The 57,671-nt window shown below is 55.4% G+C and carries 52 protein-coding genes, 2 tRNA genes and 1 pseudogene (1 of these 55 running past the window's edge); 28 read left to right on the forward strand and 27 right to left on the reverse strand.

What is annotated here, in order from left to right:
* Positions 1-7: 7 nt before the first annotated feature.
* Positions 8-1,207 carry a tyrosine--tRNA ligase gene (gene tyrS, locus PLU01S_RS19645; RefSeq protein WP_074826802.1) on the reverse strand — a complete coding sequence of 400 codons (1,200 nt, stop codon included), beginning with the start codon at positions 1,205-1,207 and terminating at the stop codon, positions 8-10.
* 171 nt (positions 1,208-1,378) lie between these two features.
* Between tyrS and PLU01S_RS19650 the strand changes: the two genes are divergently transcribed.
* Positions 1,379-2,809: a peptidoglycan DD-metalloendopeptidase family protein gene (locus PLU01S_RS19650; RefSeq protein WP_010795953.1), complete on the forward strand. Its 1,431-nt coding sequence runs from the start codon at positions 1,379-1,381 to the stop codon at positions 2,807-2,809.
* A gap of 5 nt (positions 2,810-2,814) precedes the next feature.
* Positions 2,815-3,909, forward strand: a complete 1,095-nt coding sequence (locus PLU01S_RS19655; RefSeq protein ID WP_074827248.1) for an anhydro-N-acetylmuramic acid kinase — start codon at positions 2,815-2,817, stop codon at positions 3,907-3,909.
* 43 nt (positions 3,910-3,952) lie between these two features.
* Here PLU01S_RS19655 and erpA read toward each other — a convergent pair whose 3' ends face one another.
* The gene (erpA, locus tag PLU01S_RS19660; RefSeq protein WP_074826804.1) at positions 3,953-4,303 is read right to left on the reverse strand and encodes an iron-sulfur cluster insertion protein ErpA; all 351 of its coding nucleotides are present in this window, start codon (positions 4,301-4,303) and stop codon (positions 3,953-3,955) included.
* Positions 4,304-4,481: 178 nt separating this feature from the next.
* Here erpA and hemJ point away from each other — a divergent pair, with 178 nt between their 5' ends.
* From hemJ to coq7, 5 genes are all read left to right on the forward strand, one after another.
* Positions 4,482-4,907 (forward strand): protoporphyrinogen oxidase HemJ, encoded by a 426-nt coding sequence (hemJ, locus tag PLU01S_RS19665; protein ID WP_010795956.1) that lies wholly within the window; start codon positions 4,482-4,484, stop codon positions 4,905-4,907.
* 69 nt (positions 4,908-4,976) lie between these two features.
* Positions 4,977-5,915 carry a DUF805 domain-containing protein gene (locus PLU01S_RS19670; protein WP_074826807.1) on the forward strand — a complete coding sequence of 313 codons (939 nt, stop codon included), beginning with the start codon at positions 4,977-4,979 and terminating at the stop codon, positions 5,913-5,915.
* 57 nt (positions 5,916-5,972) lie between these two features.
* Positions 5,973-6,761: an SDR family NAD(P)-dependent oxidoreductase gene (locus PLU01S_RS19675; RefSeq protein WP_074826810.1), complete on the forward strand. Its 789-nt coding sequence runs from the start codon at positions 5,973-5,975 to the stop codon at positions 6,759-6,761.
* A gap of 65 nt (positions 6,762-6,826) precedes the next feature.
* Positions 6,827-7,168, forward strand: coding sequence for a histidine triad nucleotide-binding protein (locus PLU01S_RS19680; RefSeq protein ID WP_010795959.1), 342 nt, complete (start codon positions 6,827-6,829; stop codon positions 7,166-7,168).
* Positions 7,169-7,209: 41 nt separating this feature from the next.
* Positions 7,210-7,857: a 2-polyprenyl-3-methyl-6-methoxy-1,4-benzoquinone monooxygenase gene (gene coq7, locus PLU01S_RS19685; RefSeq protein WP_074826812.1), complete on the forward strand. Its 648-nt coding sequence runs from the start codon at positions 7,210-7,212 to the stop codon at positions 7,855-7,857.
* Positions 7,858-7,905: 48 nt separating this feature from the next.
* Here the strand turns inward: coq7 and speD are convergent, their stop codons facing one another.
* Together speD and PLU01S_RS19695 are read right to left on the reverse strand one after the other, a co-directional pair.
* Complete coding sequence (gene speD, locus PLU01S_RS19690; protein WP_010795961.1) at positions 7,906-8,700, reverse strand: adenosylmethionine decarboxylase; 795 nt, start codon at positions 8,698-8,700, stop codon at positions 7,906-7,908.
* A 218-nt stretch (positions 8,701-8,918) separates the two neighbouring features.
* Complete coding sequence (locus PLU01S_RS19695; RefSeq protein WP_026004192.1) at positions 8,919-9,341, reverse strand: OsmC family protein; 423 nt, start codon at positions 9,339-9,341, stop codon at positions 8,919-8,921.
* 208 nt (positions 9,342-9,549) lie between these two features.
* On the opposite strand from PLU01S_RS19695, the gene crp reads away from it, so the two are divergent.
* Positions 9,550-10,194, forward strand: a complete 645-nt coding sequence (gene crp, locus PLU01S_RS19700) for a cAMP-activated global transcriptional regulator CRP (protein ID WP_010795963.1) — start codon at positions 9,550-9,552, stop codon at positions 10,192-10,194.
* 50 nt (positions 10,195-10,244) lie between these two features.
* Here the strand turns inward: crp and trpC are convergent, their stop codons facing one another.
* From trpC to rpe, 6 genes and pseudogenes are all read right to left on the reverse strand, one after another.
* A complete protein-coding gene (gene trpC, locus PLU01S_RS19705; RefSeq protein WP_074826816.1) occupies positions 10,245-11,081 on the reverse strand; it encodes an indole-3-glycerol phosphate synthase TrpC in 837 nt (278 codons plus the stop codon).
* Positions 11,078-12,127 (reverse strand): anthranilate phosphoribosyltransferase, encoded by a 1,050-nt coding sequence (gene trpD, locus PLU01S_RS19710; protein ID WP_074826819.1) that lies wholly within the window; start codon positions 12,125-12,127, stop codon positions 11,078-11,080. The genes trpC and trpD overlap by 4 nt, the downstream gene beginning before the upstream one ends.
* 2 nt (positions 12,128-12,129) lie before the next feature.
* On the reverse strand, positions 12,130-12,723 hold the full coding sequence (locus PLU01S_RS25460; protein WP_010795966.1) for an anthranilate synthase component II: 594 nt from the start codon (positions 12,721-12,723) through the stop codon (positions 12,130-12,132).
* A 12-nt stretch (positions 12,724-12,735) separates the two neighbouring features.
* Positions 12,736-14,226 carry an anthranilate synthase component I gene (gene trpE, locus PLU01S_RS19715; RefSeq protein WP_139208825.1) on the reverse strand — a complete coding sequence of 497 codons (1,491 nt, stop codon included), beginning with the start codon at positions 14,224-14,226 and terminating at the stop codon, positions 12,736-12,738.
* A gap of 64 nt (positions 14,227-14,290) precedes the next feature.
* Positions 14,291-15,148, reverse strand: a pseudogene (locus PLU01S_RS19720) (phosphoglycolate phosphatase).
* Positions 15,145-15,822, reverse strand: a complete 678-nt coding sequence (gene rpe / locus PLU01S_RS19725) for a ribulose-phosphate 3-epimerase (protein ID WP_074826825.1) — start codon at positions 15,820-15,822, stop codon at positions 15,145-15,147. The pseudogene PLU01S_RS19720 and the gene rpe overlap by 4 nt, the downstream one beginning before the upstream one ends.
* A 261-nt stretch (positions 15,823-16,083) precedes the next feature.
* On the opposite strand from rpe, the gene PLU01S_RS19730 reads away from it, so the two are divergent.
* Positions 16,084-17,115 (forward strand): alpha/beta hydrolase family protein, encoded by a 1,032-nt coding sequence (locus PLU01S_RS19730; RefSeq protein WP_074826829.1) that lies wholly within the window; start codon positions 16,084-16,086, stop codon positions 17,113-17,115.
* Here PLU01S_RS19730 and PLU01S_RS19735 read toward each other — a convergent pair.
* The 3 genes from PLU01S_RS19735 to PLU01S_RS19745 are packed head-to-tail and all read right to left on the reverse strand — an operon-like array spanning position 17,112 to position 19,545.
* Positions 17,112-17,861 carry a DnaJ domain-containing protein gene (locus tag PLU01S_RS19735; protein ID WP_074826831.1) on the reverse strand — a complete coding sequence of 250 codons (750 nt, stop codon included), beginning with the start codon at positions 17,859-17,861 and terminating at the stop codon, positions 17,112-17,114. The genes PLU01S_RS19730 and PLU01S_RS19735 overlap by 4 nt on opposite strands.
* Positions 17,861-18,532 (reverse strand): N-acetylmuramate alpha-1-phosphate uridylyltransferase MurU, encoded by a 672-nt coding sequence (murU, locus tag PLU01S_RS19740; protein WP_074826832.1) that lies wholly within the window; start codon positions 18,530-18,532, stop codon positions 17,861-17,863. The genes PLU01S_RS19735 and murU overlap by 1 nt, the downstream gene beginning before the upstream one ends.
* Positions 18,529-19,545: an aminoglycoside phosphotransferase family protein gene (locus PLU01S_RS19745; protein WP_074826835.1), complete on the reverse strand. Its 1,017-nt coding sequence runs from the start codon at positions 19,543-19,545 to the stop codon at positions 18,529-18,531. The genes murU and PLU01S_RS19745 overlap by 4 nt, the downstream gene beginning before the upstream one ends.
* Positions 19,546-19,670: 125 nt before the next feature.
* On the opposite strand from PLU01S_RS19745, the gene PLU01S_RS19750 reads away from it, so the two are divergent.
* The 11 genes from PLU01S_RS19750 to PLU01S_RS19800 all read left to right on the forward strand — a co-directional run bounded on the left by PLU01S_RS19750 (position 19,671) and on the right by PLU01S_RS19800 (position 33,558).
* Positions 19,671-22,514, forward strand: a complete 2,844-nt coding sequence (locus PLU01S_RS19750) for an LPS-assembly protein LptD (RefSeq protein WP_074826838.1) — start codon at positions 19,671-19,673, stop codon at positions 22,512-22,514.
* Positions 22,495-23,790 (forward strand): peptidylprolyl isomerase, encoded by a 1,296-nt coding sequence (locus tag PLU01S_RS19755; protein ID WP_026004190.1) that lies wholly within the window; start codon positions 22,495-22,497, stop codon positions 23,788-23,790. Before PLU01S_RS19750 ends, PLU01S_RS19755 begins: the two co-directional genes overlap by 20 nt.
* On the forward strand, positions 23,787-24,785 hold the full coding sequence (gene pdxA, locus PLU01S_RS19760; protein WP_037029818.1) for a 4-hydroxythreonine-4-phosphate dehydrogenase PdxA: 999 nt from the start codon (positions 23,787-23,789) through the stop codon (positions 24,783-24,785). The genes PLU01S_RS19755 and pdxA overlap by 4 nt, the downstream gene beginning before the upstream one ends.
* A complete protein-coding gene (gene rsmA / locus PLU01S_RS19765) occupies positions 24,778-25,581 on the forward strand; it encodes a 16S rRNA (adenine(1518)-N(6)/adenine(1519)-N(6))-dimethyltransferase RsmA (RefSeq protein ID WP_074826840.1) in 804 nt (267 codons plus the stop codon). The genes pdxA and rsmA overlap by 8 nt, the downstream gene beginning before the upstream one ends.
* 40 nt (positions 25,582-25,621) lie before the next feature.
* A complete protein-coding gene (apaG, locus tag PLU01S_RS19770) occupies positions 25,622-26,002 on the forward strand; it encodes a Co2+/Mg2+ efflux protein ApaG (protein ID WP_074826844.1) in 381 nt (126 codons plus the stop codon).
* Positions 26,002-26,823, forward strand: a complete 822-nt coding sequence (locus tag PLU01S_RS19775) for a symmetrical bis(5'-nucleosyl)-tetraphosphatase (RefSeq protein ID WP_074826847.1) — start codon at positions 26,002-26,004, stop codon at positions 26,821-26,823. The genes apaG and PLU01S_RS19775 overlap by 1 nt, the downstream gene beginning before the upstream one ends.
* 2 nt (positions 26,824-26,825) lie before the next feature.
* On the forward strand, positions 26,826-27,152 hold the full coding sequence (glpE, locus tag PLU01S_RS19780) for a thiosulfate sulfurtransferase GlpE (RefSeq protein ID WP_010795980.1): 327 nt from the start codon (positions 26,826-26,828) through the stop codon (positions 27,150-27,152).
* 259 nt (positions 27,153-27,411) lie between these two features.
* Entirely contained in the window at positions 27,412-29,334 is a 1,923-nt protein-coding gene (locus PLU01S_RS19785; protein WP_010795981.1) for a PrkA family serine protein kinase, read from the forward strand.
* A 138-nt stretch (positions 29,335-29,472) separates the two neighbouring features.
* Positions 29,473-30,747: a YeaH/YhbH family protein gene (locus PLU01S_RS19790; protein WP_010795982.1), complete on the forward strand. Its 1,275-nt coding sequence runs from the start codon at positions 29,473-29,475 to the stop codon at positions 30,745-30,747.
* The gene (locus tag PLU01S_RS19795; protein WP_074826849.1) at positions 30,744-32,291 is read left to right on the forward strand and encodes a SpoVR family protein; all 1,548 of its coding nucleotides are present in this window, start codon (positions 30,744-30,746) and stop codon (positions 32,289-32,291) included. Before PLU01S_RS19790 ends, PLU01S_RS19795 begins: the two co-directional genes overlap by 4 nt.
* Before the next feature lie 91 nt (positions 32,292-32,382).
* Positions 32,383-33,558, forward strand: a complete 1,176-nt coding sequence (locus PLU01S_RS19800) for a multifunctional CCA addition/repair protein (protein ID WP_074826852.1) — start codon at positions 32,383-32,385, stop codon at positions 33,556-33,558.
* Here PLU01S_RS19800 and folK read toward each other — a convergent pair.
* Positions 33,537-34,073 carry a 2-amino-4-hydroxy-6-hydroxymethyldihydropteridine diphosphokinase gene (folK, locus tag PLU01S_RS19805; RefSeq protein ID WP_074826855.1) on the reverse strand — a complete coding sequence of 179 codons (537 nt, stop codon included), beginning with the start codon at positions 34,071-34,073 and terminating at the stop codon, positions 33,537-33,539. The two genes, PLU01S_RS19800 and folK, sit on opposite strands and share 22 nt — an antisense overlap.
* The gene (gene folB / locus PLU01S_RS19810; protein ID WP_010795986.1) at positions 34,064-34,417 is read right to left on the reverse strand and encodes a dihydroneopterin aldolase; all 354 of its coding nucleotides are present in this window, start codon (positions 34,415-34,417) and stop codon (positions 34,064-34,066) included. The genes folK and folB overlap by 10 nt, the downstream gene beginning before the upstream one ends.
* 112 nt (positions 34,418-34,529) lie before the next feature.
* Between folB and plsY the strand changes: the two genes are divergently transcribed.
* Positions 34,530-35,099, forward strand: coding sequence for a glycerol-3-phosphate 1-O-acyltransferase PlsY (plsY, locus tag PLU01S_RS19815; protein ID WP_010795987.1), 570 nt, complete (start codon positions 34,530-34,532; stop codon positions 35,097-35,099).
* A gap of 55 nt (positions 35,100-35,154) precedes the next feature.
* On the opposite strand, the gene tsaD is transcribed toward plsY, so the two are convergent.
* Positions 35,155-36,180: a tRNA (adenosine(37)-N6)-threonylcarbamoyltransferase complex transferase subunit TsaD gene (gene tsaD, locus PLU01S_RS19820; protein WP_026004189.1), complete on the reverse strand. Its 1,026-nt coding sequence runs from the start codon at positions 36,178-36,180 to the stop codon at positions 35,155-35,157.
* Between the two features lie 204 nt (positions 36,181-36,384).
* On the opposite strand from tsaD, the gene rpsU reads away from it, so the two are divergent.
* From rpsU to PLU01S_RS19845, 5 genes are all read left to right on the forward strand, one after another.
* Positions 36,385-36,600, forward strand: coding sequence for a 30S ribosomal protein S21 (rpsU, locus tag PLU01S_RS19825; protein ID WP_010795989.1), 216 nt, complete (start codon positions 36,385-36,387; stop codon positions 36,598-36,600).
* A 247-nt stretch (positions 36,601-36,847) separates the two neighbouring features.
* Positions 36,848-38,782, forward strand: coding sequence for a DNA primase (gene dnaG / locus PLU01S_RS19830; protein WP_074826858.1), 1,935 nt, complete (start codon positions 36,848-36,850; stop codon positions 38,780-38,782).
* Positions 38,783-38,860: 78 nt separating this feature from the next.
* Positions 38,861-40,711, forward strand: a complete 1,851-nt coding sequence (gene rpoD, locus PLU01S_RS19835) for an RNA polymerase sigma factor RpoD (protein ID WP_010795991.1) — start codon at positions 38,861-38,863, stop codon at positions 40,709-40,711.
* Positions 40,712-40,798: 87 nt separating this feature from the next.
* Positions 40,799-40,875, forward strand: a tRNA-Ile gene (locus tag PLU01S_RS19840).
* Between the two features lie 18 nt (positions 40,876-40,893).
* Positions 40,894-40,968: transfer RNA gene (locus PLU01S_RS19845), tRNA-Gln, on the forward strand.
* A 66-nt stretch (positions 40,969-41,034) separates the two neighbouring features.
* Here the strand turns inward: PLU01S_RS19845 and PLU01S_RS19850 are convergent.
* The 11 genes from PLU01S_RS19850 to glcD all read right to left on the reverse strand — a co-directional run bounded on the left by PLU01S_RS19850 (position 41,035) and on the right by glcD (position 56,270).
* Entirely contained in the window at positions 41,035-42,324 is a 1,290-nt protein-coding gene (locus PLU01S_RS19850) for a hybrid sensor histidine kinase/response regulator (RefSeq protein ID WP_074826861.1), read from the reverse strand.
* Positions 42,317-42,928: a chemotaxis protein CheB gene (locus PLU01S_RS19855; RefSeq protein ID WP_019367533.1), complete on the reverse strand. Its 612-nt coding sequence runs from the start codon at positions 42,926-42,928 to the stop codon at positions 42,317-42,319. Before PLU01S_RS19855 ends, PLU01S_RS19850 begins: the two co-directional genes overlap by 8 nt.
* 5 nt (positions 42,929-42,933) lie before the next feature.
* Positions 42,934-43,755 (reverse strand): CheR family methyltransferase, encoded by an 822-nt coding sequence (locus PLU01S_RS19860; protein ID WP_074826865.1) that lies wholly within the window; start codon positions 43,753-43,755, stop codon positions 42,934-42,936.
* A 2-nt stretch (positions 43,756-43,757) separates the two neighbouring features.
* Positions 43,758-47,306, reverse strand: a complete 3,549-nt coding sequence (locus tag PLU01S_RS19865; RefSeq protein ID WP_074826867.1) for a response regulator — start codon at positions 47,304-47,306, stop codon at positions 43,758-43,760.
* A 145-nt stretch (positions 47,307-47,451) separates the two neighbouring features.
* Positions 47,452-47,610, reverse strand: a complete 159-nt coding sequence (locus PLU01S_RS19870; RefSeq protein WP_010795996.1) for a YqaE/Pmp3 family membrane protein — start codon at positions 47,608-47,610, stop codon at positions 47,452-47,454.
* 273 nt (positions 47,611-47,883) lie between these two features.
* Complete coding sequence (locus PLU01S_RS19875; protein WP_074826870.1) at positions 47,884-49,659, reverse strand: acyl-CoA dehydrogenase C-terminal domain-containing protein; 1,776 nt, start codon at positions 49,657-49,659, stop codon at positions 47,884-47,886.
* A 184-nt stretch (positions 49,660-49,843) separates the two neighbouring features.
* Positions 49,844-52,018 carry a malate synthase G gene (locus PLU01S_RS19880; protein WP_074826873.1) on the reverse strand — a complete coding sequence of 725 codons (2,175 nt, stop codon included), beginning with the start codon at positions 52,016-52,018 and terminating at the stop codon, positions 49,844-49,846.
* 29 nt (positions 52,019-52,047) lie between these two features.
* Positions 52,048-52,455, reverse strand: coding sequence for a heme-binding protein (locus tag PLU01S_RS19885; protein WP_010795999.1), 408 nt, complete (start codon positions 52,453-52,455; stop codon positions 52,048-52,050).
* Positions 52,424-53,704, reverse strand: coding sequence for a glycolate oxidase subunit GlcF (gene glcF / locus PLU01S_RS19890; RefSeq protein WP_074826876.1), 1,281 nt, complete (start codon positions 53,702-53,704; stop codon positions 52,424-52,426). Before glcF ends, PLU01S_RS19885 begins: the two co-directional genes overlap by 32 nt.
* Complete coding sequence (glcE, locus tag PLU01S_RS19895) at positions 53,704-54,762, reverse strand: glycolate oxidase subunit GlcE (RefSeq protein WP_074827249.1); 1,059 nt, start codon at positions 54,760-54,762, stop codon at positions 53,704-53,706. The genes glcF and glcE overlap by 1 nt, the downstream gene beginning before the upstream one ends.
* Before the next feature lie 8 nt (positions 54,763-54,770).
* The gene (glcD, locus tag PLU01S_RS19900) at positions 54,771-56,270 is read right to left on the reverse strand and encodes a glycolate oxidase subunit GlcD (RefSeq protein ID WP_074826879.1); all 1,500 of its coding nucleotides are present in this window, start codon (positions 56,268-56,270) and stop codon (positions 54,771-54,773) included.
* A gap of 234 nt (positions 56,271-56,504) precedes the next feature.
* On the opposite strand from glcD, the gene glcC reads away from it, so the two are divergent.
* Together glcC and PLU01S_RS19910 are read left to right on the forward strand one after the other, a co-directional pair.
* A complete protein-coding gene (glcC, locus tag PLU01S_RS19905; protein WP_010796003.1) occupies positions 56,505-57,278 on the forward strand; it encodes a transcriptional regulator GlcC in 774 nt (257 codons plus the stop codon).
* A 115-nt stretch (positions 57,279-57,393) separates the two neighbouring features.
* On the forward strand, positions 57,394-57,671 hold the 5' portion of the coding sequence (locus PLU01S_RS19910) for a type VI secretion system Vgr family protein (protein WP_074826881.1). It continues 2,008 nt past the right edge of the window; 278 of the gene's 2,286 nt are visible here — the first part of the coding sequence; it begins with the start codon at positions 57,394-57,396; the stop codon falls past the right edge of the window.

Raw genomic sequence — 57,671 nt, forward strand, 5'->3', positions numbered from 1 at the left:
TTTTGAACTACTCAGCTTTAATAACAATGCGGGCAAATGCCTTCTTGCCTGCCTGACAAACATGAGTAGTACCCAACTTGAAGACAAAGCTTCGATCTACTACTTCACCATCAACCTTTACGCTACCTGCGTTCAGCAAATCACGTGCAGCAGCCGAGTTCTTTACCAGACCTGCGCGATTGAGCACTGCGGCTACGGGCATATCCTCCGCAGTCGTTAACGTTACCTCTGGAATTTCCTCTGGTAGCTCGCCGTCCTTCATGCGATTGCCAGCAGAACGGTGAGCGGTAGCAGCTGCCTCCTCACCATGGAACCGGGCAACGATCTCCTCGGCCAACTTGATCTTGATATCGCGCGGATTGGCACCCGCCTCTACATCATGGCGAAACGCTTCAATCTCACTCATCGCCCTAAAGCTTAAAAGCTCAAAATATCGCCACATCAGCGAGTCAGGCATTGAAACGATCTTATTGTACATAACGCCAGGCGCTTCCTGGATGCCTATATAGTTGCCAAGCGACTTGGACATCTTCTTGACGCCATCCAGCCCCTCAAGCAAAGGCATGGTGAGAATGGACTGCGCCTCTTGGCCATAGGCACGCTGCAACTCGCGGCCCATTAACAAATTGAATTTCTGATCAGTTCCACCAAGCTCGACATCTGCTTTCAATGCAACCGAGTCATACCCCTGAACCAGGGGGTACAAGAACTCATGAATAGCAATGGGTTGATTAGTCGCGTACCGCTTACTGAAATCGTCACGTTCAAGCATACGTGCGACCGTGTACTGAGACGCCAGGCGGATAAAGTCAGCCGGTGTAAGCTTGTCCATCCAAGCAGAATTAAACGCCACTTCAGTCTTCGCCGGATCCAATATCTTGAATACCTGAGCTTTATAGGTTTCGGCGTTTTCAAGAACCTGGTCACGCGTCAACGGCGGACGAGTCGTGCTTTTACCACTGGGATCGCCAATCATGCCTGTGAAGTCACCAATCAGGAAAATGACCTGATGACCCAGCTCCTGGAATTGACGTAGCTTATTGATCAGAACGGTATGGCCTAGATGAAGGTCTGGAGCTGTAGGATCAAAGCCTGCTTTGATACGCAACGGAGTCCCTTTCTCAAGCTTTGTAATGAGCTCAGATTCAACCAAAAGCTCGTCAGCTCCACGCTTGATCAGCGCTAACTGTTCTTCTACCGATTTCATTAGCCAATCCCGCTTAAATTAATGGCGCAACCATACAAGATCACCTGATAAAAACAAGATTTCCAGAAACCTCTACCTATCAGGCACATATTGAAAATTATTAAGGGTTGTTCGGAACTTTATTTGATTATATTTTAGGCAGTTATTCATGCTCAAAAGCACCGCTACGTCATGACACAACCAACTCCAAAAAGCCCGTTGTATCCTAAAAGCCATATCCTGGCTGCTAGTGGGGTCGCTGCGCTTCTGAGTTTGGCTCTGCTGGTGTTTCCTTCTCGCGATGTCGAGGCAAAGAAAACGCTCGTTAATATGGATATTCAGAATAGTGCTGAGCGCATTATTCAAGAAAAGGATGACCTTCGACAGCTAAGCACTCTCTCAGAGCCTGAAGCGTCCACAACTGAAAGTCCGTTCGCCAGTATTCCTGAGTCAACCGAAACGGCTCAAGAACCCAACCCAGCTGAACCCTCTTCTACCGAAAGCCTTGCCTCAGTTGACCCTCAGTGGAAAGTCGAAACTGTTAAAAATGGCGACACGCTTTCCACATTATTCTCGGCAGCCGGTTTGTCAGCAAACGTGCTGCAAGACGTTTTAAATAGCGACAAAGAAGCCAAAGCCCTTAGCCGAATTCACATAGGCCAAAAGCTCGAATTCAAGGTATCTCAGACCGGTGACCTGCTCGGCTTCCGAAGCAAGCCAAACGCCTTGGAAACCATCACGATCTCCAAAGCTGAAAGTGGTTATGACTTTAAGCGTGAAATAGCACAGCCTGATGTTGAAAAGGCTTATGCACGCGGCGTTATTGATAGCTCTCTATTTACAGCTGGCCGACGCGCCGGCCTGTCCCACGACATGATCATGTCACTGGCCAACGTATTCGCCTATGATATTGACTTCGCACTGGATATACGAGAAGGCGACGAATTCGAGGTCATCTACGAAAAGAAGGTGGTCGATGGAAAGCGTGTCGGCAACGGCAACATTTTAGCGGCGCGCTTCACCAACCGCGGTAAAACCTTTACCGCAGTCCGCTATACCAGCAAGCAAGGCACTACGAATTACTACACGGCTGACGGTAGCAGCATGCGTAGGGCATTTATTCGTACTCCAGTAGAGTTTACCCGTATCAGCTCTCGTTTTTCCCTGGGTCGTTACCATCCTGTCCTGAGCAAGATTCGTGCGCATAAGGGTGTGGACTACGCAGCACCAACCGGTACGCCTATCCATGCGACAGGGGATGGCAAAGTGGTAGAAGCTGGGCGCAAGGGTGGTTACGGAAACGCTGTAGTAATCCAGCACGGACAGCGCTACAGCACTGTTTATGGACATATGAGCAAATTCGGTCAAGGCATTCGACCAGGCGTACAGGTTAAGCAAGGACAGGTTATTGGATATGTAGGCATGACAGGACTCGCAACGGGACCTCATTTGCACTATGAATTCCGCATCAATGGTACGCATGTCGATCCGCTCGGCGTAAAGCTACCTATGGCTGATCCTATCGCAAAAAATGAGGTGAAACGTTTCTTGAGCCAAAGCCAGCCTTTAATGGCCCGCATGGACCAGGAAAAGTCCACCCTTCTTGCCATGAACAAGCGTTGACAGGTATGACGCTTTATATAGGGCTAATGTCTGGTACCAGCTTGGACGGACTGGACATTGCCCTTATTGATCAAACGGCTACTAGATGCACGCTTATCGGCTCTCATTATGTGCCGATGCCATCGAGCCTCAAACATAAGCTTCTTGAACTGTGCAGTGCTGGCGACAACGAACTGGAACGTGCCGCACTGGCTGAGCAGGATTGGGTCCATTTGGCTGCTCAAGGTATTGAGCAACTCCTCAGCGAAGCGCAGCTATCGACCTCGCATATCAGAGCGATTGGTAGTCACGGGCAGACAGTCAGGCATAGTCCCTCTGATGGCTACACGATTCAGATCGGCAACCCGGCACTTCTTGCAGAGCTGACAGGGATTGATGTTGTTGCAGATTTTCGTCGACGGGATGTAGCTGCTGGTGGACAAGGTGCTCCCCTCGTCCCTGCTTTTCACGCGGCCATCTTTGGAGATCCGGCGAAAGAGCGAGCTATTCTTAACATCGGCGGATTTACCAATATTACATTGCTATCACCCGGCCACCCTATAGAAGGCTTTGATTGCGGCCCAGGTAATGTATTGATGGATGCATGGATAAACGAGCACAAAGGCGAGCCTTATGACCAGTTTGGTTCCTGGGCTGCCAGTGGCTCCATTTCATCCATGCTTCTTAATGCCTTTTTGTCTGATCCTTTCTTTGCCAAACAGGGGCCTAAAAGTACTGGGCGCGAGCTATTCAATTTAAGCTGGTTAAAACAAAAGCTCTCAGTGCTTCCTGCGATACCGGTAGCCGATGTTCAGGCAACCCTGGCCGAGCTTACCGCCATTTCTGTCTGTGATTCGCTGCGACTGGTTCAACCCACATGTGCCGAGCTATTTATCTGCGGCGGCGGTGCTCACAATGAGTTTCTGCTTAAGCGACTCTCTGCTCATTTACCAGAAACGCTCGTTACAACCACAGACGAACTTGGCGTTTCGCCAGACTGGGTAGAAGCAATGGCATTTGCCTGGCTGGCACATTGTTTTGTTGAGCGCATACCGGGTAACTGCCCGGACGTAACAGCGGCTAAGGGGCCTAGAATCTTAGGCGCGCTGTATCCTGCCTAAGCGAAAGCGCCGCGTTTAAACGCGGCGCCTCAGTAAAGCCTTCTTAGATTGAGAAAGACTGACCGCAGCCACATGTAGTTGTCGCATTAGGGTTCTTAATGACGAAACGCGAACCCTCCAGCCCCTCCTGATAATCGACTTCAGCGCCAGCCAGATACTGGAAGCTCATAGGATCGACAACCAGACTTACGCCGTCACGCTCTACAATGGTGTCGTCTTCAGCCGTATCTTCATCAAATGTAAAGCCGTACTGAAAGCCAGAACACCCTCCCCCTGTCACAAACACGCGCAGCTTAAGACGAGGATTGCCCTCCTCATCGATTAAGTTCTTTACCTTATTGGCTGCACCGGGGGAGAACAATAAGGGAGTCGGAATGAAGGTTTCGATGGTCATGCTTGAATCTCCCGGCTTTCGCCGATACCAACTGCAATATGCAACATTATCCGCTTAACCCAGAAAAATGGTCAACTATTCTGCGACCGACCGATAATTAAAACTTAAATCGCTTATAAGGTGACGCCTGCAACACGGGCATCTACTATCTCTGGTTTTATATTGCCGGAGATACCTGATGCTCTATCTATGGATCAAAGCGTTACACATCATAGCTTTAGTCTGCTGGTTTGCCGGTCTGTTCTATTTGCCCCGACTGTTTGTCTACCACGCGCAAAGTGAAGACACCGTTAGCCGTGAGCGCTTCATTCTGATGGAGCGAAAGCTGTATCGAGGAATCATGCTGCCTTCAATGTTGGCTACGCTTGTTTTCGGCATTGTATTACTGGTCCTGAATCCAGGCTGGCTGAGTCAGGGCTGGATGCATACCAAGCTTGCACTTGTCTTTTTGCTGGTCGGCTATCACCACATGTGCGGTGCCATGCTGAAACGCTTTGCGCGAGGTGAAAACAAACACAGTCATGTATTCTACCGCTGGTTTAATGAAGCTCCTGTCCTGATCCTGATTGCGATCGTGATCCTGGTTGTCATCAAACCCTACTAAATTTCCAGACGCAGCATATCCTGACAATATGCTGCGTGCCTCTTCTATTGTGCGACAAGGAAGCTCGCCATGTCCGATACGCGTTACAAGATTACTTTTGATGGGCAATTGATCCCCGGTGTCAGTCGAGATGATGTACTGGAGAATCTTGCGAAACTTTTCAAAAGTGATACGCAGAAAATAGCCCAGCTGTTTCGCGGTCCCGTTACATTAAAAAGAAACCTTTCGGAACCTGAAGCTGATCGTTATCTGGCAGCCTTGAGACAAGCTGGCGCTCAAGCCAGGAAAGAACAGGACTTGGCCTCCATGCTTACGCTGGTTGAGGACAAAGAAACACCAGCAAAAGAAAGCACACGGTTAATGACTTGTCCAAAATGTGGACATGAGCAGACCAAGCGCGACGAATGCGAGCAGTGCGGCATTATTGTTGAAAAGTACCTGGCACGTCAGGCTGAGCTAGCGTCAGAGCCGCCCGCACCGTCAACTGCGCCAGTCATGGCCGCGTCTCCTTATGCTCCGCCTCAAGCAGACCTTTATACCCATGGCGAACATGAATACGGTACCTTGAAGGTCTTCAGCCTCAAAGGTCGAATAGGACGCCTGCGCTTTGTAGCTTGGTCGCTTGTAGCATCTGCCGCTTTTTTTGCCGCCTTTTTTGCACTACTGACAACGGTAGGGATCGCAAGTCTCATGACGTCGCATCCCTCAATCCTTACAGGGCTTGGGCTTAGTGCGCTGCTTGGTCTTGCAATGCTATTTATTAACCTGAGCATAGGTGTTCAACGCTTGCATGATTTAGGCTGGTCAGGCTGGCTCTGGCTTTTGAGCATCGTTCCGCTCATAGGAGGCCTGTTTACTTTCGTGCTGATGGTCTTACCAGGATCACGTACAGCCAATCGCTATGGTGCACCGCCTCCACCTAACGGCATAGCGGTCAAGCTTTTAGCGGGTATCTGGCTATTTATTGTGATCGCTGTGATTCTGGCCTCCCTTGTGCGCCCTAGCTAAGGGCACCCTGCCACGCCGGAGCGGTCCAACTCCATGCCGTACTTCTGAGGGAGCATCATGCCTCGCTATGCATTAATTACTGGCGCCTCTAGTGGAATAGGCCTTGCGCTTGCTGAAGCACTGGCGCGCCGCGGTCATCCCTTGATCTTACTTGCCCGAAAGCGGGAGGCACTTGAAAGCATTGCCAGTGAACTGGCCCAGCGATTTGGCGTGGAAGTACTTTATCGCGTTTGCGATCTGTCGGAGCCGCTGCATGTGACAGGGCTTCTGCACGAGCTTGAGCAGAGCGAGAAGGTTATCGACCTGCTTGTGAACTGTGCAGGCATGGGGACTGGCGGCCCCTTTCTTTCCTCCGACTGGTCACGCGAGCAGCACCTTATTGAGTTAAATGTGCTGGCCCTGACTCGCCTCTGCCATGCCCTAGGTGCGCACATGGCTCAACAGGGCGGCGGACAGATTCTCAACGTGGCTTCGACAGCCGCCTTCCAGCCCATTCCGCTTATGAGCAGCTATGCCGCCAGCAAGGCGTATGTCCTGCATTTTTCCGAAGGGCTGCGTGAAGAACTAAAAAGCCGAGGCATTTCCGTCTCGGTGTTATGCCCTGGCCCAACGCGTACAAGCTTTTTCCGCAAAGCTGGCATGCAGACTGCCTCAATGGAGAAAGGCAAAACCATGATGGGCGCCGAGGAGGTTGCATTGATCGCCATGCATGGCCTCGCCAAGCGCAAGGCCATCATTCATTGCGGATGGCGAAACCGCCTGACGGCAATGGTACCTCGTTTTTTGCCACGCTCACTTGTAAGAAAAGTTACCGCCAGAATAGGCCGCATGCTGACATCACCTTGACTTGCGTCTGTGCGCAAAAGATAACCCTCGCTACACTTTGATCTTCAAATACACAGGAGACATCCATGGACTGCCTGTTCTGTAAAATCGTGGCGGGAGAGATTCCAGCCCGCAAGCTTTATGAGGACGATCATGTCATTGCCTTCCATGACATATCGCCTCAGGCCCCCGTTCATTTTCTTGTCATTCCCAAGAAGCATATCGCCACGCTTCATGACCTGAGCGAAACCGATGACAAGACGCTAGCAGGTCATATCCTGTTTACGGCACAGCGCCTGGCCCAGGAACAAGGTTGCGATGAAGGCTTCCGGGTGGTCATGAACTGTAATCCCATGGGTGGACAAACGGTTTACCACATCCATATGCATGTACTTGGCCAACGGCAAATGACGTGGCCGCCGGGTTAAGCGTTCCTTTACCCTCCTCTGATTTGAACCTGGAGACTGGAATGGCTAACGATCGTCACTATTCCCCTGCAGATCACCTGTTCATGCAGGTTGATGCTGCATTAAAAACACTGCTGCCCTTCAATGGACACCCTAATAGGACCTCTCCTGCGCTGAGTCACTCGGAAGCCGAGCTGGATGAGTCCAGCACGCGGCACGTGGCTGGACTGATGCGCATCAACCACACCGGAGAAGTGTGCGCACAAGCGCTCTATCAGGGACAGGCCTTGACAGCCAAGCTGCCTGAAGTTCGAAGCGCCATGGAAGAAGCCGCTGACGAGGAAATTGATCACCTCGCCTGGTGCGAACAGCGAATTAAAGAGTTGGGAAGCCATACCAGCGTACTTAATCCATTGTTCTATGGCCTATCATTTAGCATCGGCGCGACTGCTGGCCTGATAAGCGATCGTCTCAGCCTTGGCTTTGTCGCCGCGACAGAAGAGCAAGTCTGTAAACATCTTGATGAGCACCTGATGCAACTTCCTTCGGAAGACAAGCGCTCCCGAGCGATTCTTGAGCAGATGCGCATTGACGAGGAGCAACATGCGGATCATGCCCTGGATGCAGGCGGGCTACGCTTCGCTACGCCTATCAAACTTGGCATGACGCTTCTTTCAAAGGTCATGACCAAAAGCACATACCGCATTTAAGACAACAAAAAGGGCGCTCAAAGCGCCCTTTTAATTTCAACCTGCTGCTTAACGAGGCAGGTTACGACCAGAAAATATCTCACGCATCTCATGCTTGAGGCGTTGCGTTACCTGCTCACGCTGCTCACGTGAAAGATTCTGAGTAGCATCACCAAACAGGTAATTTTCTAGCTCGAACTCTTTCAATAGCATCTTGGTGTGGAACAGATTGTCCTGATAGACGTTTACATCCGTCATCTGATAGGCCGAACGCGTGTCTTCAGACAGGTAGTTCTGGATGGAATTGATCTCATGATCGATAAAGTGCTTGCGTCCTTCCACATCGCGGGTAAAACCACGAACGCGATAATCGACAGTCACAATATCCGAATCAAACTGATGAATCAGATAATTCAATGCCTTTAGCGGTGAGATGACGCCACAGGTAGACACATCGATATCGACACGGAATGTGGCGATGCCGTCAACTGGATGAATTTCCGGGTAGGTATGAACCGTAATATGGCTTTTATCCAGATGCCCTAGAATTGTTTCGCGTAGCGGACCGGGTGATTCCTCGATCTGGCTTTCGGTAGGCTCAACAGGCTGCTCCGAAATGAGAATGGTCACGCTGGCGCCCTGAGGGTCATAATCCTGGCGAGCGATATTCAGAATATTGGCACCGATGATATCCACGACGTCTGTCAGGATCTGAGTCAGACGCTCGGCGTCATACTCTTCATCAATGTACTGTACATAGGCTTGCTGATCTTCTGACGTCTCTGCATAGCAGATGTCATAGATATTGAAGCTCAAGGTCTTCGTCAGGTTGTTGAAACCATGGAGCCTGAGTTTACTTTTCACCGTAGGGAACTCCCATAGGTACGGTCTCTGACCGTGGTCGTGAATGCCCGTCATCTGCATAAGGCGCAGGTGCGTAGGGCCGTTTCATACCTCTTCGCATTGGCGATTGTGGCTGTGCTTGTCGGGCCTTGCCCTGAAAAGGGGCGCATTATGCAGAGCCTGAGGGCTATCCGCCAGAGGTTGCGCCCGAAAGACGATGAATTGATGACAGTCAGGGCTTAATTAAGCTCTATGATCTCGTATCCGTGCGAAATCTCGACGCCCGCACGCTCCAGCATGATGGAAGCTGAACAATACTTTTCTGCAGATAGCTCAATGGCGCGCTTGACCTGCGCTTCCTTCAGGTCACGGCCCTTGACCACAAAGCGGATGTGTATCTTGGTAAATACCTTGGGTTCGGATTCAGCCCGCTCAGCCTCAAGAAAGGCCTCACAGCTCTCTACAGCCTGGCGAGATTTCTTTAAGATACTCATCACATCAAAGCTGGTGCAGCCACCCAAGCCGATTAGCAGAGCCTCCATTGGGCGGACGCCCAGGTTACGACCGCCATGATCAGGAGGGCCATCCATGACAACCACATGGCCACTGCCCGACTCGCCCAGAAACATGGCCTCACCGGCCCATTGAATTCGTGCTTTCACCATGAGACTCCACAGCCAGTAAAAAAATAGAGTACCACAGCCCCATAAATGTGATGGAATGCCATCAAACTGCCATTAAACTGTTAGTCACGTCGCACACTTCACAAGTCGTGATCTGCAGAGTAAAAATTCACTTTAATTTAGTGGCAAACTTGCCGATATGTTCAAATCCCTGTAGACAAGGCTTGTCTCAACTTCAGGAACCAGCATGGCCGCTATTATTCCTCCTGCAAAACTTCAACATCTCGATAAACTGCTCGCGCATTGCTCGCGTCGCCGCTATACCGCCAAGACGACGATCATTTATGCGGGTGATAACAGTGAAAGCCTGTTCTTCATCCTCAAAGGGTCGGTAACGATTCTGATTGAGGACGACGAAGGTCGCGAAATGATCATCGCCTATTTGAATGCGGGCGACTTTTTCGGCGAGATGGGGCTATTTGCCAAGGAAGGAAGCGAACCCGAACGCAGCGCCTGGGTTCGTGCACGCACGGAGTGCGAGGTTGCCGAGATCAGCTACAGCCAGTTCAGAGAACTGAGCCAGCAAGATCCCGACATGCTCTTCTCGCTGGGCCGCCAGATGGCCGAGCGTCTGCGCCAGACTACGCGTAAGGTAGGTGATCTTGCCTTCCTGGACGTGACTGGTCGTGTCGCTCGTACGCTGCTTGACTTGTGCAAACAGCCCGACGCCATGACGCATCCGGACGGTATGCAGATCAAAATCACGCGCCAAGAAATTGGTCGCATCGTTGGATGCTCACGTGAAATGGTCGGTCGCGTACTCAAGTCTCTGGAAGAACAGGGCCTTGTCCATGTGAAAGGCAAGACGATGGTTGTGTTTGGTACTCGCTAAACACACCATGCTCTGACAAAAAAGCCGGCTCGCGCCGGCTTTTTTATTAATCACTCTACGTCGGGGGAGGAGATCCCCGCGCGTCTTTCAGGAAAGAACAGCCGGTGCAGCTCGTGTCCGGGATCCTCTGCACGCATGAATGCTTCACCTACTAAAAAGGCATGCACATCGCTGACTTGCATCAGCTCAACGTCAGCCCTGTTCAGAATGCCACTCTCGGTTACCACCAGACGTTCTCGTGGAATAGACGGCAAAAGGTCCAGTGTTGTTTCCAAGCTCACTTCAAATGTATGCAGGTTACGGTTATTGATACCGATCAGCGGCGTATCGAGCGTTTTCAGCGCTCGCTCCAACTCATTTGCATCGTGAACTTCAACAAGCACATCGAGGCCAACCGACTTTGCCGTAGCGGCTAGCTCTGCCATCAAGGTATCGTCCAGGGCGGACACGATGAGAAGAATGCAATCAGCACCAATCACACGGGCTTCAACGACCTGATATGGATCGATCATGAAGTCTTTACGAATGATAGGTAACGAGCAGGCTGCCCGGGCTTCCTTCAAATAGGCATCGCTGCCCTGAAAGAAATCGATATCCGTCAGGACCGAAAGACAGGTCGCGCCACCTGCTTCATAGCTTCGTGCAATATCTGCCGGTACGAACTCCTCACGTAGGACACCCTTACTGGGCGAGGCCTTCTTGACCTCAGCAATGACCGCTGGTTCTCTGCGTGCCACGCGATCCATCAGGGCCTGGGCAAATCCCCTTGGTGATTCAGAGGCCTGCGCCAAGGCCTCCAGATCGGCCAGTGGAAGCGCTGACTTACGCTGTGCTACTTCTTCAGCTTTGCGGGCCAGGATTTTTTGCAGAACGGTAGGTACGCTCACGCTTGATTCTCCACTTTGTATACCGCTGTAAAGCTGGCCAACTCATCCATTTTTTCCCGGGCAAGGCCGCTGTACAACGCGTCATGCGCCAGATTGACACCTTTTTGCAAACTTGAAGCTAGATCAGCTGCATACAATGCGGCTCCCGCATTAAGCACAATCATGTCAGCGGCCTTTTGCCCAGCCTCGGTTTTCCGACGCCCCAGGGCATCCCGGATCAGACTTAATGAAGCCTCCGGGCTGTCGACTGTAAGCCCGATCAAGCTCTGACTCTTGATACCAACATCCTCCGGAAGGACTTCATACTCTTGAATTTGTCCATCCTTGAGTTCAGCAACACGTGTAGGCGCCGCCAGGCTGAACTCGTCAAGCCCATCCCTGGAGTGAACAACCAGCACATGCTTGCTGCCTAGCCGCTGCAGCACTTCGGCAAGGGGACGGCACAGTGCAGGCGTGAATACCCCTACTACTTGATGCAAGACACCGGCTGGACTGGTCAACGGACCTAGCATGTTGAATAACGTACGCAGCCCCAGAGACTTTCGAGGGCCTGCAGCATGGCGCATCGCACTGTGGTGCGATTGGGCAAACATAAAGCCTACCCCTATCTCGTTAACGCAACGGGCTATTTGTTCGGGCGTCAGGTTGAGATAAATCCCCGCCGCTTCAAGCAGGTCGGCACTGCCGCTTTTACCTGAAACAGCACGGTTGCCGTGCTTGGCTACTTTTCCCCCAGCAGCCGCGACAACAAAAACAGAAGCCGATGATACGTTGAAGATATTGGCACCATCTCCTCCTGTTCCCACGATATCCACAACGTGCTCAAGGCTGGGCAATTCAACCTTGGTAGCCAGCTCGCGCATCACGCTTACGGCACCACAAATTTCATCGATGGTTTCGCTCTTGATACGCATGCCCATGAGAAAAGCGCCGATCTGGGCATCATCACATTGCCCGGTCATGATCTGGCGCATGACGTCCTGCATTTCGCTTGTGGTCAGGTCGAGTTGACTGACGATTTTGCCGAGCGCTTCCTTGATATCCATGACTAGCGTGCGCCTCCGGTCTGCTTGAGGAAATTGGCCAGCAGGTCATGACCGTATTCGGTAAGAATCGACTCGGGGTGAAACTGGACACCTTCCAGCATGTACTCGCGGTGACGGAGCCCCATGATTTCATCCATGGTTCCATCTTCGTGTTGAGTCCAGGCAGTAATTTCCAGACAGTCCGGCAGCGTTTCTCGTTTCACCACAAGCGAATGGTAGCGCGTGACCGTAAAGGGGTTGGGCAATCCGGCAAATACACCCTCACCCTTGTGATAAACCAGGCTCGTTTTACCATGCATCGGCTCACGCGCTCTGACCACCTCACCTCCAAATGCCTGCCCCAGGCTCTGATGACCAAGGCACACACCCAAAGTAGGCACTTTGCCTGCGAAATGTTTCAGCAGTTCGAGCGAGACGCCTGCCTCATTCGGTGTGCAGGGGCCTGGGGAAACGACAATGCGCTCCGGCGCCAGCGCATCGATTTCGTTTACGGTCGTTTCATCGTTGCGTACGACTTTTACGTCTGCCCCTAACTCGCCCAGGTATTGCACGAGGTTATAGGTGAAGGAGTCGTAGTTATCCAGCATCAGTAACATGGTAGCGCTCCTTCAGGTACGCGAAGTCGTAGAAGTTTGTTCAGCCAGTGCAACCGCGCGGAACATCGCACGACGTTTATTGATCGTTTCTTCCCATTCCGCAGCAGGTTGAGAGTCTGCAACGATGCCCCCACCGGCCTGAACATGAAGCTCACCGTTTTTGATGACGGCAGTGCGAATCGCGATAGCAGTATCCATATTGCCATTCCAGGCCAGATATCCTACGGCACCGCCGTAGACACCTCGCTTGACAGGCTCCAGCTCGTCGATGATTTCCATGGCGCGGATCTTCGGCGCGCCGGACAGCGTACCTGCCGGCAGGATGGCACGCAGGGCATCCATGGCATTGAGACCGTCCGTGAGCTGGCCGGTCACGTTGGACACGATGTGCATGACATTGGAATAACGCTCGATCACCATTTTTTCGGTCAGCTTGACCGAGCCGGTCGACGATACGCGGCCAACATCATTACGACCCAGATCGATCAGCATCAGATGTTCGGCAATTTCCTTTTCATCACTGAGCAGGTCTTTTTCGAGCTCAAGATCCTGCTCTTCAGACGCTCCTCGTGGACGCGTTCCGGCGATAGGTCTAACCGTTACCAGCCCTTCCTCTACTCGAACAAGGACTTCCGGCGAACTGCCTACAACATGGAAATCACCAAAGTTGAAGAAGTACATGTAGGGCGTTGGGTTGAAGCAGCGTAGCGCGCGATAGAGGTCGATGGGGGCGGCCTTGAAATCGATGGACATCCGCTGGGAAGGCACGACCTGCATGCAGTCTCCAGCCAGGATATAGTCCTTGATCTTGACAACCGCCTGCTCGTAATCCGCCTGAGTAAAGCTGGCTCGAAACTTGGGCTCCTGCGCCTGAGGTGCACTGAAATCGAGTCCACGGCGCGGCGTAATAGGCTGACGCAGGCGCTCCAGTAATTCATCCAGGCGCGCTTTGCCTTGGTCGTAGGCATTTTCATCGGCCGGGTCGACCAGCACAATGGCATGCATCTTGGTAGATAGATTATCGAACACCACGACAGCATCAGATACCATCAGCAGGATATCGGGATTGCCCAGCGGGTCAGGATTGGTGCAGGCACCCAGGCGCTTTTCGACATAGCGGACACAGTCATAACCGAAATAGCCGACCAGGCCCCCATTGAAGCGCGGAAGGTTAGGCAGTGTGGGCACGCGGTAGCGCTGCTGGAATGCTTCGACAAACGCTAGCGGGTCCTCGACCTCAACGGTTTCGACGACCTCATCGCCCTCATGAATCGTGGCCTGGTGGCCATAGACTCGCAGTACGGTGCGACTGGGCAGCCCGATAATGGAGTAGCGACCCCATTTTTCACCACCTTGAACAGACTCAAGCAGGTACGTATTGGTGGTATCGGCCAACTTGAGATAAAGCGACAGCGGCGTGTCGAAATCGGCCAGGGTTTCGAATGTCAGGGGAATACGGTTATAGCCGGCAGCGGCCAAACGCAGGAATTCTTCGCGGGTCATGATCAGCCTCGTGGAGGGTAAAGGTCAGGTGCAAAACGCGCCGGGCATGCCGGCCAGGAATGAGTCAGGCGCGCCAGCGCCAACGCGCCAGGGCCTTGATGACCTTCATCCACAGTTTGCAGGTGACCACCACGATTCGATCTCTTCACCGGGTAGATAGGAATACGGCCACACTAGCTCAGGCAACTCGCTGAATCAACCTCTTTGCCATAGCGAGTGTGGCATTTTATCGCTAAGCCAGTAACTGCCTAAGGTCGTCCAGTAGCCAGTCAGGTGACTCATCAGCTATGGGCTGACCATGATTGTAGCCATAGGTCATCGCGACGCAGCGCACTCCGGCGGCCCGTGCAGCATGGATATCGTTACGTGAATCGCCAATGAACAAGGCGTCGTCAGGCTTGGCACCCGCCTTGCCCAAGACATAGAGGAGCCCGGCAGGATCAGGCTTTTGTTGAGGTAACGTATCCCCTCCTACGATCCAGGAGAAAAAACCGCCCAGCTGCATGTCATCCAGAAGTGGGGCAACAAAGCGCTCCGGCTTGTTGGTAATGACGGCCATCGCAATCCCTTTGGCCTTGAGCATCGCCAGCGCTTCCTGAACACCGGGGTACACGACCGTGAGCTCGTGGCTGCCCCCATATAGAGACATGAAAAGGCTCAAAGCCTCATCTGCCTCAGCCTCCGTGATGTGGCTGTGCTCCATCTGATCCGCCAAGGCACGACGAACCAGCACACGGGCTCCATTACCAATCCACAGCCTGACCTTATCCAGCCCTGCAGGGGGTCGACCTAGCGTTTCAAGCATGGCATCAACCGCTGCGGCCAGATCTGGGGCTGAATCGAGAAGCGTGCCGTCCAGATCAAACATGATCAGCCGTGGCTGCTTTCCATCAAACAAGGTTTCCAGCACGCCTTGACTCATACCGCACGTGCCTTGGCCAGCTCATTACGCATGGTCTTGATGACCTCTGCATAATCCGGCGCATTAAAAATGGCGGAGCCCGCAACAAACGTATCGGCACCGGCACGTGCGATTTCACCGATGTTGGAAACGTTGACGCCGCCATCGATTTCCAGACGAATCGGCAGGCCGGAGGCATCGATCAGCTCACGTGCCTCGCGCAGTTTGTCGAATGTTTTCGGAATGAACTTCTGGCCACCAAAGCCCGGATTCACACTCATCAACAACACCATGTCGATCTTGTCCATGACGTATTTCAGGCAGTCCAGGGACGTCGCCGGGTTAAAGACCAGCCCTGCTTTACAACCACCTGCCTTAATGAGCTGCAGTGAGCGGTCGATATGCTCTGAAGCCTCCGGGTGAAAGGTGATGAACGAGGCGCCCGCCTCAATGAAATCACCGATAATACGATCCACTGGCTTGACCATCAGATGCACATCGATAGGCGCCGTCACGCCATACTTGCGTAGCGCCGAACAGACCATGGGGCCAATCGTAAGATTGGGCACATAGTGGTTATCCATAACATCGAAATGGACAATATCGGCACCCGCTGCGAGCACCTTGTCTACATCTTCACCCAGACGGGCAAAGTCAGCGGAGAGGATCGACGGAGCGATAGCATAAGGTTGCATGGAAAAGCCTCAAGGCAAGTCAGCGGAAAGCGGCATTGTACCCAATGCGGCGGCTAGGCATTCATGCATTAGAGAGCTGACAACCGGCATTTCTCCCCCCTGCTGTCTTGCACAGCACATCTTGCAGGGCACACTTGCCGCTTGTGGCGGTCAGTGCAAGTAGATGCCTCTTATTTGCGTGCCGCGGTAGACATCGCCCATGACAGCATGACCAAAGGTGATTAGTCTTCCGCCCATTCTGGACAGGACGAAGTGCACTTCATGTTTAGCCGACCCGGTGTATTCAACAAGACCCTGCTGCTGATTGCTCTTGGCATAGCCAACAATGCCTCTGCCGAAGAAGCTACTACCCCGCCAGTCCCTGCTGCCGAACGAGCAGCTCCGATTGGACGTAGTCAGGATGCTGCGCAGGCGCTGGAGCGCACGCTCCCCAAAAGCGAGCAGCAGACCCTGACGGCGGGCAACGAGCAATTCCTGGCGTTATGGAAACCTGCCAATACTGCCCAGCCTCAGGGAACGATCGTCCTGATACCGGGCGATGGCGAGTCCGCTGACTGGCCCAACACCATCAGCCCACTCAGGCAAAAATTGCCCGACGAAGGTTGGCAGACACTTAGTCTGACTCTGCCCGACCCGCAAAACCAGGCTCCACTGCCGCGTAACGCCAACGGGGCGACTTCCGCTCTTGCCGATGCTGATGCATCCACTGCAAAGGGCGCGTCCCCCACACCCGTAGAAGGTGTGACCGGCACAGCACCAACACCTGAAACCCAGGCTGAAATAGGCAGTGGCGAACCCGCACAGGCAGGCAAGGCACCCTCGGATGCCAAAGCATTGCAGGATGCCTATGCGGAGGGCGTCATGGCTAGACTGGCGGCCGGAATCGACTTTGCGCTACAGCGAGGCTCCAAGCAGGTGATTCTGCTCGGTCACGGTACCGGAGCCTATTGGGCAGCTCGCTACCTCGCTGAACGAGAGCCCAGCGAGCTTCATCACTTGATTATCATTGATGGCAAGGCACCGGTTAATTCGGGCTCAAATCTGGATGCAATCGTGCCCAAGCTCAAGGTAGCAACAGGCGACTTCTATCATAACCAGTCTTCGATCGCTCAAGCCTCGGCCCAGCAGCGCCGCCAGGCTGCCAAGCGGGAACAGGCCAGCGATTACACCCAGGTTGCCCTAAAGACGATTCCCGGCGACCCCTCCAATGAGCAGGAACAGTTGTATCGTCGTGTGCGAGGCTGGCTTAGCACACACATAGCGGCAGGCGGTGGAGAGCAGCCTGCGCACTAACGAAAGCCATGCCGTTCTTTGATAAGCCGATAGGCTGCGTGCAAGGCAGCGGTTTTTTCCGCTGCCTCCTGAACCACATATTTATTGGCGCCGGCACCTTGAACCTTGTCGGGATGATGCCTGCTGAGCAATCGCCGATAGGCTTGCTTGATACTTTTGCTATCGCTGCTCTCGCTTACCCCTAGCAGCGCCAAAGCCTCTTTATAGCCATTGTTTGCCCGCGGCTTCTTCGCTGACCGCATGGGCTGCAGTTCATCTACTCGCGTTTGTGAGAGCCCGGCCCACAATCCCCATTGCCGGATCAGGTCCCGCTCACCAGGCCGGACGCTGCCGTTCACCCATACCATTCGCCAACAGGCACGAATGATAATTTCAGCCTGACTTTCCGCTGCAGCCAGCCGGGTACGAGCCGAGCGAACTGCCGTTTTACCCTGATTGAACGCAGCGATTGCACGGCGGCGGCCCTCAACGTCCAAACCCAATCGCTTAATTTCACCTTCAGCCTGGCGAATATGTGCCGTCGACACTTGCCCCCCTGCCTTGGCCAGATGGCCGAGCAGTTCAAACAAGAGCTGATGCTCAAAACCAACCTGCCCCAGCCGCAGGCGCAGCGCAGACCAGGAGGTGAGTCCCAGCTTACGCTCGGCCGCATGCCCTAACATTGCACCCAGCAATGCTCCAGAAAGATCAGCTGCCGCCCAGCCGGTAAGCGCCCCGGACAGCGTTAAAGGCCATGGCCAGAACACTAGGCGCTCGCCTCGATCAGTTGCTCGACTTCTGCCAGCCGCTCATGGGTTCCTACATCGACCCAACGACCGGTATGCAGCATCCCGCTGACGCGCCCTTCTGCAATGGCTGCGCGCAGTACAGGCGCCAACTTGAAGGCGCCTGCCTCGCAGGTGCGAAATAGATCAGGATGCAGTATTGCAATACCGCTGTAGGTAAACCTGTCGCAAGCCTCGCCAGCTTCAACCACGCGTCCATTACTCAAAAAGAAATCCCCTTCAGGGTGGTGAAGAGGGTTATCGACCAAAATCAGATGCGCTAAATCACCGGCGGTCAGCTGTAACGGCCGATAGTCGTAATCCGTCCAGATATCGCCATTAGCCACCAGGAAAGGCTCTTTACCTAACAGAGGAAGCGCCTTGAAGATGCCGCCGCCGGTTTCCAGCGGCTCACCTTCAGGCGAGTACACGATACTGACGCCTAACCGCGAGCCATCTTGCAGGTAGTCTTCTATCTGCCGCCCCAGCCACGCATGGTTGATGACGAAATCGTTGAAGCCAGCCGTTTTCAAAGCCCGAATCTGATATTCGATCAACGGCACTCCGCATGCTTTAACCAAAGGCTTCGGGGTATGCAAGGTAAGCGGGCGAAGCCGCTCCCCACGCCCTGCTGCAAGAATCATGGCTTTCATACGTTAGAGGCCTCCCGAAGCTCGGCGAGCAAGGCCTTCAAAGGCGCGAGTTCAGGGCGCCGCGCGATAACCGCCTCGATATAGGCGAAGAAACGCGGCACGTCAGCCAAATACTTGGGCTTGCCGTCTCGATGGCAAATGCGCGCAAAGATCCCGATGACCTTGAGGTGTCGTTGTACGCCCATCAGGTCGCTGGCTCGGTAAAAATCTTCAAAATCATCGCCAACCGGCAAGCCTTGCTGCCGGGCACGGGTCCAGTAAGTTTCGATCCACCCTCTGACACGCTCCTCCGGCCAACTCAGGAAGGCATCCTTGAAAAGGCAGGTCACGTCATAGGTAATGGGGCCGTATACCGCATCCTGAAAATCCAGGACACCTGGATTTGGCATACTGACCATCAAGTTGCGCGGCATGTAATCGCGATGCACCAAGACGCGCGGCTGCGCCAGTGCGCTGTCAATCAGCAGCTCACAGACCGACTCCCACGCGTCCTGTTGCGCCGCATCGAAGCGATGATCAAGAACGTAGCGGACATACCAGTCAGGAAATAGTTGTAGCTCACGCGCCAACAGGGCGCGGTTGTACTCTGGCAGATGACCTTCCGTCGGAAGAACCTGATAGGTCAATAACGCATTCAAAGCGTCATTAAAAAGCGCGTCGGCATTATCGGATGTCAGGACGTCAAGGTATGTTTGCCGCCCCAGATCATCCAGCAGTAAAAAGCCCTGTTCTATATCCTGAGCCAGGATTTCCGGCACATGCACACCGGCCTCGGCCAGTAGCGCGGCCACATGCACAAACGGCCGGCAGTCTTCCTGTGGAGGTGGTGCATCCATAACGATCAGGGTACGGCCGTCACATTCCCAGCGAAAATAACGACGAAAACTTGCATCGCTACTGGCGGGGGTCAGCTCGCCTTCTCCAGGCGCTCCCCAGCCTTTTTTATTGAACAATTCAGGCAGACACGCGTCCAGCCACTGACAGAGTTGGGTAAAGCGAACATCTTCAGACATTTATAACGGTTTCCCTCGGCCCTAGCCGTTGCGCAGGTCATGCTTTATTATCCGATATCTTTTTGAGCCCATCGAGAGGCCTGCGGTCCGTTTCCGGGCCGATGGCGCGCAGGATAACTTTAAGGATGGCCGTGAAATCCCCCGCGTTTCGCAGAAAGTTTCCCTTGCTGGTTACTGGCAGTCTGCTGGCTTTTCAGCCGCTGACCTCCGTTCTTGCTGCTCCGGCAGCCCAGCAGTTCAACTGCGCTCCTTCCGCCACAGGCGGCTGGGCGTGTAATACTACCGAGGCCACGAGTAATGTGCCTCCCCGCCCAGCTCATACGGAGTCGGCTGTCAGTGCAGGCGATGGCCCGCAGACCGCAGCCGCCCGAGAGCCGGAGAAGACGCTGGTCACCGAGAGCGAAGGCCGAGGCCTTGCTTCCCGAAGCGCGGACTATAGCCATCTGGATTGGGTGCCGCGTGAAAAGCTGACCCCTGCGCAGCTGGCGGAAACAGGCCCCTACTGCTCGGGCGCCTATGTCGAGCCACAGCGCCCCGGCATGAATGACAAAACGCCGATGAGCGAATCGCCGACGTACGTCACTGCCAAGGTGTCTCGCTATCAGGAAGAGACTCAGACCGCCACCCTCGCAGGTGATGTAATCCTGCGGCAAGGTCACATGCAGGTCGAGGCGAATGAGGCCAACCTGCATCGGACTGAAAACCGGGGCGAGCTGAACGGTAACGTCAAGTTCCGTGACAATGGCATGCTCGTGGTGGGCGACAATGCTCAAGTGCAACTCGACAACGGCGCCGTTCAGGTGGATAACGCCGAATACGTTGTGCACCAGAGCCGCATTCGGGGCAGCGCGCTGTACGTCAAGCGCGGCGAAGACGCCATTATCCGTCTGAAAGACGGTACCTATACGACATGCGAGCCGGGCAGCAACTCATGGACCGTCAAGGGCAATAACGTTACGTTGAACCCGGCGACCGGCCTTGGCTATGCCACCAACGCGACCTTGCGCGTCAAGGACTTCCCGGTCCTCTATACACCGTTCATTTATTTCCCGATCGACAATCGTCGTCAGTCAGGCTTCCTGCCGCCGACCATTGCCTCGTCGAGCGATAATGGTCTGACCGTCGTAACGCCCTACTACTTCAACCTGGCGCCCAATTACGACGCAACTCTGTACCCACGCTACATGACCAAGCGCGGCCTGATGATGGAAGGTGAGTTCCGTTATCTGACACGCAGCAGCGAAGGTCAGATCAGTGCGGCGTACCTGAACGATCAGGAAAACGATCATGAAGGCATGCCGGAAGCAACGGACAGGCGCTGGCTGTACGGTTGGAAAAACCGCACAGGCCTGGACTCCCGCTGGCTGGCAGAAGTCGACTACACCAAGATCAGCGATCCGTATTACTTCCAGGATCTGGATACCGATCTAGGCATTAGCAAACCCACCTACGTCAACCAGCAGGGCCAGCTGACGTACCGGGGTGATACCTATACAGCGCGCTTGAACGCTCAGGCCTACCAGATGGCTACGGTATCCGACGTGACACCGTATAACCGCCTGCCACAGCTGACGTTGGATGGACACCTACCTTACAGCCCAGGCGGTCTGCAGTTTACCTATGGTACTGAGTTTGTTCGGTTCCAACGCAGTCTGGATGACCAGATCTACTTCGACCTGGACGACAACGGTAATGAAATTAACCGTCGTCCTCGCCCTGATGCAAACCTGTTTGGTTTGACACGAGCCGAAGGCAATCGTATCCATGCTGAGCCTGGTATTTCCCTGCCAATGAATGCCAGCTGGGGCTACCTGACGCCCTCTGTTCGATATGCTTATACTCGTTACGATCTGGATCTGGATAGCCAGGGTCAAAGAGACCTAGCAACTTCTCTTTCTACAGCTACAGATGCAAATACTCTAGCGGCCACTGGCCGTCGCCGCTTTGCAGGCTCTAGCCTCCAAAGCTTTAACGATAGTCCAAGCCGTTCTGTGCCTATCGTAAGCATCGACAGCGGTCTGTATTTCGATCGTAATTCCAACCTGTTCGGCGAAGGCGGCAAGCAGACTCTAGAGCCTCGTGCCAAGTACTTGTATGTCCCATACAAGGACCAGGATGACATCCCGGTATTCGATACCAGCGAATACACCTTCAGCTATGACTCCCTGTGGCGTGATAATCGCTTTACAGGCAGAGACCGGATTGGCGATGCCAATCAGCTGGCCTTGGGTGCAACCTCCCGCTTCATCGAGCCGAGTGGCTTTGAGCGAGCCAATGTCAGCTTTGGCCAGCTGTTCTACTTCCGCGACCGCCGCGTACAGCTGCCAGGTTTGACGGAAGATGATATTGCCTACGCCCGCAGCCTTGGTCAGGATGTCGACAATCCTCAAGCTGACTCCTGGCGCTCGCCTTATGCGTTGGCCGGTATGTACCGCTTCAACCGCGACTGGCGCGTCAATGGAGAGTTCAACTGGGATCCGACCATTAACCACACGGACTCTGGCAGCGTAATGTTCCATTACCAGCCGGAAAACGATCCCCGGAAGATCGTCAACGCAGGCTATCGCTACAGAAGCAATACACGCGTCTATGATCCCAACCTGGGCCGTTTCGCCTACAACAGCAACGATTACAAGATCGACCAGCATGATTTCTCTGTCATCTGGCCAATCGTTCCGCAGTGGTCCGCCATTGCCCGCTGGCAGTTCGACTACAACAAGAGCCGTACGCTTGAGGCCTTTGGCGGCTTCGAATATGACAGCTGCTGCTGGAAGCTTCGTCTGATCAACCGTTACTGGGTCGATACGGATGACGATGCCTTCTACAGCTCACAAACGTCCAAGTCTGACCGCGGCGTCTTCCTGCAGATCGTCCTGAAAGGGCTCGGCAACGTCTTTGGTGGCAAGACCGAAGGCTTCCTGGATAAAGGCATTCAAGGCTATCGTGAACGTGAAGACCAAGCTATGTAACGCCATGCGCCCACTTGCTCTAGGTGTGGCGCTGACTATCAGCTCAATGGCCCATGCTGCCGTGGTACCGCTGGACCGAGTGGTTGCCATTGTAGACAACGATGTGGTGATGGAGAGTCAGCTCAGGCAGCGCCTGACCGAGGTGAAGCAGAACATTGCCAAGCGGGGCGGCGAAGTACCGCCCGACAGTGCTGTAGAAAATCAGGTACTGGAACGGCTGATTCTGGAAGACATACAGCTGCAAATCGCTGAACGTAGCGGCATTCGCATCTCGGAAGACGAGCTAAACCAGGCGGTTGCCACAATCGCTCAGCGCAACGGACTGAGCGTGGCTCAGTTTCGTCAGGCGCTGGCTCAGGATGGCCTGACCTATGACGATGTTCGCGACCAGGTACGTCGTGAGTTGACTATCAGTCGCGTACGGCAGCGTCAGGTAGCCCAGCGCATCCAAATCAGTCAGCAGGAAGTGCAGAACTTCCTGAACTCCGATCTGGGCCGCATTCAGCTATCAGAAGAATACCGCCTGGCCAATATTCTGATTCCTGTCGCGGATAGCGCTTCTTCCAGTGAAATCCAGGCTGCTGGCCAAAAGGCCATGCAGATCTATAACAAGGCTCGTCAGGGTGCTGACTTTGGCGAACTTGCCATTGCCAACTCGGCTGGCGATAACGCCTTGGATGGCGGTGAGATAGGCTGGCGGAAAGCCGCCCAGCTTCCACCTCCCTTCGATCAAATGATCAGCTCGATGAAGCCAGGTGACGTCACTGAGCCTGCTCGTGTACCGGGCGGTATTATCATCCTCAAGGTTGAGGAGAAGCGTGGCGGCGAAAGCTCGGTGGTTGACGAAGTTCATGTCCGCCATATTCTGCTAAAGCCAAACGAAATTCGCAGCGACGAGGAGACACGTCGTCTAGCGGAACGCCTGCGTGAGCGCATTGAGGGTGGTGAAGACTTTGCCGAACTGGCCAAGAGCTTTTCGGAAGATCCCGGTTCGGCACTTAACGGTGGCGACCTGAACTGGATCAACCCGGAGTCTCTGGTACCTGAGTTCCGTGAGGTCATGAACAGCACCTCTGCTGGCCAGCTGTCTCAGCCTTTCCGTACGCAATATGGCTGGCACATTCTGGAAGTCCTGGGTCGTCGTGCTACGGACAACAGCGAGCAGGTTCGTCAACAGCAAGCCCTCAACCTTCTGCGTAACCGCAAGTACGATCAGGAGCTGCAGCTGTGGCTGCGCCAGATCCGCGACGAGGCTTACGTGGAAATCAAAAAGTGACAGGGCCAAAGCGCTTTGCTTTGACGCCCGGGGAGCCAGCAGGCATCGGTCCGGACCTTTGCCTGCTGCTTGCTCAGCATCCTCAGCCCTACCCTCTTATTGCTATTGCCAGCCAGTCTCTACTGGCCGAGCGAGCCCAGCAGCTCGGCCTCTCAATTTCCCTTATCAGCGTTACGCCATCTGACTGGCCTGTAGAGCCCACTAACGCCGGGGCGCTTTATGTATGGGACACACCACTAGGCGCACCCGTGGTGGCTGGCCAATTGAGTCCTGCCAATGGTCACTATGTTCTGGAAACCCTGACTCGGGCCGTGCAGGGCTGCCTCAATGGCCACTTTGCCGGCATGATTACCGCACCGGTTCACAAGGGCGTGATCAATGAAGCAGGCGTTGCGTTCTCCGGACATACCGAATTTCTTGCCGACCTGACCCATACTCCGCAGGTTGTCATGATGTTGGCAACAAGGGGCCTGCGCGTGGCTCTTGTCACTACGCACTTGCCCTTACGTGAAGTGGCGGACGCCATCACTGGCGAGCGTGTCCAGCGTGTAGCGCGGATACTTCAGGCTGACCTGCAAGAGAAATTCGGTATTCCGAAGCCGCGAATTCTGGTCTGTGGCCTCAATCCCCACGCCGGCGAAGGCGGACACCTGGGCCGGGAAGAGATCGAGATCATCGAGCCTGCACTTGAGCAGTTGCGTGAAGAAGGCCTTGAACTGATAGGCCCTTTGCCAGCTGATACACTATTCACACCCAAATACCTTGATCACTGCGACGCCGTGCTCGCCATGTATCACGACCAGGGCCTGCCTGTGCTCAAGCACAAAGGCTTTGGTGCCGCGGTCAATATTACCTTAGGCCTGCCGATCATTCGTACATCGGTCGACCATGGTACCGCCCTAGATCTGGCCGGAACGGGCCAAGTCGATACCGGCAGCCTGAGCGTTGCCTTGGAGACGGCCTATCAAATGGCCGAAACACATATCAATGACTGAGCTTTATCAACACAAGGCGCGCAAGCGTTTTGGACAGAATTTTCTTCATGATGCCGGCGTCATCCACCGCATCCTGCGCGCCATCAATGGAAAGGCAGGTGAACATCTGCTGGAAATCGGCCCTGGCCAAGGGGCGCTCACGGAAGGACTACTGTCCAGTGGCGCAACGCTGGATGTCATAGAGCTTGACCAGGATCTTATCCCCCTGCTCAAGCTAAAGTTTGGCCTGAACCCTCAGTTCACCCTCCATCAGGGTGATGCCCTCAAGTTCAATTTTGCCGAACTGGTTAGTGGCGAGAAGCTGCGTGTCGTGGGCAACCTGCCCTACAACATTTCCACTCCATTGATCTTCCATCTTTTGGACCATGCAGACGTTATCTCCGACATGCACTTCATGCTGCAGAAGGAAGTCGTCGAGCGGCTGGCAGCAGAGCCAGGCGGCGGCGATTGGGGACGTCTGTCAATCATGGTTCAATACCATTGCCGCGTTGAGCACCTGTTCAATGTAGGCCCTGGTGCATTCAATCCTCCACCCAAGGTGGATTCGGCCATTGTGCGCCTTGTTCCACATACCGAACGTCCGTATACCGCTAAAAATCCAAAGATGCTTGAGCGAGTCGTACGTGAAGCGTTCAATCAGCGCCGCAAGACCTTGCGCAATACACTCAAGAGTCTCATGAACAGTGATGCCATCGAGGCTGCCGGCGTTGAGCCGGGTCTACGCCCCGAGCAACTCGATATCGCAGCCTTTGTCCGCTTGGCCAATGCCTTGGCAGATCAGCCACAGAGCAACTAAGGTCATCTGAATAACCTGAATATTTAAGAGGTCAGCCTCAGTGTCCGACCCACGCTATTCCATTAAAGTAGCTGTTTCCACACGCTACCTGCCGGAGCAGTCTCAGGAGGCGCAGAATCGCTTCGCCTTCGCCTATGACGTCACCATTACCAATGAGGGCAGCCTGCCGGCACAGCTGCATGCACGCCACTGGATCATTACCGATGGCAATGGTCGAACCCAGGAGGTGCGTGGTGCTGGTGTGGTAGGCGAACAGCCTGTACTTGCACCAGGAGCAACGCACCACTACAGCAGCGGTACGGTGCTCGAAACCCGCGTAGGCAGTATGCGTGGCAGTTATCAGATGGAGGCCAGTGACGGCCATACCTTCGATGCCGTTATTGCGCCCTTCCGCCTCGCTGTTCCAGGTTCCTTACACTGATGACGCTTTATGCCGTTGGCGACTTGCAAGGTTGCCTTGACCCGCTCAAGTGCCTGCTCGAAGAAGTAGACTTCGATCCTGCGCAGGACCGTCTCTGGCTGGTTGGTGACCTGGTCAACCGTGGCCCGCAATCACTGGAAACGCTGCGTTTCCTGTATGACATGCGGGAATCCATCGTCACCGTACTGGGCAACCATGACCTTCATCTTCTGGCGGTTTCGCTCCATCCCGAACGCATGAAGAAAAGCGATACGCTGCGCAAGATCCTCAAGGCGTCAGACTGCGACGAGCTGCTCTCCTGGCTTCGCCAGCAGCCGCTTCTTCATTACGATGAGCCGCGCGATACGATTCTGGTTCATGCTGGTCTGCCGCCGCAGTGGACGCTGGAGAAGGCACTCTCCCTGGCCAAGGAAGTAGAAACTGTTCTGCGGGATGATGAGCACTTTCCACAGTTCATAGACGGTATGTACGGCAATGAGCCGGCACTCTGGGAGGAGAGCCTGGAGGGTGCTACTCGCTGGCGCGTTATTACCAACTACCTGACGCGCATGCGCTTCTGTACACCGGACGGCACGTTGGAATTGAAAACCAAGGAGGCCTCCGGCAGTGCGCCTGACGGCTATGCCCCGTGGTTCAGCCATCCTGGTCGTCTGACGCGTCAGCATCGGCTGATCTTTGGCCATTGGGCGGCACTCGAAGGCCGCTGCGATGAGCCGGGCGTGTTTGCGCTGGATACCGGCTGTGTCTGGGGCAACAAAATGACCTTAATGAATGTCGATACCGGCGAGCGCCACAGTTGCGCCTGCCAGGAAGGAGGCTAAAGATGAGCGAGTTTCACTGCATTGATCCTGAACAGGCGCTGGAGCTGCGCCAGCGTGGCGCAACAGTTGTGGATATCCGCGACCCTCATAGCTACGCCACCCTGCATATTGCGGGCTCTCAGCGGATCGATAACCAGACCCTGCCCGACTTCATGGCCCAGGCCGATATGGATCAGCCGTTGGTTGTCGTGTGCTATCACGGTCATTCAAGCCAGAGCGCTGCCGCCTTTTTTTCCCAGCAGGGCTTCAGTGAAGTCTACAGCCTCGATGGCGGCTTCGAAGTCTGGCGAAGCGTATATCCCGACGAGACGGAAAGCGGCTCGTTTTGATTGATCCTTCAAGTGCTTAGCACACGCTTTTGACGATCCCGTTACACATAAGTCTAAAGAGGGGCTTCCACATCTCCATAATCGGACTATTCTTGGATTAGGCCTTCCCATTCAGGGAGCCGGATTTCCGGCGGGCCATCGGTACGACCATTAGGTGTTCGGGGGAATTCCAAACGGTTGCTCCGTCGACTGTTGCTGTTTTCCGTGCACGCGTACGACCGATCCCAGCCGGCTCGAGGGTATCCAGCGAGGAGACGTCATGAGCATTTTCAGTCACTTCCAGGGGCGTTTCGAAGCGACTCGTCAGGAAGAATATTCCCTTCAGGAATATCTTGAGATCTGCAAGAAGGACCGTACTGCCTATGCCAGTGCCGCTGAGCGCATGCTCATGGCTATTGGTGAACCGGAGCTGGTAGATACCGCCAGCGATCCGCGCCTTTCGCGCATCTTTTCCAACAAGGTGATCCGTCGTTACCCTGCTTTTGCAGACTTCCACGGGATGGAGGATTGCATCGAGCAGATCGTTTCGTATTTTCGGCACGCTGCCCAAGGCCTCGAAGAGAAAAAGCAAATCCTTTATCTCCTGGGTCCTGTAGGGGGTGGTAAATCGTCATTGGCGGAAAAGCTCAAGCAGCTGATCGAGCGTGTTCCGTTTTATGCCATCAAGGACTCTCCGGTCTTTGAATCTCCGCTGGGCCTATTCAATCCTGATGAAGATGGCCAGATTCTTGAAGAGGACTATGGCATTCCTCGCCACTATTTGCGCAGCATCATGTCGCCTTGGGCAGCCAAGCGATTGCAGGAGTTCGGCGGAGATATCAGCAAGTTCCGTGTTGTAAAGCTGCACCCCTCCATCCTTAACCAGATCGCTATCGCCAAGACCGAGCCAGGCGATGAGAACAACCAGGACATTTCCGCGCTTGTCGGCAAGGTCGACATTCGCAAGCTCGAGGAATATCCGCAAAACGATGCAGACGCCTATAGCTACTCAGGCGCTTTATGCCGAGCCAACCAAGGCTTGATGGAATTTGTGGAAATGTTCAAGGCACCTATCAAGGTGCTGCACCCACTCCTGACCGCAACTCAGGAAGGCAACTACAACAGTACCGAAGGTCTGGGTGCCCTGCCCTACAGTGGGATCATCCTGGCGCACTCCAACGAATCAGAATGGCATACCTTCCGTAACAACAAGAATAACGAGGCCTTCATCGACCGTATCTACATCGTCAAGGTCCCGTATTGCCTGCGTGTTTCGGATGAGATGAAGATCTACGACAAGCTCCTCATCAACAGCTCTCTATCCAAAGCTCATTGCGCGCCCGATACGCTCAAAATGCTGGCGCAGTTCTCTGTACTTTCACGCCTGAAAGAGCCTGAGAACTCGAATATCTACTCCAAGATGCGGGTATACGACGGTGAAAACCTGAAGGACACTGATCCCAAGGCCAAGTCGATTCAGGAGTATCGCGATACAGCAGGTGTCGATGAAGGCATGAACGGTTTGTCGACCCGTTTTGCCTTCAAGATTCTTTCCCGTGTCTTCAACTTTGATGCCAATGAGATTGCAGCCAACCCTGTTCATTTACTGTATGTGCTTGAGCAGCAGATCGAGCAGGAGCAGTTTCCGGCAGAAGTCCGCGAGCGCTACATGCGCTTTATCAAGGAATACCTGGCACCTCGTTATGTCGAGTTCATCGGCAAGGAGATTCAAACCGCCTACCTTGAATCGTACAGCGAATACGGACAGAACATTTTTGACCGCTACGTGTTGTACGCCGATTTCTGGATTCAGGATCAGGAATACCGTGACCCGGAAACAGGTGAAATTCTCAATCGCGCGGCGCTGAACGAGGAGCTGGAGAAGATCGAGAAGCCGGCAGGCATCAGCAACCCAAAAGACTTCCGCAACGAGATCGTCAACTTTGTGCTGCGCGCACGTGCTAATAACAATGGCAAGAATCCCAGCTGGCTCTCTTACGAGAAGCTACGTACGGTCATCGAGAAGAAGATGTTCTCGAACACCGAGGATCTCCTGCCGGTTATCAGCTTCAACGCCAAGGCAAGCAAGGAGGACCAACAAAAACACAACGACTTTGTGACTCGCATGGTCGAGCGTGGCTATACCGAGAAGCAAGTGCGGTTGCTGTCCGAGTGGTATCTGCGGGTACGGAAATCGCAGTAAAGAACGCAGTCGTATCGTCACAGGCAGAGGCGGCGTGACCGTGCTCTGCCGTGACCTGTCCGGCGGTAGGCAAATCGCAATATGCCAAGCCTATCGTAGGACCGCGGACTGCTCCATTTCCGAGCCCGGAGGGCGTCTATGAGTTATGTCATCGACCGGCGTTTGAATGGCAAGAATAAGAGCACGGTAAACCGTACACGTTTTCTGCGGCGTTACCGCGAGCACATCAAGAAGGCGGTCGAAGAGGCCGTGAGCCGCCGTTCCATTACCGATATGGAGCATGGCGAGCAAATCAGTATTCCTGGCCGCGACATTGATGAGCCCGTGCTGCATCACGGTCGTGGCGGCAAGCAAACGACCGTTCATCCCGGTAACAAGGAGTTTTCTTCAGGAGACCGCATTCCGCGCCCCCAAGGAGGCGGTGGTGGTGGCGCAGGCCAAGGCAAGGCCAGCAACAGTGGCGAAGGCATGGATGACTTCGTGTTCCAGATCACCCAGGACGAATTTCTCGACTTCATGTTCGAGGATCTTGAACTGCCGAATCTGGTGAAAAAACAGCTGACCGGCAGCGACACGTTCAAGACGGTACGTGCTGGTATCAGCAGCGAAGGGAATCCGTCGCGCATCAATATCATCCGGACTTTACGCTCCGCTCATGCCCGGCGAATTGCTCTGTCGGGCGGGAGCCGCAACAAGCTGCGCGAAGTCAAGGCAGAGCTTGCACGTCTGCGTGTCGAGGAGCCGGACAACATCACTGATATCCAGGCGCTCGAAGCCGAGATTGTGCGTCTGCGCGCCCGGATCGATAAGGTCCCGTTCCTGGATACCTTTGACCTCAAGTACAACCTGTTGAGCAAACAGCCTACGCCAAGTTCAAAGGCAGTGATGTTCTGTCTGATGGATGTTTCCGGCTCGATGACTCAGGCGACTAAAGACATCGCCAAGCGCTTTTTCATCCTGCTCTATCTGTTTCTCAAGCGTAATTACGAGCGAATCGATGTGGTGTTTATTCGTCACCACACCAGCGCACGTGAAGTGGATGAAGAGGAGTTTTTCTATTCCCGTGAAACGGGCGGCACGATTGTGTCCAGTGCATTGAAGCTCATGCAGGAAATCATGGCGGAGCGGTACCCCATCAACGAGTGGAACCTGTATGCCGCGCAGGCCTCGGACGGTGACAACTGGAATGACGACTCGCCTATCTGCAGGGATATCCTAGTCCGCCAGATACTGCCGTTCATGCAGTACTACACCTATGTAGAGATCACGCCACGGGAACATCAGGCCTTGTGGTACGAATACGAACAGGTGCGCGGGGCGTTTCCCGAGTCCTTTTCGCAACAGCAGATCGTATCGGCTGCCGATATTTACCCGGTGTTTCGTGAACTGTTCCAGCGGAGGCTTGTGTCATGAAGCGTCAGCCTATTTCCACCGGCTCGGAATGGACATTTGAGCTTGTACAGACGTATGACCGGGAAATCGGTCGTATCGCTAAGCGCTATGCCTTGGATACCTATCCCAACCAAATTGAAATTATCACAGCCGAGCAGATGATGGACGCTTACGCGTCTGTTGGCATGCCTATCGGCTATAACCACTGGTCTTATGGTAAGCACTTCCTGCATACCGAAAAGCATTATAAGCGCGGGCAGATGGGCCTGGCCTATGAAATCGTGATCAATTCGGATCCTTGCATCGCCTATCTGATGGAAGAAAACACCATCACGATGCAGGCCCTCGTAATTGCCCACGCCTGTTATGGGCATAACAGCTTTTTCAAGGGCAACTACTTGTTCCGGACCTGGACAGACGCCAGCTCCATCATCGATTATTTGGTGTTCGCCAAGCAGTACATCACGCAATGCGAAGAACGCCATGGCATCGATGCGGTAGAGGACCTCCTCGATTCATGCCATGCGCTCATGAATTATGGTGTGGATCGCTACAAGCGGCCCTATCCCATTTCCGCTGAAGAGGAGCGCCGTCGGCAAAAGGAGCGTGAGGAACTCCTGCAGCGCCAGGTAAATGATCTCTGGCGTACCATCCCTAAGATGGGCGACAAGGATAAACACGAAGAGGATGCGCGCTTCCCCTCTGAGCCTCAGGAAAATATTCTTTATTTTCTCGAGAAACATGCTCCGTTACTGGAGCCTTGGCAGCGTGAAGTTATCCGGATCGTGCGCAAGATCGCTCAGTACTTCTATCCGCAGCGGCAAACGCAGGTAATGAATGAAGGCTGGGCAACCTTCTGGCATTACACTTTGCTCAACGATCTCTACGATGAAGGCCTCGTAACCGATGGCTTCATGTTCGAGTTCCTGCAGTCCCACTCAGGCGTGATCTACCAGCCAAGCTTCGACAGCCCCTATTACAGCGGCATCAACCCTTACACCTTGGGCTTTTCCATGTTCCGCGATATTCGTCGGATCTGTGAGAATCCTACCGAAGAAGACAAGCGCTGGTTCCCGGATATCGCAGGCAGCGACTGGCTCTCTACCGTTACGTTCGCGATGAAGAGCTTCAAGGACGAAAGCTTTATCCTTCAGTTTCTGTCGCCCAAGGTTATCCGGGATCTCAAGCTGTTCAGCATTCTGGACGATGATCACCGTGATGAGCTGGAAGTCGCGGCAATTCATGATGATCGGGGTTATCGCCTGATTCGTGAGCAGCTGGCAGCCCAGTACAACCTGGGCAATCGTGAGCCTAATATCCAGATCTGGAATATCAACCGTCGCGGTGATCGCTCGCTCACGTTGCGGCATACCCAGCATGATCGCAAACCCCTGGGCGATTCTACCGAGGAGGTACTCAAGCACTTGCATCGCTTATGGGGCTTTGACATTCACCTTGAAACCGCTCAGGGCGATCAGATCGTCAGTACCCAGCACGTTCCGCCCCGGGACGGCCACCGGGACCTTGACCCTCGGCGTACCGACATCGCTATCTCGCCCATCTAAATCCAAGGCCTCCTGTGAGGCCTTGTTTCTTTACATCCTTTTTGGCGTTTACCTACTTCATCGTTATCCTGCTGCCTTCAGGAGGTGAAGCATGCAGATATACAAGGTGGGTGGCGCGGTCCGGGATCGATTGCTAGGGCAGCCCGTTACGGAAGTCGATTGGGTTGTTGTCGGAGGTACCGCTGAAGAGCTTACCGCTCAGGGTTTTCGCCCCGTCGGTGCGGACTTTCCCGTCTTCCTTCATCCCAAGACCGGTGAGGAATACGCCCTAGCGCGCACTGAACGTAAAAGCGGTCGTGGCTATGGCGGCTTCACCTTTTTTGCAGACCCGGACGTCACCCTGGAAGACGATCTCATCCGCCGCGATCTGACCATCAACGCAATGGCAGAAGACGAAGCGGGCCACGTGATTGATCCCTATGGTGGCCTGAAGGATCTACATGCACGTCTGCTGCGCCATGTGTCCCCAGCGTTTATGGAGGACCCATTGCGGGTACTGCGCGTAGCTCGTTTTGCGGCCCGCTATGCTCCGCTTGGGTTCAATGTCGCTCCGGAGACCCTTGAGCTGATGCAGCGCATGGCGACCAGCGGTGAACTGGACGCCCTGACACCCGAGCGCATGTGGAAAGAAATCTCCCGGGCGCTGATGGAGTCAAGGCCGGATGTTTTCATTCAGACCCTGCATGTCTGTGGTGCGCTGGCTGTACTGATACCCGAGATCGACTCCCTGCTCAAAGCCGATGCCGATCCGTCTACCAGCCATACCTTGCGGGTACTGCGCCAATGCGCCAGTCATAAGCAACCCCTTCCCATACGCTGGTCATGTCTACTCATGCAGGTGAAGGGCGATCAACACGAGCCAAACCAGGTTACCGACACGATCGAAGCCATCAATAACCGCTTCAAGTTGCCGCGTGACTGCAGTGAGCTGGCGTTATTGGTCAGCCAGTATCACCCGCACGTCCAGCGTGCAGCCGAGCTGAGCTCAACAGCGCTTCTGGCGCTATTCCAGTGCTTCGACCTGTTCCGTCGGCCGGCTCGCTTCGAGGAGTTCCTTCAAGCCTGTGAAATGGACCACTATGACGCAGCACTCCCCTATGCGCAGGCAAATTACATGCGCTCGGTTGCGCAGGCTGCACGCGCAGTAACAGTACAACCTTTATTGGAGAGAGGACTTAAAGGCGCCGAACTTGGGGAGGCTTTGAAGCAGTCGCGCCTCGAGGCCATCGAGGCGTATTGCCGTGACTATTCAGCTGGAAAGGCCTGACACAGCGTGGCTGGCGTCAATGCCTGTCCACGCCATGTAAACGGTACCGGCCATAAACGCTGGACCTTGGGCATCGCAGCCCAAAGAGAAGCGTAATCACGGCCATCGACAGGATGCCTGACTGTGGCGGCCAATAACGAGAGCGGCCAAAGCACGAAGGCATTCTTGAGAATTTCTGCCCGCGGCAGAGTCAGCCCATCCAGGTTTCCTACGAGATTGCCATAGGTCAGAATGTCGATATCAAGCGGCAAACCGGTACGATCTGCCGCGTATCGGCCATTATCAGCCTCGATGTGCTTTAAGCGAACACTCAAGTCAGCCAGGGACAATTCTGTCTGGGCTTTGACGACCAGGTTGAAGAACGGCTCGCTCTTGATACCCACGGCCTCGCTTTCAAAAACGGGAGAGCATGCCAGCTCTCCGCATAAGGCGGACAAGGCCTCCAGTGCCGCCGTCAGATGCTGCTCACGCGCGGTATTGCTGCCAAGGCCCAGGTATACCGTGGTCAGAGACATCCGCGCTCGATCTCCACACCAACCCCTGCCGCCGTCGGTACGGCACCCGGCTTGGTAATCTTCAGCCGCAACCCGGGCAATTGAAACTCCTGCATCAAGAGACTGGCCAGACGCTCGGCAAACGTCTCGACCAACTGGAAGCTCGACTGCTGGGCGAACGCTGTAATACGTTCTGCCACCGCGGCGTAATTCAACGTCTTGTCCAGTTCATCGCTCTCGGCGGAAGGACGAATGTCCCAAGCCATGGTGACATCCAGACGCAAGCATTGACGAATTTCGCGCTCCCAGTCATACACACCAATAACGGTGTCAACTTCCAGTCCCTCGATGAATACCTTGTCCACGACCCTCTCCAGCGCCCATATGCGCATTATTTGAAAAGCCCAGCCACCGTATCGCGGTCAGACGAAGATTCCCATTAGAATCTGAAGGGACTGCCCCTCCGGGAACATCATCATGGTTTGGTTGCTGGCCACTTTTGCCTACCTGCTCGGCTCCGTATCGTTTGCCGTCCTGCTCAGCCGCGCCTTTGGCCTTAACGATCCCAGAACCAGTGGATCAGGCAATCCCGGTGCAACCAACATGTTTCGTCTTGGTGGCAAGCGCCTTGCCATCCTGACATTACTAGGCGACCTGAGCAAAAGCCTCGTCCCTATTCTCCTGGCACGTACCCTGGGCCTGTCAGAGGTCGAGCAGGCCTGGATCGGTCTGGCAGCAGTACTGGGCCATGTCTATCCACTCTACTTTCAGTTTCGCGGCGGCAAAGGCGTCGCCACAGCGGCCGGTATGTTGCTAGGCCTGTATCCCTGGGCTGCATTGCTGGCGGCTGGCATCTGGGGAATCGTCTTCGCAATGACCCGTATCAGCTCCCTGGCTGCACTGGCCGCCACGTTGCTGTGCCTGCCGCTTATCGCCTGGCAACAACATGCCGCGTTATTGCCTCTGCTCGCGCTGACCATCCTTATCGTGCTTCGCCACCGAGCCAATCTCAAAGCCTTGCTGGCAGGACGAGAACGTCACTTCTAGAGAGCGTGACAGCTTTTGTTCCAAAAGATTTGCCAGACCACGCCCTTGACGTTACTCAGACCGCCGGCAACTGCTCCATTGGCCAACGCGCCTGCACCTGAATGGCGGGACCATCCTGCTGACCGGCCAGCAGACGCTGGCAACCGGCATACGCAATCATGGCGCCGTTGTCCGTACAGAAACGTGGGCGGGCATAAAAGACATGCCCACGTAGCTCCTTGAGCATGGTCTCCAACGAAGTTCTCAGCGCAGTATTGGCGCTGACACCGCCAGCAATTACCAGAGACTTGAGGCCTGTTTGCTTAAGGGCACGCTTGCACTTGATCGTCAGCGTCTCGACGACCGCACGCTGAAAGGCCAAGGCGATATCGCAACGCGTCTGCTCACTGTTATCCCCTGCCGCCTCGCATTGCTGCCAAGTGTTGAGAGCAAAAGTCTTTAAACCGCTGAAGCTGAAATCCAGACCAGGCCGGTCTGTCATCGGACGCGGAAAGACAAAGCGATCAGGATTGCCATTGAGCGCAAGTCGAGCAATCTCCGGCCCGCCTGGATAACCGAGCCCCAGGAGCTTGGCAGTCTTGTCAAAGGCTTCCCCCGCAGCATCGTCTACCGACTCGCCCAGAAGCTGATAACGGCCGATACCGTCCACCCGTACAAGCTGCGTATGGCCACCAGACACCAACAAGGCGACGAACGGAAATTCTGGCGGCTGCTCCTCCAGCATGGGCGCCAACAAATGGCCTTCCATGTGATGAACCCCCAACGCCGGAACACCCCATGCCAGACTCAGCGCCTGGGCAAAGGAGGCACCTACCAGCAGCGCACCGACCAGGCCCGGACCGGCCGTATAGGCAATGGCATCGACATCGGCCGGCTTGCTGCCTGCCTCAGCCAATACCTGATTAATAAGAGGAAGCATTCGTTTTACATGGTCACGGGAGGCCAATTCAGGCACTACCCCACCATAAACACGATGCAAATCGATTTGACTGAATAGCGCATCGGACAAAAGTCCACGTTCGCTGTCAAAGAGTGCGACACCTGTTTCGTCGCAGGACGTTTCGAGTCCCAGAACACGCATGGGCAGATGGCCTTCGGCCTGACGATGAATGAAGGAAGGCATGATAATCCCACCCATTTGCTCAGACCAGTGCTTTCGTCCGGAAGCTTTGCATTTACCCCGGCGAAGCGTTACTATCCGCAACCCTTAAAAACCGACGCTTTATATGGCTAAGGCCTCAAGCGTTGAATCAACCCCCGGTAAAACATTGAAGGTACGACCTGGATGCCCGCCGTCAAAGTCAAAGAAAACGAACCCTTCGACGTAGCCCTGCGTCGTTTCAAGCGCTCTTGCGAAAAAGCCGGTGTTCTGGCTGAAGTTCGCAGCCGCGAGTTCTACGAGAAGCCTACTTCCGAGCGTAAGCGCAAGGCAGCTGCTGCTGTTAAGCGTCATGCCAAGAAAGTGCAGCGCGAACAGCGCCGCCGCGAGCGTCTGTACTGATCAGACGCCTGCAAGGCTAACGGCTCCGCCCGACCACTGGTCGGGCTGAACGTATGTGATCTGCTAATCCGCACCACCTGTCAAGCATGTCCCATGCCTGGCACTTCCTGTTGAACATCCTTTCGCAACGTGCGTTAGTATGCTCAAGTTTCGATAGTCGAATTTATAATTCAACCAAGCGACCTGCGCATGGAAGCAACCGTTTTTCATCGCGTATGCTAATGGCCCTCCCTGAGCCGAATGCACCATGGCCGGATTGATCCCCCAGAGCTTTATCGACGACCTGCTCAACCGCACCGACATTGTCGAAGTGGTAGGGTCACGCATCAAGCTAAAAAAAACCGGCAAGAATTTTAGTGCGCTCTGTCCTTTTCATAACGAAAAGAGTCCTTCGTTTAGCGTAAGCCCGGATAAACAGTTCTATTACTGCTTCGGCTGCGGCGCAGGCGGAAATGCCCTCGGCTTTGTCATGGACCATGACAATCTGGAGTTTCCCGAAGCTGTTGAAGAGCTGGCCAGAAAAGCCGGTCTTGACGTTCCCCGGGAAGAAAGCACCAGTGGCGGTCCACGCAAGCCGCGGCAGATGGTGGACTCCCCGCTGTATGCGCTACTGGCTGATGCAGCCACGTTCTATCGTCAGTCGCTCAAGAGTCATCCCCAGCGTAAAGCCGCAGTGGATTACCTGAAGAAACGCGGACTGACCGGCGAGATCGCACGCGATTACGGCCTGGGGTTCGCACCGCCTGGCTGGGATAATCTGCTCAAGCATCTGGCAGGTGACGAGCTTCAGCAAAAAGCCATGATCGAGGCTGGTTTACTGATTGAAAATACCGAAAACGGCAAACGCTACGATCGTTTCCGTGATCGGGTCATTTTTCCGATCAAGGACAGCCGTGGGCGCGTTATCGCGTTTGGCGGTCGGGTACTGGGCGATGAGAAACCCAAGTACCTGAACTCTCCGGAAACGCCTGTTTTCCACAAGGGCCAGGAGCTGTACGGGCTGTTCGAGGCTCGCAGAGCCAACCGGGACCTTGACGAGATCATTGTCGTGGAAGGCTACATGGACGTGATTGCCCTGGCGCAGCAAGGCATACGAAATGCTGTTGCTACCCTGGGTACGTCTACCAGCGAGGAGCACATCAAGCGCTTGTTTCGTCTGGTGCCTCAGATTCTGTTCTGCTTTGATGGCGACAAGGCCGGTCGTAGCGCAGCATGGCGCGCGCTGGAATCAGCGCTCCCCACCCTACAGGACGGTCGCAAGATCCGCTTTCTCTTTCTTCCCGAAGGCGAAGATCCAGATTCTCTCGTCAGATCAGAGGGCCCGGACGCGTTTCAGGCACGTTTCGTCCAGCAGGCGCTGCCACTGGCCGAGTATTTCTTCCAGCAACTGGCAGCCGAGGCTGACCCGTCTACTCTGGAGGGAAAGGCGCACCTGGCGACATTGGCCATACCGCTGATTGAAAAGGTTCCGGGAAATAACCTGAAAGCGCTCATGCGCCTGCGCCTGACCGAGCTGACCGGGCTCAACAACGAGTCGCTCAATCAGTTTGCCAGCGCACCAGCCGCGATACCACGGCCTACGGACGAGCCTTACTACGAGCAGGATGCCTATTACGACAGCGGCTATGATTCACCTGCGCCTGCTGCGCCCTACACGAGCACTCGCACAGGCAAGCCCTCGTATGGAGGGAAAAATGGGTTCCGCGGCAAGAAGTCGTTCGGCTTCAAAGGTGACCCTGCCATGCGTGCCCCACGCGAGCCGGTAAAGGTTGAACCGCCTACGCTTGCCGCATTACGCAGCCTGGTGCACCGCCCTTCGCTGGCCTTGCAGGTTCAGGATGCAAAGAACATTGCCGAAGAAAATGACCAATACGCACAGCTTCTTGTTGCCCTGGTTGATGCCTTGCAGAAGAAGCCCGAACAGAGCACGTTGCAGCTGCTGGCACGCTGGCACGGCACTGAACAAGGCAAACTATTACGTGTTTTAGCCGAAAAAGAGTGGTTGATTTCAGGTGATAACCTTGAACAACAGTTTTTCGACACCATTACTAGGCTTGCAGCAAGCCAGCGTGAACGCAGCCTTGAACAGCTGCTCCGCAAGGCGCGCCAAAGCGAACTCAGCATTGAAGAGAAGGACCGTCTGCGCGAGCTTCTTAGCCGCCCAGCTGTGTCATCAACCTGATTCTGGCAAGAAAGCCGCCTGATCAGCTATAATACTCAGCTTATTTTTGCCCGCCTATGCCTTCGTGGAAGGGTGTTTATGTCCGGAAAAGCGCAACAGCAATCTCGTCTTAAAGAGTTGATCGCCCGCGGTCGCGAGCAGGGTTACCTGACGTACTCGGAAGTCAACGATCACCTGCCGGAGGATATCTCCGATCCAGAACAGGTGGAAGACATCATCCGCATGATCAACGACATGGGGATCAACGTATTCGAAACAGCTCCGGATGCGGATACCCTACTGCTCGCAGAAGCGGATACCGATGAAGCCGCCGCTGAAGAAGCCGCCGCCGCACTGGCAGCAGTTGAAAGCGATGTTGGTCGTACCACCGACCCCGTGCGCATGTACATGCGTGAGATGGGTACCGTTGAACTCTTGACCCGTGAAGGCGAAATCGAAATCGCCAAGCGTATCGAGGAAGGTATCCGTGAAGTCATGAGCGCTATCGCTCACTTCCCGGGCTCGGTTGAATACATTCTCAGCGAATATGATCGGGTTACGTCCGAAGGCGGTCGCCTGTCTGACGTTCTCAGCGGCTACATCGATCCCGATGACGGCACGCTGCCTGAGAGCGAAAGCGATGACATTCCTGTGCCCAAGGCCAAGGATGCCGCTGCAGCCCAGAGCGACGACGAAGAAGAAAGCGAGAGCGATGATTCCGAGGAAGAGACCGAAAGCGGTCCGGACCCGGAAGAAGCTCGTCAGCGCTTCGCAGCCGTAGCCGAACAACTGGAGAAAACCCAAAAGGCGCTCCAGAAGCATGGCCGTAGCAGCGATCAGGCCATTGAAGAGCTGGTGGCCCTGGCCACGCTGTTCATGCCGATCAAGCTGGTACCCAAGCAGTACGAGATACTGGTAGGCCGCGTTCGCGAGTCGCTGGATCGTGTTCGTGCCCAGGAACGCGCCATCATGCAGCTGTGTGTACGTGATGCACGTATGCCCCGCGCTGATTTCCTGCGTTCGTTCCCGAGCAACGAAACCAACCTTGAGTGGGTAGACAAGGTTCTCAAGAACAAGCCCAAGTATGCCGAGGCGATTGAGCGCCTGCGTCCTGATATCCAGCGCAACCAGGAAAAGCTGATTGCCCTGCAAAAGGAGCTTGATCTGACAGTTGCCGAGATCAAGGAGATCAACCGCAACATGTCCATCGGCGAAGCCAAGGCTCGTCGGGCGAAAAAAGAGATGGTTGAGGCCAACCTGCGCCTCGTGATTTCGATCGCCAAGAAGTACACAAACCGTGGCTTGCAGTTCCTTGATCTGATCCAGGAAGGCAACATCGGTCTGATGAAGGCGGTAGACAAGTTCGAATACCGCCGCGGCTACAAGTTCTCCACCTATGCGACCTGGTGGATTCGTCAGGCGATTACCCGCTCCATTGCGGACCAGGCACGGACCATCCGTATTCCGGTTCACATGATCGAGACGATCAACAAGCTCAATCGTATTTCCCGCCAGATGTTGCAGGAAATGGGTCGCGAGCCGACGCCGGAAGAGCTGGGTGAGCGTATGGATATGCCTGAGGACAAGATCCGCAAGGTATTGAAGATCGCTAAAGAGCCAATCTCCATGGAAACACCGATTGGTGATGATGAAGATTCGCACCTGGGTGACTTCATCGAAGACTCCACCATGCAGTCTCCGATCGAGGTAGCGACCAGCGAAAGCCTGAAGGAAGCGACTCGCGATGTACTGGCAGGACTGACGGCTCGTGAAGCCAAGGTATTGCGCATGCGTTTCGGCATCGATATGAATACTGACCATACACTTGAAGAGGTCGGTAAGCAGTTCGATGTGACACGCGAGCGTATTCGTCAGATCGAAGCCAAGGCCTTGCGTAAGCTGCGTCATCCGTCTCGTAGCGAGCATCTTCGCTCGTTCCTCGACGAGTAAATGAAAAACCGGAGCAAACGCTCCGGTTTTTTTATGCGCTTTATTTTGCCATTTGCTTCTATATGGGTATAATGCGCCCCTCTCGTAGGGCCTGTAGCTCAGTCGGTTAGAGCAGAGGACTCATAATCCTTTGGTCGAGAGTTCGAGTCTCTCCGGGCCCACCAGAAATTCGAAAGTATTACAGGGGCGTCGCCAAGCGGTAAGGCAGCAGGTTTTGATCCTGCCATGCGTTGGTTCGAATCCAGCCGCCCCTGCCATATCTCAGCGCCAAGCGCGCAATAAAAAAGGCTTACCTCGGTAAGCCTTTTTTGTTTCTGCTCTTCTTACGCCTTCAGACCTGACGATCCGGAGGCCGAGCCCTGCGCGGAATGCATGCCTGTCTCTACCAGGGTCAGCCTCGGCTTAGCCGATTCAGTCGCCGTCGACTCGCCGAGAGGAAGCGTCACGCTGAACGTAGCCCCCAGCCCTTCGATGCTGCTGACGCCTATCGTGCCACGGTGCGCCTTGACGATCTGATCGGCGATATAAAGCCCCAAGCCCAGCCCTGCAACGCCTTCGCTTCCACTAGCGCGCTCAAACTGGCGGAAAATACGCTCCTGATTCTCAGGCGAGATACCGATACCAAAGTCCCGTACGCTAAGTACAGCACAGCCGTCCTTGACATCCAGTTTCACATGAACGGGCTTGCCTGCACCGTAGCGCATGGCATTGGTAAGCAGATTGGCAACAACCTGCTCGATTCGGAATTCGTCCCACTCCCCTTCGATGTATTCGGGAAGCTCTACCGTGACGTCACAGCCAGTCGCGTTGAGTTGCGGCATGAAATTTTCGACGATACTGGAAACCAGTTTCACCAGATCGAAACGGGAAGGTCGGATAGACAACTTGCCCGTCCGGATACGGGATACGTCGAGCATGTCATCGATCAGACGTACCAACTTCTGTACCTGACGCTCGTCCCGCTCGACCATCTCCATCAGCTTTTCAGGCGTAAAAGCTGCCATGTTGTTCTTGCCCAGGTAGATCTTGCGCAGCTGGGCTTCAAGAATCAGGGTATTGAGCGGGGTCTTCAGCTCATGGGAAACGATAGACATGAAGTCGTCGCGCATCCGCACCGCATGCTGCAATTCAACTTGCGTCTGGCGCAGCTCGGCCAGCAGCACCTCCTGCTCCTGACGGCTACGCTCAAGCGCCTCAAGCTGACGCCGCATGCCCTTGCGGTGCCGGTACAGGTCCACGAATACGCTGACCTTACTCTTGACCGCATGGATGTCGAGCGGCTTGTAAAGAAAGTCTACAGCTCCGCTCTCATAGCCTTTGAAGGCATAGTTGCGGTCATGACCGGCAGCACTGACAAAGACGATTGGAATATGTTTGGTCTTCTCGGTACTTCGCATCATTTCGGCAAGCTCGAAGCCGTTCATGACCGGCATCTGCACGTCCAGAATGGCAAGCGCAAATTCGTGCACGAGCAATAGCTCAAGCGCAGCCTCGGCAGAACCTGCCTTGAATACAGAGAGGTCCTCGTGTTTCAACAACGCCTCAAGTGCCAAAAGATTCTCTGGAAGATCGTCAACGATGAGAATCTTTGCTGTATTCACTTCTTTAAGCATTGTTCTGTTCCAGCTCGACGAGCAATGTATTAATGTCTCTGACAGGCAAAACGAAATCAGGAGTAAACAACTTGAGAGCCGCTTCCGGCATCGTAGGCACGAAGGCTTCAGCCGGATCCTGAACAACGGTCAACCCACCGGCACGGTGGATCGCTCTCAAGCCTGCCGCGCCGTCCTCATTGGCTCCGGTCAGTAGAACACCACAAAGGTGCTCGCCAAATACGTCTGCAGCACTTTCGAACAATACGTCGATTGAAGGCCGCGAAAAGTGCACACGCTCTTCCCGGCTCAGGGAGAGCGTTTTGTCCTGTTCGATCAGCAGATGGTACCCAGGCGGCGCAAAGTACAGCGTGCCAGGGTGCAGCGGTTCCTTTTCATCTGCTTCCTTGACGTCTATCTCCAGACGCAGCCGGAAAATTTCCGCTAGTTTACTGTCCTTATCCTCGGGCATGTGTACTACCACGACGATAGGCAGGCGAAAAGTTTCGACCAAGCCGACCAATAGTACACTAAGTGCTTGTAGCCCACCCGCAGAAGCGCCTACAACAATTGCTTCAATTTGCCGCTGCGGCAACGAAAAGAGGGTATCCGGCCCTTGTTTCATGACGATTATAACCGCCTGAAAAGTCGTTCTTTTTTGACGACCGGTTCGAAATGACCCGCATAGGCAGAGAAATCGAGCGACTCCTTGCTGCCGAGTCCGAGAAAGCCCCGGTGGCACAGCGACTCATGAAACAAACCGAACGCGCGATTCTGCAAGCCCTTGTTGAAATAGATCAGGACATTTCGGCAAGAGATGAAGTGTGTCTCGGAAAACACCATGTCCGTAGCCAGGCTATGGTCGGCAAAGGTGACATTGGCCATCAGTGACTTATCAAACAGCGCCCCATCATAGGCGGCTGTGTAATAGTCGGAAAAGGAGCTCTTGCCGCCGGCCTGCTGATAGCTTTGTGTGTATTTACGCACCCGCTCCAGCGGAAAGACGCCCTGCCGGGCACGATCCAGCGATTGTGGATTGATATCGGTAGCGTAAATCAACGTACGGTCCAGCAGCCCCTCTTCCTTGAAGAGGATGGCCATGGAATAGACTTCTTCCCCCGTACTGCAACCGGCAATCCAGATCTTGAGCGATGGATAGGTCTTGAGCACGGGAACCACGTGCTCTCGAATGGCCAGATAATAGGTGGGGTCACGAAACATCTCGCTGACCGGAATCGTCAGAAACTGGAGCAGCTCGCTGAACAGCTGCGGATCATGCAGCACGCGAGCCTGCAGCTCTGAAATGGTTTCGCATTCAAACTTCGACAGCGCATGGAGCACTCGGCGCTTGAGCGAAGCGCCGGAATAGTCCCGAAAGTCGTAGCTGTATTTGAAATAGATACCCTCGATGAGCAAGCGCAGCTCAATATCCAGGGTACGGTCGGGACACATGGTTACAGCTTCTCCAGTGACGGCATCCATACCCTGATTAATGAGAACAGCCGGTTCAGATCGACAGGCTTGGCCAGATAGTCATTGGCACCGGCACGCAGACAACGCTCCTGGTCGTCCTTCATGGCCTTGGCAGTAATGGCAATAATGGGTAGTTTTTGCAGGTAAGGAATCTTGCGAATTTCCTGCATGGCCTGATAGCCGTCCATCATTGGCATCATGATATCCATGAGTATAAGGTCGATACCTTCGATCGTTTGTACCTTCTCCACCGCCTCAAGACCATTGCGAGCGATTTCGACGATTGCTCCCTTCTGCTCGAGCGCACTGGTCAGGGCGAAGATATTGCGTACGTCGTCATCTACCAACAGGAGCTTGCGACCTTCGAATGCCTTGTCGCGGCTACGGGCAGTCTTGAGCATTTTCTGACGCTCAGGCGGCATGTCAGCTTCGATCTTGTGCAGGAAGAGTGTGACTTCATCCAGCAGACGCTCGGGCGAACGGGCTCCCTTGATGATGATCGAGCGCGAGTACTTCATCAGGTTCGCTTCTTCGTCACGGGTCAGACTGCGCCCGGTATAGACAATGACCGGCGGGAAGGAGCAGATTTCCTCATTGGCCATGCGCTCAAGCAGCTCGTTGCCTTCCATATCGGGCAGCTTGAGGTCGATTACCATGCAGTCGTAGATATTGTTGCGCAGCAGCTCAAGCGCTTCCTGGCCAAGCTCTACTGCCGTGATTTCCACATCCGAATCACCGATGAGCTTGGTAATGCTGTCGCGCTGTAGCGCATCGTCTTCGACCAGGAGAATGCGCTTCATCTTCTGCGAAAACTTGGCTTCGAGTCGACTGAAGACGGTCTTGAGTTCATCACGGGTGGTGGGCTTCATGGCATAGCCAACGGCCCCCATATGCATGGCTGCCTCGACTCGATCCTCGACCGACACCACATGCACCGGAATATGCCGTGTATGGGGGTTTTCCTTGAGCCGCTCAAGCACGGTAAGGCCTGAATGGTCGGGCAGGCGCATGTCCAGCAGGATGGCATCCGGCGTGAACTCGGTTGCGACATCAAAACCTTCATCAGCCCCGTGCGCCACTAGGCAGCTGTACTTCAGCTCATGGGCCAGATCGTAAAGAATACGCGCGAATTGCGGCTCGTCTTCAATCACCAGTACCTTGCGATCCGGGAAGGGGAAGCTTTCACGGTCGTCTGGGAACGGTCTCGGGCGAGCCGGGTTTATTTCATCGGCCTTCTGTACTTGCGCCGATGACGGCGCGGCAGCGACCGGTGCAGCAACCGCGACTGGAGCTGGCGCCTCGCTGGCAGGACGCGGTGCGGGAGCTGCCTGAATACGGGAAGCAGGTGCGTCGGCAATGAGTGGCTGCTCATACTGCAGTGGTAGGCGCAAGGTGAAGGTACTGCCCTGCTGCGGAACGCTCTGTACTTCAATGGAGCCCCCCAGCAGCTTGGCCAGGTCGCGGGAAATGGAAAGTCCCAGACCGGTACCGCCGTAACGACGGGTCGTTGCGCCATCGGCCTGACGGAAGGCTTCAAAGATGACTTCCTGCTGATCTGGCGCAATCCCAATGCCCGAGTCGGTGACCGCGAACGCGACCTGGTTCTGGTCGAGCGTCACCTTGAGCGTAACGCCGCCTCGCTCGGTAAACTTGAATGCATTGGAAAGCAGGTTTTTGAGAATCTGTTCGATACGCTGCCGATCCGAGTACACAAAGCCAGGCAGATCGTCGGCAAGATCCACCGTGAAAGACAGCTCACGGCTATCGGCCACGGGATTGAACGAGTTTTTCAGGGTGTCGACAACACGCTTGACGGACACCTGCTCAGGCCTGATTTCCAGCATGCCTGCCTCGACCTTGGAAATGTCGAGGATATCGTTGATCAGGTTGAGCAGGTCATTGCCAGCAGAATAGATGGACTCTGCAAAGCGGACCTGCTCGGCAGTAAGGTTCGCATCCGTGTTATCGGCCAGCAGCTTGGCCAGGATAAGCGAGCTGTTGAGCGGTGTCCGTAGTTCATGGGACATGTTAGCCAGGAATTCCGACTTGTACTGGCTGGCACGCTCAAGCTCGCGGGCCCGCTCTTCCAGCTCAGTCTGCGCTGCATTGAGCAGGCTGTTGCGCTCGTCGAGCATGTCGCGCTGCTGTTGCAGCTCATGGGTCTGCTCGGAGAGCTGCTCGTTGGTCTGTTCGAGCTCCGCCTGCTGCTGCTCGAGGTGCGCCTGAGATTCCTTGAGCGCACGGGACTGCTCTTCGAGCTCTTCGTTGGCGGTGCGGAGTTCTTCCTGCTGTACCTGCAATTCTTCGTTGAGCTGCTGGGTTTCAGCCAATAGCTTTTGCAGGCGCTGACGGTATTTACCGGACTCGATGGAAGAACCAATCGCCGAGGAGACAAGCTTGAGCAACTCGGTATCCCGCGCTTCCAGACTGCGGGTAAAGCCGAGCTCCACCACACCATTGACCATACCATCACTTTCAATTGGTACGATGAGGGCCGCTGCAGCAGTAGTCTCACCAACAGCCGAGCTGACCTTCAGATAATCACGCGGCAGATCCTTTAGCTCAATGATGCGCGACTCCAGAGCCGCTTGTCCCACCAGGCTTTCACCCAGGGCCAGCGTGCGTCTCGTGGAAAGATTCTCTTCGCTCAACGCATATTCGGCTACGCGTTCCAGCTTGCGGTTATCGTCCTGGACGATATAGATCGCCCCCGCAGAAGCGCCCAGATAACGGGCCAGGAATTGCAGGATGCTTTGCCCTAGCAGAGGCAGTGTCTGCTGGCCAATCACCTGTTCGGAGAGCTGCATCTGTCCAGCACGGTACCAAGCCTGCCGTTGCATTTGCTCGGCATGATCGAGCTGCTGATCCAGCGCTGTGGTGTAGGTATTGGACAAGCGCGTCAGTTCACGGCGCCCCAGGAAGGCCAGCAGACCGCTCAGCAAGAGGCTAACACACAGAAATGACGCAACAATGATGATGGTGGCCTGACTGGCCGTTGAACTACGCTCGGCTAGTTGCTGCTGCTCCAATGCAATGAAATCATTGAAGTCGCGACGGATAGCATCAATCAAGTCTTTGCCTTCGCCGTCGCGTACGTGCTTCATGAAGTCGCCGTTCTGCTGATTCAACGCGATCATTCGTGTCGCATATTCGCGCCAGGAACGATGCAAGCTTTCAATGCGCTCAAGCCGACGTAGCTGGACTTCGTTATCTGACACCAGACTTTTCAGCTCATCCAACTGAGGCTGAAACGTAGCCTGTGCACGCTGGTAGGGCTCAAGAAAGGATTGATCATCACTTAGCAGATAACCCCGCATACCTGTTTCCAGATCTACCGCGAGCCTGAATACATTGTTACTGCTACTGATAACCCGATCGGTATGCTCGATCCACTGGTTTACGGAAAGAAGGTAATAAACGACAGCAACAAAGAACGCCGAAGTAAGAAAACCGATTCCTAATGGCAGAGTCAGGTTACGGCTCAGGATTCGACGAAAGCTTTGCTGATCGACAGGCGACTCACGATTCATGCGTTACTCAATATCAGTCATGAATGAAAAAGCGGCCACCTGCTGCAAGGCAGCCGCAGTACGGCAAGCATGCACGAAAAAACGGAAAGCGAAGCGGCACGCGTTCAATTAATTCAATCGCGAGCCGGATTACCCATTGACTGGACTAACGTCGAGCGATGATCCAGACAGCATGAATAATGCCTGGAATATAGCCCAAAAGGGTCAGCAGGATGTTCAACCAGAAAGCGCCTCCGAGACCAACCTGGAGGAAAACGCCTAGGGGCGGAAGGATGATGGCGCAGATGATTCTGATCAGGTCCATTTGCAAGCTCCTCGTAACAGGCCGTCGAAACAGCTATAGGACCTATTGCACGGGAGTCGGTTCCTTGAATGCCAGGCAGAAAAAACCCCGCCGTAGCGGGGCTTTGCAGACTATGGAGGATTTCCGTATCGGGCACCGTCCTGGTGCAGTCCTCTAACTCCCTGTTTTAACTGGAGCGCTTCCTGCGCTGAACTCGATAGCTGAATGATATTCCCTATAAATGTAGGGTTAATAGAGCCAAGTCATGCAATATCCTGTAAGTATTTACTTACATCAGAACTGTGCGGCCTCCAGCTCATACAGCACGCCGCTGCCTGCCCTTACCGAAGCCGTCAACGAATGAATGCGAGGCAGCAGTCGGGCAAAGTAGAACCGCGCCGTTGCGACCTTGCTACTGCGCAGCTCGGCATGATCGCTTTGCAATGCGGCTTCAGCCATGCGCGCCCACAGGTAGGCATAGGCGGTATAGCCCAACACATGCAGGTACTCTACCGATGCTGCACCTATCTCGTTCGGATTGGTTTTGGCCTCGTTCATGACCCACTCGGTCAGGGCATCCAGGTTATCCAGCGCTGCTCGCAGCGGTTCGGCAAACTCGGACGACTTGCCATTCAGTGTTTCGATATAGGCTCTGATCTCTTCCGAGAAAGGCCGATACAGGCTTCCCGCCGATCCTACGACCTTGCGCCCCATCAGATCCAGCGCCTGGATACCGTTGGTGCCTTCGTAGATCTGGGTAATACGAACGTCTCGTACCAGCTGCTCCTGCCCCCATTCACGAATGTACCCATGTCCACCAAAGATCTGCTGGCCATGCACGCAAATCTCGAGTCCCAGATCTGTCAGGAAAGCCTTGGCTACAGGAGTCAATAGCGCCACCATGCCTTCGGCACGTGAGCGCGCCTGAGCATCGTTGCTGAACTTGGCGATATCGAGCTGCATCGCAACATAGGTGGAAAATGCACGACCGCCCTCGTTCAAGGCCTTCATGGTCAACAGCATGCGACGTACGTCAGGATGAACGATGATAGGGTCAGCCGCCTTGTCGGGCGCAGAAGGGCCGGTTGCCGCGCGGCTTTGCAGGCGCTCACGGGCGTACTCAACGGCACTCTGATAGGAACGCTCCCCTGCTCCTAGTCCTTGAATACCTACACCCAAGCGTTCGTAATTCATCATGGTAAACATAGCAGCCAGCCCTTTATTGAGCTCACCGACCAGATAACCCTTGGCGCCATCAAAGTTCATCACGCAGGTACTGGAGCCGTGAATACCCATCTTGTGCTCGATGGAGCCGCACGCCAGGGTATTGCGCTCGCCAAGGCTGCCGTCCTCATTGACCAGGACCTTTGGAACGAGGAAAAGTGAAATGCCTCTGGAGCCGGCAGGTGCGTCCGGAAGCTTCGCAAGCACCAAGTGGATGATGTTTTCCGTCAGGTCATGCTCACCGGCTGTAATAAAGATCTTCGTACCGGTAATGGCATAACTGCCATCCGCCTGCGGTTCAGCACGAGTGCGGATGATGCCCAGGTCTGTGCCGGCATGGGGCTCGGTCAGGCACATAGAGCCTGCCCATACACCGGAATAGAGGTTGGGCAGATACCGCGCTTTCAGCTCTTCGCTGGCATGAGCATGGATGGCCAGGCAACCGCCTGCCGTGAGCATGGGGTACAGGCCAAAGGATAGATTGGCCGCATGGACCATTTCCTCGACCTGAGCAGAAATCACCTTGGGCATGCCCATACCACCGTACTCGGGGTCACCGCCTACGCCTACCCAACCGCCTTCGGCATAGACGGTATACGCCTCCCGGAAGCCTTTTGGCGTAATCACCTTGCCCCCATCCCAACGGCAGCCCTCTTCATCCCCATTGCGGTTGAGTGGAGACAGAGTGCGGGCAGCCACCTTGGCCGCTTCTTCCAGAATGGCGTCAGCCGTCTCGGTATCGACCCGTTCCGCCAGCTCAGGTAACTGCTGCCACGCCTCCTGCACTCTGAACACATCGTTGAGCAGGAAACGGATATCACGTAGGGGAGCTTGGTAGTCAGCCATGGGGCAATCCTCCAGCAGAGGCGCAGGGTATCCGGCGCTTTTTTGTGAGTATTCCCTGAGTGTAGCGAACACGCCAAAAGGGCCATAGGTTCATGATGCGACCAGACAGTCAGCTTCGGTCACCCACCCGATCCTTGCTTGAGCCAACGAAAAAGGGACGCTGTAGCGTCCCTTTTCAAGGTTCTTACAAGCCTGCCTTGGCTTTCAATCGCCACTCGTGAAGCAGCGGCTCGGTATAACCGTTGGGCTGTTCGCGTCCCTTTAGAACCAGGTCCCGGGCGGCCCGGAAGGCATAGGACGTTTCGAAGTTAGGCGCCATAGGACGATACAGGGAGTCACCTGCGTTTTGCTCATCCACGATACGGGCCATCCGCTGCAACGTTTCGATCACCTGTGCCTGATTGGTTACGCCGTGGCGCAACCAGTTGGCAATATGCTGGCTGGAGATACGCAGTGTGGCGCGGTCTTCCATCAGGCCGACGTTATGGATATCCGGCACCTTGGAGCAGCCGACACCCTGGTCTACCCAGCGCACGACATAACCCAGAATGCCTTGGGCGTTGTTGTCCAGCTCCTGCTGAATCTCTTCGGCAGACCAGTTGGCAGACTCGACAACTGGAATGGTCAGCAAATCGTTCAGAATGCTGTCACGGGCGGCGTTGACATCGACCTGCTCCAGTTCTTGCTGGATCGCCTGCACATCGACCTGATGGTAGTGCAGCGCATGCAGGGTCGCAGCCGTAGGCGATGGCACCCAGGCGGTATTGGCGCCAGCTTTAGGATGACCAATCTTTTGCTCCAGCATGGCGGCCATGAGGTCAGGCATGGCCCACATGCCCTTACCGATTTGGGCGCGGCCACGCAGCCCGCAGGACAAACCAACCAGGACGTTGTTGCGCTCGTAGGCGGCGATCCACTTGCTTCCTTTCATGTCGCCCTTGCGCAGCATCGCACCCGCTTCCATGCTGGTGTGCATCTCGTCGCCGGTGCGATCCAGGAAACCGGTATTGATAAAGGCCACGCGGGAAGCCGCCTCGGCAATACAGGCCTTGAGGTTGACGCTGGTACGGCGCTCCTCATCCATGATACCCATCTTGATCGTGTTGGCAGGCAGTCCCAGCATGGACTCGACCCGTCCAAACAATTCAGCCGCAAAAGCCACTTCCTTCGGTCCGTGCATCTTTGGCTTCACGATATAAATGGAGCCGGTACGGGAGTTGCCACGGCGTGCCAGATCATGCAGGGCGATGGTTACGGTCATCACGGCATCCATGATGCCTTCAGGAATCTCCTGACCATCGGCATACAGAATGGCCGGGTTGGTCATCAGGTGGCCGACGTTACGTACGAACAGAAGCGAGCGGCCATGCAGCGACAGGCTCTCACCGTTGGCCGCCGTATACTCACGGTCCGGGTTGAGCGTACGCGTGAAGCGCTTGTCACCCTTGGTCACCTCTTCGGCCAGATCACCTTTCATCAGGCCCAGCCAGTTACGGTAAGCCAGGACCTTGTCCTGTGCATCCACAGCAGTAATCGAGTCCTCCAGATCCATGATGGTGCTGACGGCCGATTCCATCAGGATGTCCTTCACACCAGCACAGTCGGTTTGGCCGATCTGGGAGTGACGATCGATCTGGATTTCAAAGTGCAGGCCGTTGTGCTTGAGCAAAATGGCCGATGGTTCGGATGCATCGCCCTGATAGCCGATAAAGGCTGACGGATCGGCCAACTCGCAGGCCCCATTCTTCATGTCTACCACGAGACGGCCGCCGTCGACCCGGTAGCGCGTTGCCTCTTTATGGGAGCCTTTGGCCAACGGAACGGTTCGGTCCAGGAAGTCGCGGGCGTACGCGATAACCTTGGCTCCGCGAGCGGGGTTGTAGCCCTTGGCCTTCTCGGCGCCGTCGCCCTCTGGAATGGCATCGGTGCCGTAGAGTGCATCGTAAAGCGAGCCCCAGCGCGCATTCGCAGCGTTTAGGGCATAACGCGCATTGAGCACCGGTACAACCAGCTGCGGACCAGCCTGCTGCGCGATTTCAGTATCGACATTGGCTGTGGTCGCCTGGACCTTCTCCGGCTGCGGCAGCAGGTAGCCAATGGACTCCAGAAAGCGGCGATAGGTCGCCATGTCCTTGATCGGGCCGGGATTGGTACGATGCCAGTCATCCAGCTTTGCCTGGATCTGATCACGCTCGGCCAGCAGTGCCTGGTTACGCGGTGCCAGGTCATGCAGCAGAGCATCGAAGCCCTGCCAGAAAGCAGCGCTATCGATTCCCGTACCGGGCAACACTTGCTCCTCGACAAAGCGATGCAAGGAGGTGGCTACCTGTAAGCGATGGCAAGAAGTGCGTTGAGTCATGTCGTAATCCCTGTGTTCTTCTTATCGGTTCAACCCAAAACAGCCGCAGCACCCGCTTTGGCCACCTGTGCATCCTGATCGGCTTTGACGCCTGAAACGCCTACCGCGCCGACGACCTGTCCCTCGACCATGACCGGTACACCACCCTCCAGCATGCCAGCCAACACCGGCGCGGACAGAAAAGCGGTGCGTCCGCCATTGATCATGTCTTCAAACCCTTTAGACTCACGGCGCCCCAGGGCTGCGGTCCGGGCTTTTTCCGTAGAGATGTAGCCGCTGGTTGGCGCGGCATTGTCAAGCCTGAGCAGCGCCAGCGGATGTCCGCCATCGTCCACTACCGCAATGGAGACGGCCCACTGGTTGCGCTCGGCCTCGGCGCGTGCGGCCTCCAGGATGCGATTCACTTCAGTGACGGTCAGGACGGCTTTGCTTTGCATGCAGATTCTCCACGTGAGGATGGTAGGGTTCGGAATTCAGAGCGGCATCGACAATCTCGATCCAATGTCGGACCGGTGTACGACTAACACCGCCCAGATGGGTCTGGCAACCGATATTGGCGGTAACGATCAGATCGGGCTGCCCACTCTCGAGCGCGGCGAGCTTGTTGTCTCGCAACTGACGAGACAGCTCCGGCTGAGTGAGCGAATAGGTGCCGGCAGAGCCGCAGCACAGATGGGCGTCTGGCACCGTCGCCAGCGTATAGCCCAGACGCTGCAAGACCTCCTCTACAGCGCCGCCCAGCTTCTGGGCATGTTGCAGGGTACAGGGGCAATGAAAGGCCAACCGGTGATCCGCACTCACCACCAGCCGCTCCAACGGCTCGGCACGAACCACCTCGACGATATCCTTTGCCAGCTCGGATACCCGGCGGGCCTTGGCTGCATAGGCGGGATCATCCTTCAGCAGATGACCGTAATCCTTGACGAATGCGCCGCAACCGCTGGCCGTCTGCACGATTGCCTCTGCGCCTGCTTCCACGGCAGGCCACCAGGCATCGATATTGCAGCGGGCACGGTCAAGGCCGTCATGCTGGGCATTAAGATGAAACTCAACGGCGCCGCAGCATCCTGCTCGCGGCGCATCGACCACGCTAATCCCCAAGCGATCCAGCACCCGCGCCGTTGCAGCGTTGGTGTTGGGCGATAATCCTGGTTGAACACAGCCCTCCAGCATCAACACGTGTCGCTCATGACGTACCGCCGGACGCTCTCCCGCGGGAAGCGGATCGGCAGGAAGCTTGCTCTTTAGCGCATCCGGTAAGAGTGGGCGCAGTGTTTGCCCTACACCCGCCAGCGTCTTGAATAACGCAGGACGCGGTAGCACTGCGCGCAAGCCGGCCCGCAGGAGGCGCTCACTCATGGGGCGAGGCACGCGGCGCTCCAGCTCGGCACGACCGATATCCAGCAGATTGTGGTAAGTCACGCCGGACGGACAGGTCGTCTCACAGTTGCGACAGGTCAGGCAGCGGTCCAGGTGCAGTTGTGTTTTCGTTGTTACGGGTCCGCCTTCCAGCATCTGCTTGATCAGGTAGATACGCCCGCGAGGGCCATCCAGCTCATCGCCCAACAGTTGATAGGTCGGGCAGGTCGCGTTGCAGAAGCCGCAGTGTACGCAGCTACGCAGTACGCGTTCGGCCTCCGCTGCCTGCGGTAGGCGACGTGCTTCTTCACTTAGTATTGTTTGCATTACAGCTCCGCATACAGTCGACCAGGATTGAACAGCCCATGCGGGTCCATTTGCTGCTTGAGCTGACGCTGATATTTGAGAAGCGCAGGTGCCAGTGAGTGGAATGGCTCGCGCGTGATATCAGGCGTGAAACAGGTGGCATGCCCCCCGACCTGCTCGACAAGAGGCCTGAGCGTGGCGGCATCCATATCGCTTTTCAGCCACCGCTGGGCACCGCCCCAATCCATCAGGACCGAGCCGGGCAGCTCCAATACAGGGCTGTGATTGGGTAGCGACAGGCGCCACAGTGGACGTGGATCAGCGAAAAATTCCAGTCGGTGCTCGCGCAGATCCGTCCAGTACGCAACGGACAGGTCTTCACCTCCAATGCGATCCCGAGCGGCCGCGACAGAACCCTCACCGCCCTCCAGACGAATATGTAATGCGCGGCCATCATGGCAGGCCCCTGCCAGCGGAATGGCCTGGCGCTCCCACTCGGCCAGCTTGCTCAGCGCGCGCGGGGCGTCCAGCTCCAACCTTAGACGGGTACACGTCCGCGGCTTGGGCAGAACCTTGAGAGACACCTCGGTGATCAGTCCCAGACAACCAAAGCTCCCAGCTAGCAGACGAGACAGGTCATAGCCCGCCACGTTCTTCATGACTTCACCGCCAAAGCGCAGGTGCTTGCCCTCGCCTGTGATGACCCGGCTCCCCAGGACGAAATCCCGCACCGAGCCTACCCAGGGCCGACGCGGACCGGAAAAGCCCGTCGCAATCATGCCGCCTACCGTCGCGCCCGGGCCGAAATGCGGCGGCTCGCAGGGCAGCATCTGGTCGTTAGCTTCCAATGCAGCCTCCAACTCAGCCAGTGGAGTGCCTGTCCGTACCGTCACTACAAGCTCAGTGGGATCATAGGTGACGATGCCTCGGTGGGCGCGCACATCGATTTCCATACCATCTACCGGTCGGCCCAGGTGACGCTTGCTGTCGCCGCCCCGGATGCGTAGCGGCTGACGTTGCTCAATAGCCTGGAGCACTTCGTCCTGAAGCGCCTGAGAAGCATCATGGGAAGCAGTCATGGCGTCCATCAAAAGCGCTCCAGTTCAGGAAAAGGCAGCTTGCCGTGATGTACATGCATGCCGCCAAACTCAGCGCAGCGGTGCAGCGTCGGCACGTTCTTGCCCGGGTTGAGCAATCCCTTCTCATCAAAGGCTTTCTTGACGGCGTGAAATAACGTCAATTCATCAGGCTTGAACTGCGTACACATGGAGTTGATCTTTTCTCGCCCTACGCCGTGCTCACCGGTGATGCTGCCACCTACCTCCACACACAGATCGAGGATCTTGCCGCCCAGCTCTTCTGCGCGCTCAAGTTCGCCCGGCTGATTGGCATCAAACAGGATCAGCGGATGCATGTTGCCGTCCCCGGCATGGAAGACATTGGCAACCCGCAGGCCGTAGTGCTCGGACAGATCCGCAATTCCCTTGAGAACGCCCGGCAATGCACGGCGGGGAATGGTGCCGTCCATGCAGTAGTAATCGGGAGAAATCCGGCCTACTGCCGGGAATGCGTTTTTGCGGCCTGCCCAGAATTTCTGCCGCTCGGCCTCGTCCCGGGCTAGCCGAATCTCGGTGGCTCCGGCCCGAGCCAGGACATCACGAACGCAATCGCAGTCAGCATGAACGTCAGACTCCACCCCATCCAGCTCACACAGGAGGATAGCCTCGGCGTCCACCGGATAGCCTGCATGGATGAAATCTTCCGCCGCTCGAATAGAGAGGTTATCCATCATTTCCAGACCGCCAGGAATGATGCCTGCAGCGATAATATCGCCGACTGCTCGACCGGCTTTTTCAATATTGTCGAAGCTGGCCATCAACACCTTGGCCGTTTGTGGCTTGGGCAGAAGCTTGACGGTTACCTCCACCACCACGCCTAGAAGCCCTTCCGAACCCGTGAACAAAGCCAGCAGATCAAATCCGGGCGTGTCGAGCGCCTCACTACCCAGGGTCAGACGTTCTCCCTCAATGGTCACAATGTCGACCTTCAGGATGTTGTGAACCGTAAGACCATACTTCAGGCAGTGCACGCCCCCTGCGTTCTCAGCCACATTGCCGCCAATGGAACAGGCGATCTGGGAGGACGGGTCCGGGGCGTAATACAGCCCGTAAGGATTGGCTGCCTGGGAAATCGCCAGGTTGCGCACGCCGGGCTGAACCCGTGCACGGCGCGCATCCGGGTCAACTTCAAGGATCCGATTGAATTTCGCCATGACCAGCAGCACGCCCTGCTCCAGCGGCAGAGCACCACCGGAAAGCCCCGTCCCTGCTCCCCGCGCAACGACCGGGACGTTATGCTCATGGCAGAGCCGCATTAAGGTCTGCACCTGCTCGACAGTACTGGGCAGCACAACAGCCATGGGCGTGGTGCGATATGCCGAAAGGCCGTCGCACTCATAGGGCTTCAGGTCTTCTCGCTCATGAAGGACCTGAACGCCAGGAAGCGCCGCTTCCAACGCTTTAATCAGGCTGGCTTTGTCAACCTTAGGCAGTACACCATCGACGCGTTCGTCATACAGGATATTCATTGCAAGAATACCGATCTTGTTGTTTTTGTGCCGGAGGGCCTGGGCCTTTCAAGGCTACGTGCTTTTCTTTTACTCCCCGTTTGCCAAGACGTCTATGCCACTAAAAGCTGGTCAGACCAGTTTTTTAATACTCAGCCTTAGCCGAAAGTCTTAGCCCCACAGGCGCCATGCACCTTGACGAAAGACCATGCACTCATGCCCACTAAGCCTTTACCAACTGGTCAGACCAGAGCCATGAGCACTCTTGAAGTCACCAAGCGAAGACAGGTTGCCGATGCTGTAAGCGAGCAAATCGAACGGTTGATCGTCGATGGCGTATTAAAGGTCGGGCAAGCCCTGCCCTCCGAGCGTCGCCTGTGCGACAAGCTGGGGGTTTCGCGGGCGGCCCTGCGTGAAGGACTCGGTGTGCTGAGAGCAAGGGGCATCATTGAAACCAGCCAGGGCCGCGGCTCCTTTGTAGCTCGCCTCAGCGCCTCGAATGACACCAGCCCACTGCTGCACCTGTTTGGCAGTCAACCCCGTACGCTCTTCGATCTGCTCGAAGTGCGCGCCCTGCTCGAAGGAGAAGCCGCCCGGCTGGCAGCCTTGCGCGGTACAGAGGCGGACTTTGTGTTGATTGGCCGACGTTATCAGGCGCTGTGCGAGGCTTGTGAAAACCCGGAAGCGTTGGACGCAGATACCCATGCCCGACTGGACCATGCGTTTCATCTCGCCATCAGCGAGGCGTCACACAATCCCGTCCTGGTGCATACCCTCCAGTCGTTGAATGATCTGCTGCTCGGATCGGTGTTTGCCTGTATCGCCAACCTCTATCACCGCCCGCCGCAACGCAGGCAGATCGACCGCCAGCACACCCGCCTCTATCAGACTGTTACCCAGCGTTTGCCCGATCAGGCCCGCCGCGCGGCGCTCGACCATATCCACAGTATTCGTGACAATCTGCGGGAGATCGAACAGGAAGAGCAGCGTCTGGTTCGCGCAACAATGCGGCTGGAGGGATGGGTCTAACCATTCGGGCAGGTTTATTGCCCTATAGCCATTATTGCGACACAGTTCACGGTAATGTATGGTCTAGTTCGGCACTCTCCGCGCCCTGTTCTTCAAGGAAAGAAGGCTCAGCAGGATGCTGGACGCAAATGAAAGCCATATCACCCTTTCGCTCGAAGGCCTGTCGACAGACCTGCAGGTCCTGAGCTTTGAAGGCCACGAAGCCCTCAATCTGACGTATCGTTTCGATATCGAGCTTGTCAGCGAACGGCCTGATCTCGATCTGGAAAGCCTGCTGCACAAGCCGGCCTACCTTGCTTTTGGCCCTAGCGGCTGCGGTGTTCACGGGCTGGTCTACCGCGCCGCTCAAGGCGACTCGGGCAAGCGCCTGACGCGCTACCGTGTCAGCCTTGT

It is taken from the genome of Pseudomonas luteola NBRC 103146, from assembly GCF_002091675.1.
Lineage (GTDB): Bacteria > Pseudomonadota > Gammaproteobacteria > Pseudomonadales > Pseudomonadaceae > Chryseomonas > Chryseomonas luteola.

Excerpts from the sequence above, each read along its gene's own strand:
- PLU01S_RS19745 (WP_074826835.1), bottom strand. The coding sequence starts at position 19,545 with ATGTCTGAAGATGTTCGCTTTACCCAACTCTGTCAGTGGCTGGACGCG.
- trpE (WP_139208825.1), bottom strand. The coding sequence starts at position 14,226 with ATGACCCGCGAAGAATTCCTGCGTTTGGCCGCTGCCGGCTATAACCGT.
- PLU01S_RS19885 (WP_010795999.1), bottom strand. The coding sequence starts at position 52,455 with ATGCAAAGCAAAGCCGTCCTGACCGTCACTGAAGTGAATCGCATCCTG.
- glcF (WP_074826876.1), bottom strand. The coding sequence starts at position 53,704 with ATGCAAACAATACTAAGTGAAGAAGCACGTCGCCTACCGCAGGCAGCG.
- PLU01S_RS19785 (WP_010795981.1), top strand. The coding sequence starts at position 27,412 with ATGAGCATTTTCAGTCACTTCCAGGGGCGTTTCGAAGCGACTCGTCAG.
- glcE (WP_074827249.1), bottom strand. The coding sequence starts at position 54,762 with ATGACTGCTTCCCATGATGCTTCTCAGGCGCTTCAGGACGAAGTGCTC.
- glcC (WP_010796003.1), top strand. The coding sequence starts at position 56,505 with ATGAGCACTCTTGAAGTCACCAAGCGAAGACAGGTTGCCGATGCTGTA.
- murU (WP_074826832.1), bottom strand. The coding sequence starts at position 18,532 with ATGAAAGCCATGATTCTTGCAGCAGGGCGTGGGGAGCGGCTTCGCCCG.
- PLU01S_RS19670 (WP_074826807.1), top strand. The coding sequence starts at position 4,977 with ATGTCCGATACGCGTTACAAGATTACTTTTGATGGGCAATTGATCCCC.
- trpD (WP_074826819.1), bottom strand. The coding sequence starts at position 12,127 with ATGGATATCAAGGAAGCGCTCGGCAAAATCGTCAGTCAACTCGACCTG.
- PLU01S_RS19675 (WP_074826810.1), top strand. The coding sequence starts at position 5,973 with ATGCCTCGCTATGCATTAATTACTGGCGCCTCTAGTGGAATAGGCCTT.
- PLU01S_RS19860 (WP_074826865.1), bottom strand. The coding sequence starts at position 43,755 with ATGTGTCCCGACCGTACCCTGGATATTGAGCTGCGCTTGCTCATCGAG.
- rpsU (WP_010795989.1), top strand. The coding sequence starts at position 36,385 with ATGCCCGCCGTCAAAGTCAAAGAAAACGAACCCTTCGACGTAGCCCTG.
- PLU01S_RS19680 (WP_010795959.1), top strand. The coding sequence starts at position 6,827 with ATGGACTGCCTGTTCTGTAAAATCGTGGCGGGAGAGATTCCAGCCCGC.
- PLU01S_RS19730 (WP_074826829.1), top strand. The coding sequence starts at position 16,084 with ATGTTTAGCCGACCCGGTGTATTCAACAAGACCCTGCTGCTGATTGCT.
- plsY (WP_010795987.1), top strand. The coding sequence starts at position 34,530 with ATGGTTTGGTTGCTGGCCACTTTTGCCTACCTGCTCGGCTCCGTATCG.
- PLU01S_RS19650 (WP_010795953.1), top strand. The coding sequence starts at position 1,379 with ATGACACAACCAACTCCAAAAAGCCCGTTGTATCCTAAAAGCCATATC.
- tsaD (WP_026004189.1), bottom strand. The coding sequence starts at position 36,180 with ATGCGTGTTCTGGGACTCGAAACGTCCTGCGACGAAACAGGTGTCGCA.
- PLU01S_RS19865 (WP_074826867.1), bottom strand. The coding sequence starts at position 47,306 with ATGAATCGTGAGTCGCCTGTCGATCAGCAAAGCTTTCGTCGAATCCTG.
- PLU01S_RS19655 (WP_074827248.1), top strand. The coding sequence starts at position 2,815 with ATGACGCTTTATATAGGGCTAATGTCTGGTACCAGCTTGGACGGACTG.
- hemJ (WP_010795956.1), top strand. The coding sequence starts at position 4,482 with ATGCTCTATCTATGGATCAAAGCGTTACACATCATAGCTTTAGTCTGC.
- folK (WP_074826855.1), bottom strand. The coding sequence starts at position 34,073 with ATGTCTCTGACCACGGTATACCTGGGCCTTGGCAGCAATACCGCGCGT.
- PLU01S_RS19800 (WP_074826852.1), top strand. The coding sequence starts at position 32,383 with ATGCAGATATACAAGGTGGGTGGCGCGGTCCGGGATCGATTGCTAGGG.
- PLU01S_RS19750 (WP_074826838.1), top strand. The coding sequence starts at position 19,671 with ATGGCCGTGAAATCCCCCGCGTTTCGCAGAAAGTTTCCCTTGCTGGTT.
- glpE (WP_010795980.1), top strand. The coding sequence starts at position 26,826 with ATGAGCGAGTTTCACTGCATTGATCCTGAACAGGCGCTGGAGCTGCGC.
- crp (WP_010795963.1), top strand. The coding sequence starts at position 9,550 with ATGGCCGCTATTATTCCTCCTGCAAAACTTCAACATCTCGATAAACTG.
- PLU01S_RS19880 (WP_074826873.1), bottom strand. The coding sequence starts at position 52,018 with ATGACTCAACGCACTTCTTGCCATCGCTTACAGGTAGCCACCTCCTTG.
- tyrS (WP_074826802.1), bottom strand. The coding sequence starts at position 1,207 with ATGAAATCGGTAGAAGAACAGTTAGCGCTGATCAAGCGTGGAGCTGAC.
- glcD (WP_074826879.1), bottom strand. The coding sequence starts at position 56,270 with ATGAATATCCTGTATGACGAACGCGTCGATGGTGTACTGCCTAAGGTT.
- PLU01S_RS19850 (WP_074826861.1), bottom strand. The coding sequence starts at position 42,324 with ATGCTTAAAGAAGTGAATACAGCAAAGATTCTCATCGTTGACGATCTT.
- PLU01S_RS19870 (WP_010795996.1), bottom strand. The coding sequence starts at position 47,610 with ATGGACCTGATCAGAATCATCTGCGCCATCATCCTTCCGCCCCTAGGC.
- erpA (WP_074826804.1), bottom strand. The coding sequence starts at position 4,303 with ATGACCATCGAAACCTTCATTCCGACTCCCTTATTGTTCTCCCCCGGT.
- rsmA (WP_074826840.1), top strand. The coding sequence starts at position 24,778 with ATGACTGAGCTTTATCAACACAAGGCGCGCAAGCGTTTTGGACAGAAT.
- PLU01S_RS19795 (WP_074826849.1), top strand. The coding sequence starts at position 30,744 with ATGAAGCGTCAGCCTATTTCCACCGGCTCGGAATGGACATTTGAGCTT.
- PLU01S_RS19775 (WP_074826847.1), top strand. The coding sequence starts at position 26,002 with ATGACGCTTTATGCCGTTGGCGACTTGCAAGGTTGCCTTGACCCGCTC.
- PLU01S_RS19790 (WP_010795982.1), top strand. The coding sequence starts at position 29,473 with ATGAGTTATGTCATCGACCGGCGTTTGAATGGCAAGAATAAGAGCACG.
- coq7 (WP_074826812.1), top strand. The coding sequence starts at position 7,210 with ATGGCTAACGATCGTCACTATTCCCCTGCAGATCACCTGTTCATGCAG.
- PLU01S_RS19875 (WP_074826870.1), bottom strand. The coding sequence starts at position 49,659 with ATGGCTGACTACCAAGCTCCCCTACGTGATATCCGTTTCCTGCTCAAC.
- PLU01S_RS19855 (WP_019367533.1), bottom strand. The coding sequence starts at position 42,928 with ATGAAACAAGGGCCGGATACCCTCTTTTCGTTGCCGCAGCGGCAAATT.
- dnaG (WP_074826858.1), top strand. The coding sequence starts at position 36,848 with ATGGCCGGATTGATCCCCCAGAGCTTTATCGACGACCTGCTCAACCGC.
- PLU01S_RS25460 (WP_010795966.1), bottom strand. The coding sequence starts at position 12,723 with ATGTTACTGATGCTGGATAACTACGACTCCTTCACCTATAACCTCGTG.
- rpe (WP_074826825.1), bottom strand. The coding sequence starts at position 15,822 with ATGCAACCTTATGCTATCGCTCCGTCGATCCTCTCCGCTGACTTTGCC.
- rpoD (WP_010795991.1), top strand. The coding sequence starts at position 38,861 with ATGTCCGGAAAAGCGCAACAGCAATCTCGTCTTAAAGAGTTGATCGCC.